We start from the raw sequence: 56,516 nt of genomic DNA, 5'->3' as shown, positions 1-56,516 counted from the left end.
TCTTGGCTTTACGACGGTCTTCGTCGCGCTGGGCGCGACGGCGAGCCTTATCGGAAAGACCGTCGCTCAATATTTCGACACCCTGTCCGTCATCGCCGGCCTGATCATCATTGTGATGGGGCTACATTTTCTGGGCGTCTTTCGTATCGAGTTTCTCTATCGACAGCTTCGCCTGAACGTCGACCGCAAGCCCGCCGGTTTAGTCGGCGCCTATGTTGTTGGCCTGGCTTTCGCCTTCGGCTGGACGCCCTGCGTCGGACCGATACTGGCAGCCATTCTTCTCATCGCAAGCAGCGCGGGCTCCGCGATGCACGGCGCTCTTCTTCTCATGGCGTATTCCCTCGGGATCGGCATCCCCTTTATTCTCGCTGCCGTCTTCATGGGACAGTTCATGCATCTATTCGCCAAATTCAAAACCCATCTCGATAAGGTCGAGAAAGTTGCCGGTGGCCTCCTCGTCCTGACCGGCATACTTTTCGTGACAGGAAAGATGTCCGAGATTTCAAACTTGCTGATAAAGATGTTTCCAGCGTTCCAAACTCTTGGATAGGACATGAAGATGCTGAGAATCTCGATGATTGCCGCCAGCCTGGTTTTATTCGGGCTGAGTGCAGTTCGTGCCGGCGAGGTCGGCGAAGATGGGTTACATCGGGAACCGTGGTTTGCCGTCACATTCAAGGATGTCGGCGAAGACATCAGGTCCGCGGCCGCGGAGGGAAAGCGTCTGGTCATTATCTATGAACAGCGCGGCTGCATCTACTGCAAGGAAATGCACGAAAAGGTGCTGTCCGATCCGGAAGTCCGAGACTACCTCCAGAAGAATTTCATGGTGGTTGAATACAATCTGTTCGGCGATGAGGAAGTGACCGATCTTGACGGCACCAAGCTCACCGAAAAGACGGCTGCCCGGAAATGGGGCTTTATTTTTACGCCGACGATCGTGTTTCTCCCCGAGACCGCTCCCAAGAATACGACCGTCAGAGATGCCGCCGTCGCGACGATGCCGGGCGCTTTCAAGAAAGGGACCTTCCTCGACCTGTTTCACTGGGTGCGAGACAAGGGATACGAAACCGGGGAATCCTTCCCGAACTATCACATCCGCATGTCCAAGGGGCGAGCGGCGAACGCAAATGACTAAAGCCCGGCGGATCGAAGCCGCTCCCGGCGGGAAAGTCGGACGCCTTCCGGAGACCACCTGAACGATGGGCCGAAACCAGGGCCACGCGTGCAATTACCGCACGGGTGAAATCGCAAGCCAGCGGCCGTGGAGTTTAATCCGGTGAGGCTGGGTGGTGGGCGCGACAGGGATCGAACCTGTGACCCCTTCCATGTCAAGGAAGTGCTCTCCCGCTGAGCTACGCGCCCGGTCCAAACCCGGTCCATCTGTTCGGGAAGCCGACCCTATATCGATTTGGTCCCCATGGCGCAAGCCGCGATGTCCGAAAGTCGCCTAGCCCCCGGCCGCCACGGGGGCCCAGTATGGCCATCGGGCGGAATCTGCGGGGACATTATTACTATGGGAATTGTCGAATTTCTCACTCTGGCGGCGTTCGCCGTCGTCGCCGGGGCGTCGATCGTTTTCCAGGCCGCCGTCAATGCCGACCTGCGCGCGGCCCTCAACTCGGCCTCATGGGCGGCTTTCATCAGCTATGTCGGCGGCGCGATCGCGATGGCGGTGTACGTTTTCATCAGCGGCTCGTCATGGCTGACAGGCGCCGATCTCGCCAAAACCTCGTGGCTGTCATGGTTCGGCGGCTTGTTCGGCGCGGTCTATGTGGTGGCCGCGATCCTGCTTTTGCCGCGGCTCGGCGCGGCCACGCTGCTGGCGCTGTTCGTCACCGGCCAGATGGTGATGTCGGTCGCGCTCGACCATTACGGCATTCTGGGCGTGCCCCAGCACAGCATCGACCTGCCGCGGCTGACCGGTTGCGCCCTGCTGATCCTCGGGGTGGTGCTGATCCGGGCCTGAACTCAGGCGGCCAGCATCTTGTTCACTTCGCTGACCAATTCGCGCAGGTGCACGGGCTTGGCCAGCACCTTGGCGTTCTTGGGGGCTTCCGAATCGGAATTCAGGGCCACCGCGGCAAAACCGGTGATGAACATGATCTTGATGTCGGGGTCCAACTCGGAGGCGCGGCGGGCCAGCTCGATACCGTCCATTTCCGGCATCACGATATCGGTTAGAAGCATTTCAAAGGGCTCTTCCCGCAACCTCTGGTAGGCTGACAGTCCGTTGTCGTAGGACGAGACCTGAAAACCGGCGTTCTCCAGCGCTTTCACCAGAAAGCGGCGCATGTCGTTATCGTCTTCGGCCAGGAGAATTTTATGCTGGATATTCATGGCAGTCGGGAATCCGGGTTTGGGAATTTCAGTTGGTTCCCCCATCTGACCGACAGAGGGTAAATTTCGGGTGAAGGTGCCCTCGCTCTTGCCCGAATGGAAGCCTTTATGGACAATCGGGATGCTGTAGAAAAGGGTGTCACATCCGGCCACCGCGCCGGGACGTGGCTACCCGAAGGAGCCCAATGATCGACGAGTTTGACGACGCAATTTCTCCTCCGTTCGAAATTCACGAACCGGAAACGTGGCGCGCCCCGATCATCTTCAACTCGCCCCATTCGGGCTCGGTCTACCCGGCGGAATTCCTCGCCGCGACCCGCATCGACCACGACATGCTGCGCCGGTCGGAGGATTCGTTCATGGACGAGATCGTCGGCCACCTCGCCGACGAGGGCTTCCCGGTGATGCGGGTGCACTTTCCGCGCTGCTATGTCGACGTCAACCGCGAGCCCTACGAACTCGACCCCCGGATGTTCGACGACCGGCTGCCAAGTTTCGCCAACACCCGTTCGATGCGGGTCGCGGGCGGACTCGGGACCATTCCGCGCGTCATCGGCGACGGGCAGGAAATCTATCGCGAGCGGCTGTCGGTGAATGACGCGCTGGCGCGAATCGACCTGCTCTACAAGCCCTATCACCGCGCATTGCGGCGGCTCGCGACCAAGGCGCAGCAGTTGTTCGGCTACGCCATCGTCGCGGATTGCCACTCGATGCCGTCCATCGGCGTGTCGCGCGAGGACAAGCGCCGTCCTGACGTCGTGCTCGGCGATCGCTACGGCACCTCATGCGCGGCGGCGCTGGCCGATACGGTCGAAGACATCTTCACGAACCTCGGCTACAGCGTCGGGCGCAACAAGCCCTATGCCGGCGGCTTCATCACCGAGCATTACGGCAATCCCGCAAGCGGCCTGCATGCGATCCAGATCGAACTGAACCGCGCGATCTACATGGACGAGCGCAGGCGCGAGCGCGGCCCGCAATTCCGTAAAGTGGCTGCCGATTTCTCCGCATTGGCGGAAGAACTGACGGCGCTACGTTTCGATGCGTCCGGCCCGTTCGAGGCGGCGGCGGAATAACCACGCTTCATCCCGACATTCGGCGCGGCGCGAAACGCATGATTGTGCGTGGCCAGCAGCGGACCGATCAAAAACATGCGGGCAAGAAAAAAGGCCACCCGCAAGCGAGTGGCCTAAGTCTAGGGAGGAAACGCCCAAGGAGGGCAGCAACAGCACATCGCGCTATCGCGTTGCACCAATATGCATTGCACCGCACCCAAATTCAAGTCTAATCGTTCAATTAGCTATGCGTTCACAACATGCTGAAACGGCAAAACTGCACGACGGGTGGTAATAACGACTCTGTGATTTCAATCGCTTAAAAGGTTAAGCCTCTGGCATAACGATAAAATTCTAGACCAAGATATGAATCATGAAGTTCGCTTTATGACAGGATTGCATGTTGCAGTGCTTCAATAGAATCCCCGATCAGAAATTAGCTCGCGGGCGGATTCTTTTGCTGTCCGGCATTTGCTCCGGGCTACACTCCTTTCAGGGCGTCGAACTCCACGACGCCGAAACACGACTTCCAGACAAGGCAGCGACGCGGCGCGCAGGCCCAAAGCAGCAAACAACAAAAGGTTCTCCGTGACGGTCATCGATTTTACTGCCTTCATCGAACGCCTGGCTTCGGCCTCCGGCGACACCATCCTGCCGTTCTTCCGCACCTCTCTCGGCATCGACAACAAGAACACCGGCCGCGACCTCGACCCCGTCACCGAAGCGGACCGCGGCGCCGAGGCGGTGATGCGGCGGATGATCAAGGAGAGCTTTCCCCAGCACGGCATCATCGGCGAGGAATTCGGCACCGAGCGCTCCGACGCCGAATATGTCTGGGTGCTGGACCCGATCGACGGCACCAAGTCGTTCATTTCCGGAATGCCGATCTGGGGCACGCTGATCGCACTCACCCATCGCGGCCAGCCCGCCTATGGCATGATGCACCAGCCCTATATCGGCGAGCGGTTTTCCGGCGACAACGGCGCTGCGCTCTATCAGGGCCGCAACGGCAAACGCAAACTCTCCACCCGCCGCTGCGCCTCGCTGGCGGAAGCGACATTGTTCACAACGAGCCCCCGCCTGATGAACGACGCCGACCGCGCGCAGTTCGCGCATGTCGAGCAGGAGGTGCGGCTGTCGCGTTATGGCGGCGATTGCTACTCCTATTGCATGCTCGCGGCCGGGCATCTCGACATCGTCATCGAGACCGAACTGAAGCCGCACGATGTCGCGGCGCTGATCCCGATCGTGCACGGCGCGGGCGGCGTCATGACCACATGGGAAGGCGAAGGCGCAGAGAACGGCGGCCGCATCGTCGCCTCCGGCGACAAGCGGCTGCATGAGACGGTGTTGAAGATGCTGCAAGCGTGAAGCCTACGCCTTCGCCACCGCTTTCAAATGATCGACAAGCTGCCGCGCCGCTTTCGGCAGAGCGTGGCGCGCGCGGGTCGCAATCACCAGATGGCGATGCGCCCACGGATCGCCGATCCGCACCGCCTTGAGCTTCATCGTCTGCGCGCAGCGCCGCGCGGCGGTCTCGGGAATGATCGCCACGCCGACACCCGCCTCCACCAGACGGCCCACCGCGTCGAGCGTCTTGATCCGCGCGCGCAGATTAAGTCTGCGCCCGAGCCGAGCCGCATGGGCGGCAAGATGATCCTGCAACGCCGAGCCTTCCGAGAGGCCGACGAAAGCGCGACCCGCCACCTCGGCGAAGCGGACCACCCGCCGCCGCGCCAGCTCGTCGGCGCGGGCGCAGATCAGCACCAGCCGGTCGTCGCAGAAACGGAAGTGATCGAGCCCCTCCCCCATCGCGCTTTCGACCGCGATGCCGATGTCGCCGGTGCCCGAGGCCAGCGCCAGCGCGATGTCCGCGCTCTTGCGCTCTTCCACATCGATGCTGATCGCGGGATGCTTCGCCAGAAATGACGCGAGCGAGCGCGGCAGATGTTCGCTCGCGGCCGAGGTGTTGGAGAGAATGTGGATATGGCCCCGCACGCCGCCGCTGTAGGACGCGGCCTCGCTGCGCATCTCGGAGACCTGATGCAGCACCAGCCGCGCGTGATCGAGCAGTTTTTCGCCCGCCGGCGTCAGTTTGACGCCGAGCCGCTGGCGTTCCAGCAGCGTCACCCCCAGCGCCTCCTCCAGATGCCGGATCCGCGCGCTGGCGGAGGCGAGCGCCAGACCTGCGCGGCTCGCGGCGCGCGTGATGTTCCCGGTTTCCGCCACCGCGACGAACAGATTGAGATCGACAAGATCGAAGAGCCGCACCGGCAAACACCTTTTCTCTAGCCTTCGGATATTCCGGAGGCTGTGTCCGTAACCTCCACATTGTATCCGGCTCCCGCAGCGGTCAATGTGCGCGCCATGATCGACCCGATTCTCATTGCCATCGCTTTGGTGTTCATGCTGGCCGGTTTCGTGAAGGGCGTAATCGGCATGGGCCTGCCGACCGTCGCCATCGGCCTGCTTGCAACGCGGATGCCGCCCGCCCACGCCATCGCCATCGTGATCGGCCCTGCCATCATCACCAATCTCTGGCAGACGTTCGGCGGCCCGTATTTCTTCCGCATCGTGCGGCGGCTGTGGCCGCTATTGCTCGCCTGCTGCCTCGGCGTATGGTCCGGCGCCGATTTCCTGTCCGGACCGTTCGCGCCTTACGGCACCATCCTGCTCGGCCTTCTGCTGATCGTCTATTCCGTCATCTCGCTGCGGCGGCCGCAGTTTCACGTCGCGAAGGGGAAGGAAGGATGGATCGGGGCGATCTGCGGGTATCTGTCCGGCCTGATCGCGGCCGCCACCGGCGTGCAGGTGATCCCGGCGATGCCGTTCATCCACGCGCTCGGCATGGAGCGCGACGAATTCATCCAGGCGCTCGGCGTGTTCTTCACCACATCCACCGTGGCGATGCTCTTCAACCTGAGAAGCGGCGGCTTTCTCACCGCAGACATTGCGCTGCCCGCGACGCTCGGCCTGATCGCCGCGCTGATCGGGATGTATCTTGGACAGGTGCTGCGCCTGCGGATGCCGCCGGAAACCTTCCGCCGCTGGTTCCTGTATTCGATGATCGCACTCGGCGCCTATCTCGCCATCGACAAGATCGTGCAGTTGAACCTGATCTAGAACGAAGACGTGCCGGGCACGAAGGCGTCGAATGCCGCCCAGAACTGGGCGCGGTAGCGGTCCTGCTCCTGCAAGATTTCGTGTTTCGCGCCCGCGATGACGAGATGCGATCCGGTGCGCAGATGATAGGCGAATTCCTCGATCGCCGCCGTGGACACCACGGTGTCGTGGCCCGCCGCCAGTAACAGTAAAGGCTGGCGGATGCGCGAGGGATAGGTCGTCGCGCGGAATCCGAGGATGGTGCGGAACGCGGCATCGGTCCAGCCGACCGTTGGCGAGGCGATGCCGAGCGTCGGGTCTTCCTCCAGAATGGAAGCATTGCGCGCGTAGCGAACCGGATCGCTCGTCACCGGATTCTCCGCGAACGGCCCGGTGCCGACCAGCCTGTTGCTGCCGCCCGGAATGTAGTTTCCACCCATCCCGGCGAAGCGCATGGTGCGGATCAAAGTGCGGATCGGCCAGCCGGTCGTGCGGCCCGGCAGATCGATCATCGGCGCGGTCATCACAATGCGGTCGAACCAGCGCGAGCCGCCATGCAGCACCCGCAACAGGATCGCGCCGCCCATTGAATGTGCCAGCGCGTAATAAGGCGGCGGACAGTCCGGCATCACCACCTGCTGCACGAAGGCGGCGACGTCGGCTTCGTAGTCCCTGAAATTGCGGACGTAGCCCTTGCGATAATCGCTCAACTGCCGCGCCGAGTGCCCCTGCCCGCGCCAGTCGATCATCGCCACCGCGAAGCCGCGCGCGCGCAGATCGCGCACCGTCTCGAAATATTTCTCGATGCACTCGCCGCGCCCGGTGAAGACGCAGACCGTGCCCTTGCGCCCGGCTGGCGGCGCCCAGCGCGCGAAGCGCAGCTCCACGCCATCGCGGGACTTGATGGCTCCGGAAACAACATCGTCCGGGACCGGATTGGCGGGAATGGAAACGAGTGTCATGCGGGTGCCGAAGACAGGCGATGGCGGGAAAATACAGACATTCGCAAGGGTGCCGCACCCTCTTGAACGTCCCGGGGACATCTCCATATCAGCTTCGTGCAGGCCAGTTAAGGCTGCACGCAGAACGAAAACCCGGCCAATCCGGCGGGTTGTCTGCTCTTTGGAAAAAAGAGCCGCGCGTTGTGCTTGCGAGACGAACCTCCCGGCCGATAGCCGGACTCCCTCTCGTGTCATACGCGCCGGTCGCTCAATGGAGGACTAACATGCGTACTTTCGATCTCACCCCCTTCTATCGTTCCACCGTCGGTTTCGACCGTCTGTTCTCGCTGCTCGACCAGGCGGCTGGCGACGGCGGCAACGGCTATCCGCCCTACAACATCGAGCGGACCGGCGAGAACGACTTCCGGATTACGGTCGCCGTCTCCGGCTTCTCGCAGAATGAAATCTCCATCGTCGCGAAGGAAAACACGCTGACGATCAAGGGCGAGAAGGTCGCGAACGAGAACAGCCAGAACGAAGTGCTGTATCGCGGCATCGCCTCGCGCGCCTTCGAGCGCAGCTTCCAGCTTGCCGATTTCGTGCAGGTGAAGAACGCCTCGCTCGAGAACGGTTTGCTTCATGTCGATCTCGTCCGCGAGATCCCGGAAGCCGCCAAGCCGCGCCAGATTCCGATCACGACCGGCAGCGCCGCGCCGAAACCCGTCGGAACGGACGGCAAGCAGGCGGCTTAAAGACAGCCGTCATCTTGCTCTGAACAAGAAACGCCCCGGTGCCCCGGGGCGTTTTTCATGTGTTGAGGATCGCGACGTCGAACCCCTTGATGCGATCCGGGTCGGCGACGGCCTGAATGCCCGCGATCCGCTCTCCCGCGAAGCGAAGCTCCAGCACGATCCGCAGCCGCCCGCCGAACACCACCGCGATCGCCATCGCGCCATCGACCATCGCGGGCTGCGCCGCCTGCGCACGCCCCTTGAAGGTGTTGGCCACCGCCTCCGCGCCGCGCAATTCGACCGCGCCGCCCATTTTCGCCGCCACCGCATCCGACCTGAACACGACCTCCGGACCGAGCACCGCCAGCAGCGCCTCAAAGTCACCGTTCCTGGAGGCCGCAAGGAATGCATCAACGATCACGCGCTGGCGGCTGAGGTCGGCCTCGGGCGTCCCGACATCGGATTTTACTGAAGCGCCCTGCACCCGGCGGCGGGCGCGGCTCGCCAGTTGCCGCGCGGCGGCAGGCTGACGGCCGACGATCGGCGCGATCTCCTCGAACGGCACCGCGAACATGTCATGCAGCACGAAGGCCAGCCGTTCGGCGGGCGTGAGAGTGTCGAGCACAATCAGCAACGCGGCACCGACCGAATCCGCGATCTCCTCTTCGCCGTTTTCATTATCGGCGGCGGGTTCCGGGACATGCGGTCCCAGTTGCTCCTCACGCCGCGATTTCCGCACGCGCAGCATGTCGAGACAGATCCGCGCCACCACGGTCGTCAGCCAGCCGCCGAGGTTTTTGATCTCGTCGGTGCCGGCGCGGTTGAGACGCAGCCAGGCTTCCTGAACCGCGTCCTCCGCCGCGCTGCGCGAGCCCAGCATCCGGTAAGCGACGGCCCGCAAATGCGCGCGGTTCGCCTCGAACCTCTCTGCCAAAAAATTTTGTTCGCTCATCGGTCACATCTCCGCAGCCTGCCTCGTCACCCCTCTGACGAACCGATCCGGCCGAATGTGACATCGGCGGGAACCGCAGCGTCCAACCAGCCTGAAGGAGATTTCCGATGCAAGCACGCATGAACAATCCGGCCCTGCTCAATCCCGACGCCATGAAGGCGCTCGGCGCCCTGAATGAATCGGCGAAGAAAGGCAATATCCCCGCGACATTCCATGAACTGATGTGCCTGCGCGCCAGCCAGATCAATGGATGCAGCGTCTGCATCGACGGGCACTGGCGGATCGCGAAGAAGGCCGGCGAAACCGATGAGCGGCTCTTTGCCGTCGCCGCTTGGCGCGACACGCCCTACTTCACGGCCGCCGAACGCGCAGCACTCACCCTCACCGAGGCCATGACGCGGCTCAGCGACAGGGCCGATCCCGTTCCCGACAAAATCTGGGACGAACTGATACGCCATTACAACGAGACCGATATCGTCTCCCTGCTTCTCACCATCGCCAGCATCAATGTCTGGAACAGGCTGAATATCGCGACGAAACAGCAGGCGGGCTTCTGGAAGCCCTGAAGCAAAAAGGGCGGCCGGTCTATCGGTCGCCCTTTTTGATGCTTCAATCCATCGGCTGCACCGGCGGCATCGGTTCGGTCGGCTTCAGCTCGATCGTGTCCGCGGCGGGCGTGGGTTTGGCCTCAACCTTCGCCTCAGGCTTGGGCATATCCTTGGGGGCCGCGCCGGACAATTGCGCCGTCTGCGCCGCGGCCGGTGCTGCCGGCGGTGTGGCTGGTACCGCCGCGACGCTCGCCGGAGCGGGCTTCGGAGCCGTCTTCGCGATCGTCTTCGCCGCGCGCTTGAGCGATGCGGCATGATGCGGCGAGGCAACCGGCGCGTCATGGCTTGCCGTGCGTGGCGGATATTCTCCGCGCGGCGGCACCGCGCCATAGGAATCGCGAGGATCGCGCGCGAACCGTGCGGGCGGCGGACCCGGCGGCCCATACATGCGGTCGAGTTCGTCGCGCAGCCGCGAATCCATCCGCATCGCAGGGATGAAGCGGATCGGCTCGCCGGTGCGCGCGTCCACGATCAGGCGTCCATCGTCGCCGTTCTGGTTCAGCACCGCGACGGTGTAGACCCAGCCGCGCCGGAACACCGGGCCGAGTTGGGAAAAGCCCTGCTGGCGCAGGATTCCCGGAATTTCCTCGGGAGCGAGAATAACGGAGTCGTCTCCCATCGGCACCGGCTCCGGCGGCCCGGCATACGCGCCGCGGCCATATCCGCCATCATCGCTTCTCAGGACGTCGGCGACCTGAATAATCCTGGCCTGCACCATTTGAATGACCTGAGCGCGCGCAGGCACGGTGGCGGCGCCCGCCGCCATCACCGTTCCCGCGCAAATCGAAGCGAACAGCTTCATCGACCGCCTCCTCGTCATCCACAGCCCTGAACACCTCAGGTTCGGGATCTATCTTGCCGGGGATTCCGGCGAGGAATGGGCCGCGCTTGGGCCGGAACGAGATTCTTTGCGGCCAACGGCACCGGGCAGATGAGGCGACAACTCCGGTTGTGAGTCATGCATCCCGCCGGGGACTCCGTTGTGCTTGTGTGATAGAAAAAAGTTTGGCAATCTGGCAGGTAGGACAGTAATACTGTCCCATATTTTGCCGGGATTTCAGGCAGGATGACGGGTCCGCAGTCCGGCTCCTGCCCGCAAAGACCGCTCGCTCGCGCCGACAAGCGCCCGCGAGCCAGCACTTTTGACACAAGGCTCGTCTGCTGGCGGGCGGTTTCTCGGCTCGGAGCTCCGGCTCAGGGCCTCGGCTCATGGTGGCCCGAGCAACCGCGAACGCCCCGGGTGCGCCTGACTGATGAGCAAGGAACGCCCCGAAAGGGTTTGAGGCACAGGATGACCAGGTTCGTGAGATATTCAGGCGGTGCCCAAGCACCAGGGATGGTTCAGGTTGGCGATGGCCGGCCTGAACGAACACAACATGGCGCCAGTGCACACGCCGCCGAACATGCCCCCGAGCATACCTGGCGTCCGCCGGCCGAAGGTCTCTATGACCTCTCCCTTGAAAAGGACTCCTGCGGCGTCGGCTTCATCGCCAACATCAAGGGCAAGAAGTCCCACCAGATCGTCACCGACGCGATCAGCATCCTGTGCAATCTCGAACACCGTGGCGCCGTAGGCGCCGATCCGCGCGCCGGCGACGGCGCGGGCATCCTGGTGCAGATCCCGCACGATTTCTTCGTTCGCAAGACCAAGGAACTTGGCTTCTCCCTGCCGAAGCCCGGCGATTACGCCGTCGGCGCGCTGTTCATGCCGCGCGACGATTCCTGGCGCACCGTCATCCAGAGCATCTTCGCCGATCAGATTGCCGCCGAGGGCATGAAGCTGCTCGGCTGGCGCAAGGTGCCGACCGATAACTCATCGCTCGGCGTCACCGTGAAGCCGACCGAACCCGCGCACATGCAGGTGTTCATCGGCCGCGGCAGCTTCGCCGGCACCGAGGAAGAATTCGAGCGCAGGCTCTACATCGTTCGCAAGTCGATCTCGAACGCGATCTATCAGCGCCGCGAGCGGGGCCTTTCCGGCTACTATCCGGTGTCGATCTCGACCCGCACCGTCGTCTACAAGGGCATGTTCCTCGCCGACCAGCTCGGCAAATACTATCCCGACCTGCACGAGGACGATTTCATCAGCGCGCTGGCGCTGGTGCATCAGCGCTTCTCGACCAACACCTTCCCGACCTGGTCGCTCGCGCACCCCTACCGCATGATCGCCCACAACGGCGAAATCAACACGCTGCGCGGCAACGTCAACTGGATGGCCGCGCGTCAGGCCTCGGTGAAGTCCGACCTGTTCGGCAAGGACATCGAGCGGCTGTGGCCGATCTCCTATGAAGGCCAGTCCGACACCGCCTGCTTCGACAACGCGCTCGAATTCCTCGTGCAGGGCGGCTACTCGATGGCGCACGCCATGATGATGCTCGTCCCGGAGGCATGGGCCGGCAATCCGCTGATGGATGAAGAGCGCCGCGCCTTCTACGAATATCATGCAGCCCTGATGGAGCCGTGGGACGGCCCCGCCGCGCTCGCCTTCACCGACGGCCGCCAGATCGGCGCGACGCTCGACCGCAACGGCCTGCGCCCCGCTCGCTATCTCGTCACCAAGGACGACCGCATCCTGATGGCGTCCGAAATGGGCGTGCTGCCGATTCCGGAAGACCAGATCGTCACCAAATGGCGATTGCAACCGGGCAAGATGCTGCTGGTCGATCTCGAACAGGGCCGTCTCATTCCCGACGACGAGATCAAGGCGCAGCTCGCGGCGAGCCATCCCTATCGCGCGTGGCTCGACAACACCCAGATCGTGCTTGAGGAATTGCAGCCGCCCGCCACCAAGAGCGCGCAAAAATCGAACATGTCGCTGCTCGATCGCCAGCAGGCGTTCGGCTATACCCAGGAAGACCTCGCGGTGCTGATGACGCCGATGGCGACATTGGGCGAGGAAGCGATCGGCGCGATGGGCACCGACACGCCGCTGTCGGCGCTGTCCGACAAGCCGAAGCCGCTGTTCACCTATTTCAAGCAGAACTTCGCGCAGGTGACGAACCCGCCGATCGACCCGATCCGCGAGGAAGCGGTGATGAGCCTCGTCTCCATCATCGGTCCGCGCCCGAACCTGTTCGATCTCGAAGGCCTGTCGAAGAACAAGCGCCTCGAAGTGCGCCAGCCGATCCTCACCAACGAGGACCTCGAGAAGATCTGCTCGATCTCCGAGATCGCGGAATCGCAGTTCAAGTCGCGCACGCTGGACACCACCTTCCATGCGGGCCTCGGCGCCGCCGGAATGGAGCAGGTGCTCGACGAGCTTTGCGCGCGCGCCGAAGCCGCCGTGCGCGAAGGCCACAACATCATCATCCTGTCCGACCGCGCCACCGGATCGGACCGGATTCCGATTCCGTCGCTGCTCGCCTGCGCCGCCGTGCATCACCACCTGATCCGCACCGGCCTGCGCACCTCGGTCGGTCTCGTCGTGCAATCGGGCGAGCCGCGCGAAGTGCACCACTTCGCCTGTCTCGCAGGCTACGGCGCCGAAGCCATCAACCCCTACCTCGCGTTCGAGAGCATCGTCGCGATGCGGGACCAGTTGCCCGGCACGCCGGACGGCAAGGAAGCCGTCAAGCGTTACATCAAGGCGATCGGCAAGGGCCTTCTCAAGGTCATGTCGAAGATGGGCATCTCGACCTATCAGTCCTATTGCGGCGCGCAGATCTTCGACGCCATCGGCCTGAAGACCGACTTCATCGCCAAATACTTCACCGGCACCCACTCCCGCATCGAGGGCGTGGGCCTCGCCGAGATCGCCGAGGAAACCGTGCGCCGCCACACCATGGCGTTCGGCGAGGACCAGATCTACAAGGACTTCCTCGATTTCGGCGGCGAGTATGCGCTGCGCACCCGCGGCGAGGACCATGCATGGACCGCGGATTCGGTCGCCACGCTGCAACATGCGGTGCGCGGCAATTCGCAGGACCGCTACCGCGCCTTCGCCAAGCAGATCAACGAGCAGGCCGAGCGGCTGCTGACGCTGCGCGGCCTGTTCCGCCTCAAGACCGCCGAAGACGACAAGCGCAAGCCCGTCCCGCTCGACGAAGTCGAGCCCGCCAAGGAAATCGTCAAGCGCTTCGCCACCGGCGCGATGTCGTACGGCTCGATTTCGCGCGAGGCGCACACCACGCTTGCGATCGCGATGAACCGGATCGGCGGCAAGTCGAACACCGGCGAAGGCGGCGAGGAATCCGACCGCTTCAAGCCGATGCCGAACGGCGACTCGATGCGCTCGGCGATCAAGCAGGTCGCTTCGGGCCGTTTCGGCGTGACGACGGAATACCTCGTCAACTCCGACATGATGCAGATCAAGATGGCGCAGGGCGCAAAACCCGGCGAAGGCGGCCAGTTGCCCGGCCACAAGGTCGATGCGACGATCGCCAAGGTGCGCCACTCGACGCCGGGCGTCGGCCTGATCTCGCCGCCGCCGCATCACGACATCTATTCGATCGAAGACCTCGCGCAGCTCATCTACGACCTGAAGAACGTCAATCCCGACGGTCAGGTCTCGGTCAAGCTCGTCTCCGAGATCGGCGTCGGCACGGTCGCCGCGGGCGTCGCCAAGGCGCGCGCCGACCATGTGACGATTTCGGGCTTCGAGGGCGGCACCGGCGCGTCGCCGCTGACCTCGATCAAGCACGCAGGCTCGCCGTGGGAAGTCGGCATCGCCGAAACCCACCAGACGCTGGTGCGCGAACGGCTGCGCTCGCGCATCGCCGTGCAGGTCGATGGCGGCTTCCGCACCGGCCGCGACGTCGTGATCGGCGCGTTGTTAGGTGCCGACGAATTCGGCTTCGCGACCGCACCATTGATCGCGGCGGGCTGCATCATGATGCGCAAGTGCCACCTCAACACCTGCCCGGTCGGCGTCGCGACGCAGGACCCGGTGCTGCGCAAGCGCTTCACCGGCCAGCCCGAACACGTCATCAACTTCTTCTTCTTCGTCGCGGAAGAAGTGCGCGAGATCATGGCGGGCCTCGGCTACCGCACCTTCAACGAGATGGTCGGCCAGAGCCAGATGCTCGACCAGACCCGCCTCGTCGCGCACTGGAAGGCCAAGGGCCTCGACTTCTCCAAGCTGTTCTACAAGCAGAAGGAGGAAAAGGGTCAGGTCATCTATCACAACGAGCCGCAGAACCATCACCTCGAAGAGGTGCTGGACCGCAAGCTCATCAAGGAAGCGCAGGCGGCCCTCGACCGTGGCGCGAAAGTCGAGATCGAGACCGATATCCACAACACCGACCGCAGCGCGGGCGCGATGCTCGCGGGCGCGCTCGCCAAGCGTTACGGCCATGCCGGCCTGCCGCACGACACCGTGCACGTGCACCTCAAGGGCACCGCCGGTCAGGCGTTCGGCGCGTGGCTTAGCCACGGCATCACCTTCGATCTCGAAGGCGAAGGCAACGACTATGTCGGCAAGGGCCTGTCGGGCGGCCGCCTCATCGTGCGCCCGCCGCAGAACTCCGCCATCGTTCCGGAAGAGTCGATCATCGTCGGCAACACCGTGCTGTACGGCGCAATTCAGGGCGAAGCCTACATGCGCGGCATCGCCGGCGAGCGCTTCGCCGTGCGCAACTCCGGCGCGGTCGCGGTGGTCGAGGGCGTGGGCGACCACGGCTGCGAATACATGACCGGCGGCATCGTCGTCGTGCTGGGCAAGACCGGCCGCAATTTCGCGGCGGGTATGTCCGGCGGCGTCGCCTATGTGCTCGACGAGGACAATTCCTTCGCCAGGCGCTGCAACATGGCAATGGTCGAGCTCGAGCCGGTGCTCTCCGAGGAGATGATCGCCGAGAACGAGTACCACATGCACGAGGATCTCGAAGCGCACGGCCGCGTCGATGTGTTCGAGGATCTGCTCGCCGACGACATCAAGCGCCTGCGCGTGCTGATCGCGCGCCATGCGAAATACGCCGGATCGAAGCGCGCCGCAGAGATTCTGGCGAACTGGAAGAAGTATCTGCCGATGTTCCGCAAGGTGATGCCGGTCGAGTACCGCCGCGCCCTGCGCGAGATCAAGACAAAGAAGGAAGCCGAGCGTCCCATCGCAATCGGGGCGTAGACTGAAAATTCCGTCACCCTGAGGTGCCCAAGCGTAGCGAGGGCCTCGAAGGGGGACGGAACACGATATTCATCCTTCGAGGCTCGCCGAAAACGGCTCGCACCTCAGGATGACGACGAAACGGGATGCAGGGGCGTCAGGTTACCATGGGTAAGATCACAGGGTTTCTCGAATTCGAGCGTCACGACCGCAGCTATGCGCCGGTCGCGGAGCGTGTGAAGAATTTCAACGAATTCGTCGTTCCGCTGTCGGATAAAGAACTACGCGATCAGGCCGCGCGCTGCATGAACTGCGGCGTGCCGTTTTGCCATGGCACCGGTTCTGTCGCGCCCGGCACGCCCGGCTGTCCGGTCAACAACCAGATCCCGGACTGGAACGATCTCGTCTACAAGGGCAACTGGCAGGAGGCCGCGCGCAACCTGCACTCGACCAACAACTTCCCCGAATTCACCGGCCGCATCTGCCCCGCGCCCTGCGAGGCATCCTGCACGCTGAACATTTTCGACAGCCCCGTCACCATCAAGAGCATCGAGCACGCCATCGTCGAGCGCGCATGGGACAACGGCTGGCTGCCGCCGGAAATCGCCGCCGAGAAAACCGGCAAGAAGGTCGCCGTGGTCGGCTCCGGCCCGGCCGGCCTCGCCTGCGCGCAGCAACTCGCACGTGCCGGCCACGAGGTGCATGTGTTCGAGAAGCACGCCAAGGCGGGCGGTCTTCTCCGCTACGGCATTCCCGACTTCAAGATGGAGAAGTGGACCATCGACCGCCGCATCAAGCAGATGGAGGCGGAAGGCGTGGTGTTTCACTACGGCAAGGCGGTGGGCGGCTCCTCGCCCGGCGCGATCGATCCGAAGGAACTGCTCAAGACCTATGACGCCATCGCGCTGACCGGCGGCGCCGAAGCTCCGCGCGACCTGCCGGTGCCCGGCCGCGATCTCGCCGGCATCCACTATGCGATGGATTTCCTGCCGCAGCAGAACCGCCGCGTCGGCAAGGAGCCGCTCGACGGCGTGAGCGAAATCCTCGCCACCGGCAAGCATGTCATCGTCATCGGCGGCGGCGACACCGGCTCGGACTGCATCGGCACCTCGGTGCGTCAAGGTGCTGCGTCGGTGACGCAGCTTGAAATCCTGCCCGAGCCGCCCGCGCGCGAGAACAAGCCGCTGGTCTGGCCTTACTGGCCATTGAAGCTGCGCATCTCGTCGAGCCAGGCGGAAGGCGCCGTGCGCGACTACGCCGTGATGACGCAGAAATTCTCCGGCGAGAACGGCAAGGTGGCGAAGCTGCACGGCATCCATGTCGATGCCAAATTCCAGCCGGTGCCCGGCACCGAATTCGAGCTCCCCGCCGACCTCGTGCTGCTGGCGATGGGTTTCGTGCATCCGGTGCACGAGGGGCTTTTGAAGTCGCTCGGCGTCGATCTCGATCAGCGCGGCAACGTCCGCGCCGCGACCAGCGACTACAAGACCTCGGTGGCGAAAGTGTTCGCCTCGGGCGACATGCGCCGTGGCCAATCGCTCGTGGTGTGGGCGATCCGCGAAGGCCGCCAGTGCGCCGCCTCGATCGACCAGCATTTGATGGGATCGACCACGCTGCCGCGTTAAGCCCCAATCACATACTCACAACAAAAACCCCGCCGTGCAAACGGCGGGGTTTTTGCTTGCGTCCGGTTACGCAACCGCAGGCTTACTCGATGACGCGAATGATCCGGCGGGTGCGCGGATCGACGATCACGCGCTGGTCGTTGACCACGGCATAGCGATACTCGCGATAACGCGGCACCTCATGCAGCACCACCATCTCCGGCAGCGGCTCGCCCACCGCGATCCGCTCATGCACCACGACCGACGGCACGCGCTCGCCGCGCACCGAGGTGATCACGGCATCCGGGATCGCCACGGCGGTTCCGACGGCGGCGCCGACCGTGCCGCCGACAATCGCGCCCGGCGCGCCGAGCACCGCGCCACCCGCTTCCGCGCCGCCGCGCGCGCTGTCGCGAACCACGTCCTGCGCTTGAGCCAAGGCAGGCGCCAACACCAGAGCCGTGACCGCGAGCATTGTCTTCATCTTCATGACCTGTCTCCCTTGATCGATTGACGCAGGTTAACCGGCAAGGAGAGCGGGCGTTCCGGAAACGATATTTTCAATCGCGCGGCGAAAATGTGAAAAACATGCCGGAAACAAGGCACAAGTTGAAATACGCCTGTCCGTCAATGCCCTTCGCGCAGTCACCCGCAAGTTCCGTCGAAAAGCGATATATTTTTAGCGGAAGAAAAAGAATCCGGAGCTCGCGGCCGAGGGCGCGATCGGACGCTGCCGCTGCGGCAGCATCCGGCCGGGATCGAAGAAGCCGTTGCTCGACGTCGCCGGCGGCGCGCGCCGCTTCGGCTTCGGCGCGGCGGGCTTGTCGCCATCGAGCGTGGCGATGGCGTCCTTGCCCGGCGGCGTCGGCGGCGCTTCGAGCCGGCCGATCTCCTGGCGCGGCCAACTGAAATCATCGGCGCGCCCGGCCGGCGGCGAGAGTGGTTCGCCCTTCACCAGCGTGCGCGCAGCCAACGCATCGACCGCCGCGGGCCGCGAGCCCGCACCGCCGAGCAACTGGTCCGCGCTGACGGACGGCGCCACCAGCGGCACCACCGGCCCCGCCATCGGACGCGGACCGGCCACGCCCGGCTTGACGTTGACGCTGTTGTCCGGCGCTTCGCTCGGCAGCGACAGCGGCGAGGAGCGCGCGGCCAGCACGCGGCGAATCTCGCGCTCGGTGTAATGGGCGAGCTTGCGCGCGCCCGCCTTGGTGAAGAACACGCCATCATAGGAACGCAGGCGGCGGATCTGGCCCTCGAAGTCCGGGCCCTGCTGCAAATAGCGTCCCCCGTCATCGACGAAGCCGTCCCAGACATCGACATAGGTGATGCCCGCCTTGCCGGCGGCGTCGCGATACAACGCATCGAGGAACAGCATGTCGGAGGTCGACTTGGTGCCGCGTATGGCCGGCAGGCCGACCCACAGCACCGGCACGCCCCTGGCTTTCAGGATGCCGATCAATTCCTCGATCTTCCGGTTGTAAAGCTCGACCCAGCGCGGATCGCGGAAATTGGCGATGCCGTTGGCGGCGGGCGCGGTCTTCTCTGGGGGGGCCGCGTCTTCCTCGTCGTCGGAGTTGGCCGTATCCGGCGGCGCGGCTTCGCCCTCGCCCGGCTTGTTCGCGTCGGCCTTGTTCTGATCCGATTTGTCGTCCTTCTCCTTCGCGCCTTTCTTGCCCTTCTTCTTGTCCTTCTCGGTCTTCTCGACCTTCTCGTGGATCGGAATGCGGTCGTGCAGGCCGAGCATCACCACGATCACGTCGGGATGCTCGCTGGCGAGAATCTCCTTCGCGGCCGCCGCCCAGTCCGACGGCTCGCCCTTGGGCTGGTAGCGGATCAGGCCGGACACCGTCTTGGCTTTGCGGATGACGCCAAGCTCCGGCGTCTCGGCGAGCGCATCCTCGAGGCCGTAGGCGAGCCAGTCGGCCATCGCGTCGCCGATCACCAGCACGTTCTGCTCGGCGGGCGTGTCGCGCTTGTCCGGCGCGGGCGGGCGCGAATAATCCACGCGCGGCTGTTGCGGCTGAGCCTGCTGCGGCCGGTCGCCGAAGAAGCCGTCGCGGAACGAGGGGAAGAACCCGCCGCCGCCCTGAGGCACGCCGCGCGGAGGCACCGGCCTGCGGTTGCCGAACCCGAAATCGAACAGTTGCGCGGAGGCAGGCTGGGCCATGCCGAACGCCAGGAGGCCCGCGACCGCGAACGCCGCCAGCACCGCGCTTTCGCGCCGGATGTATCGCCTCCAGAATCGCATCAGGGTCTCAGCCGGGTTTCGATTTTGACCCCCGTTATACTAGCTGAATCCGGCCCGAAAAGGGGCGATTGCGGCGTTATTCGCCTCAGTTCGCCCGCAGCCGGGCGAGCGCGTCGGAGGAGGCGAAGCCGTCGGCGGGCGTGCCGACCGAGGCCTGATAGGAACGCAGCGCCTGACGGGTCGCGCTCCCCAACTGGCCATCCGGCTCGCCCTGATAGAAGCCGCGCCGCGCCAGCAATTGCTGCAACTCAAGCCGCTCGGCGCGGCTCAGCACCCGCTCCGAACGCGGCCAGTTCTGGACGAACGGCCCGCCCCCGCGCAGCCGGTCGGCGAAATGGCCGATCGCGAGCGCGTAGGATTCCGCCGGGTTGTAGCGCAGGATGGCGCGGAAGTTTTGCAACATCAGGAAGCCCGGCCCCTGCGCGCCCGCGGGCATCAGGAGAAACGCGTGATCGCCGGGCCGCGGAAACGCCTGACCGTTCGCGCGGCGCACGCCGAGCCGTTCCCATTGCGCGAGCGACAGCATCTTCGAGCGGTCGGCCATCATGTAATCGAAGCCGCGCGGCACCGAGACCTCGTAGCCCCAGCCCTGCCCCGCCTGCCAGCCGTCGGTCTTGAGCTTGTTGGCGGTGGAAGCGATCAGGTCGGCGACATCCTTGACCGCGTCGCGCCGCCCGTCGCCGTCGAAATCGACCGCGAACCGCTTGTACACCGTGGGCATGAACTGCGTCGGCCCGAACGCCCCCGCCCACGAGCCGACCATCTCGTCCGGCGTGAGGTCGCCGCGATTGAGGATTTCCAGCGCCGCCAGAAACTCGCCGCGGAAATAATTCTGCCGCCGCCCAATGCAGGCGAGCGTCGCGGTGGAATTGAGCACGCTGCGGTCGCCGCCCTGCGTCGAGTAGTTCGACTCCACGCCCCAGATGGAGGCGATGATGTAGCGGTCGACGCCATAGGCGCGCTCCACCGCATCGAACTGCGCCTTGTACTGAGCGAGGATTTCGCGGCCGCGCGCGATCCGCGCATCGGTCACCAGCACGTCGAGATAATCCCACACCGCCTTGGTGAATTCGGGCTGCGAATCCATGAAGTCCATGATCTTCAGATCGGGCTCAAGGTTCGCGGTGAGGCGCTGGAAGTTGGCCTGCGTGACGCCACGGCGCGCAGCCTCCGGGCCCATCGCGGCGACGCAGGATTTGAAATTGGCGGCGGCGGCGCGGATCGCGGAGGCCGTCATCTCGGGCGAGCCGGAGGCGCCGTCCTCCCCGCTCCATTCCTTCGAGGAGGCGCGGCGCATGGATGGCGCGGATGAGGGGATCGAGCCGGTGAGTTCGGGGCGCGGCCCGCGCGGGCCATCCGGAATGCAGGCGGACAGCGGCAGCGCCAGCGCGCCCAACGCCAGACCACCCGCCAAACCGCGCTTCATTCTCACCGGCAATGCCATGAATGTCCTTCCCGTCCCGAAAGGCTATCAGGCCCGCAGAGGGTTTCCACACCCTTAACATAGGGCCGATTTCATGATGTTTCAGGGGCGCTGCGCCATTAACCCGCATGCGCGAAAGCCGATCCGCCTGAGGCACTTGCCCATTTGCTGCCTTTGTTATCGGCTGCAAACAGGATAGTGAGGCGGATCGATTGTTCCCGGCGCGAGCCCTCGCGCCGCCGCCTTTTCATCGCGTCCATCAAAGAGCCCGAAGCACCACATGAAAATCCGCAAAGCCGTATTCCCCGTCGCCGGTCTCGGCACCCGTTTCCTGCCCGCCACCAAGGCGATGCCGAAGGAGATGCTGACCGTGGTGGATCGCCCGCTGATCCAGCATGTGGTGGACGAGGCGCTGGAAGCGGGCATCGAACACCTCGTGTTCGTCACCGGCCGCAACAAGGGCGTGATCGAGGATCATTTCGACCGCCCCTACGAGCTGGAAGACACGCTGGAGAGCCGCGAGAAGAAGAAGGAACTTGCGATCCTCGAGCGCGACCAGCCGGAAGCGGGCACCACCTCGTTCACGCGCCAGCAGGCGCCGCTCGGCCTCGGCCATGCGGTGTGGTGCGCGCGCGACATCGTCGGCAACGAGCCGTTCGCGGTTCTGCTGCCGGACGTGCTGGTGAAGAACAGACCGAGTGGCCTCAAGCAGATGATCGACGCCGCCAACGCGGCCGGCGCGGACAAGGCTAACATCATCGCGGTGGAAGAAGTGCCGATGGAGCAGGTCCACATGTACGGCGTGGTCGGCGTCGGCAAAAGCAAGGGCGACCTGTTTGAATTGAACGGCATGGTCGAGAAGCCGAAGAAGGAGGTCGCGCCCTCCAACCTCTCGATCACCGGCCGCTACATTTTGCAGCCGGAGATCTTCAACATTCTGGAAACGCAGGAACGCGGCGCGGGCGGCGAAATCCAGTTGACCGACGCAATGCTCGCGCTCGCGGGCAAGCAGCCGTTCTATGGATTCAAGTTCAAGGGCAAGAGCTACGATTGCGGCTCGAAGTCAGGCTTCTTGGCCGCCAACATCGCCTACGCGATGGACCGCGAGGAATTACGCGGGGATTTGCTCAGCGAGATGAAGAAGTACGTGTGAGGGGTAGCGAACTCCCCACTTGACGACCGCGCCTGCCTCGAGAGTTTTGGCAAAATGAAGGTTGGACACTGTAGCCGTTCGGCGGCAGCCCAGCGCCGCGCGGCTCGTGACGCACACGAGCCACCCGGGACGCTGAGGTTGCCCCCTCAACTCCCGTCCCGGCCGGACAACTGCGGGATGAACATGTCGGACCATTTCTCCGGCGCGGTCTTGATGGTGCCGGCGGCCTTCATGAAGTCGGCGAAACTCTTGACCTTGTCCGGCGTGGTCGAGAACCGCGTGTCCGGGTCGCCAAGAATGGCCAGCACGTCCTCCTTCGACACCCTGGTCTTGGAGCTGCGCACGAAAATGTCCGCCGCCTCGTCGCGGTGGTTCTTGATGAAGGCATCGGCCTCGTCGAGCGCCGCCAGCATCGCCTCGGTGGTCTTCGGGTTGGCATCGACGAATTTCTTCGGCGCGTACACCACATCGAGCGTGATGTTGCCGATGTAATCCACCGAACTCGCCACCTTGTGCACCTTCGGGTCCTTGAGTTCGAGATAGGAGAACGGCGGCGAGGTGAAATGCGCGCTCACATCCGAACGCCCTGAGGTCAACGCGATCAACCCCTCCGGATGCGGCAGGCCGACAGTGAGCGGATCGAGCTTTGCGTAATTCTCGATGCCGAACTGCTTCGCCGCCATCATCTGCAACACCACCGCCGACAGCGAGGTCTTGATGCCGGGCAGCGCGATCTTGTCGCCGCTCTTGAAATCGGCGAGGCCCTTGATCTGCGGATTGCTGGAATTCAGATACAGCGAGGTCGCGCTCAGGGCGCTGATGCCGATCACCGCGGTGTTCGGAATGCCCTTCGCCTTCGACCACAGCGCGACAAAGGCCGGCGCGCCGGTGCCCGCGAAATCGAGCGAGCCTGCCATCATGGCGTCGTTGATGACGTTGCCGCCGTCGAGCACGCGCCATTTCACGCTCACCTTGCCGAGGCCAGCCTTCTCCGCCTGCTTCTCGAGGAGCTTCTGGTCCTCCATCACGATCAGCGGCAGATAGAGGATGCCGTAGCCTTTCGAGATGCTGATCTCGGAGACTTCGGCGCGCGCGGGCGCCGCCGTCCACGTCGCGGCAAAGACAACGGCCAGCGCGGCCATGAAGGAACGGCAGCAGACAAAGCTCATCGGAAATCCTCCTCGTTTTACCGCACCGCCGCCATGATCGCGCGGGCGAGCACGCGGCCGGTGCAGTCATAGGCGTCGCCCGACATGTGCAGTCCGTCGAACGCCGACAGGCTGACGATGGAGACGCCCGCCTCCACCGTTTTATGCAGCATATCGAAACGCGGCAGATACGCCACCTGCTGTTCGCGCGCGACGGACGCGATCGCCGCCTGCATCTTGGCGTAATGCGTGGCGAGAATGACCGGGGTGTATTGCTGGTCCATCAGGATGACGTCGGCATCCTGCGCGCGCAGCATCGCGACGCCTTCGGCGATCCTGTGCCCGAGGCTTTCGATCCCCTCGCCCCAGGTGAAATCGTTGCCGCCGATCTGCCAGATCACGAGGTCCGGCCGATGGGCGAACACGTCGCGCTGAAACCGCGCGATGTTGCCGGGGATGGTGTCGCCGTTGCGCCCGGAATTGACGATCTCGATCTGCATCGCGGGGTCGAGCCGCAACAATTCGCGGTACATCACGCCGGGATAGGTTTTCTCCTTGCGCACCATCCACAGCCCCACGGTGGACGAAGAGCCGATGGCGACGATCCTCAAGGGCCTGTGCGCCTTGAGGGCTTCGGCTGTGTGCGGCAGCGGCGCGCCGAGCGACAGCCCGTCGTTCACCGCAATGCATGTTTCGGCGGGCGACAGATCGCGGGCCTCGCTCGCGGCGGACGAGACGGCGAGCGCGGCGCAGCAGGCAAGAATTTTCGGGAATCGGGCGGAAAGTTTCATCCGCGCAGTGTAGCAGCGGATGCGGGATCGGTCAGGCGGCTTCCGTCGCCCTCTCCGCGTCGCTCGCCACGCAGCGGTTGCGGCCCTGCTCCTTGGCTTCATACAGCGCCTTGTCCGCCGCCTCGATCAGATCCTTCGGTGAACCCGCCATATCGGGAACGAGGCAGGCGACCCCGACCGAAACCGTTGTCGCCCATTTATCGGCCGACAGGCGCACGACGCGATCGCGCACTTCCTCGGCGAGCTTGAGCGCGCCGGCAAGATCGGTATTCGGCAGCAGCAGCACGAACTCCTCGCCGCCATAACGCGCGGCGCAGTCTGCGGGACGCTTGGCGGATTCCGCGACGCATGCCGCGATCCGCGCCAGCAGTTGATCTCCGGCCTGATGACCGAACAGATCGTTGAACGCCTTGAAATGATCGGCATCGATCATCAGGAGCGACAAGGGCAATTTCTGCCAGCCGCGCCGCCATTCATCGAGAATTCGCTCGTCGAACCTGCGGCGGTTGTCGATGCCGGTCAGCGCGTCGGTGGTCGCAAGTTGCGACAGACGTTTCTCGGCGGCCGCACGCCGCGAAATCTCGCGAGTGAGAAAGAGCGTCGTGCCGATGGCGAAGATCGAGAGAACGAACATCAGGCCGCCGATGATCAGCGTTTGCGTCCACCATGTGCCGTAGATACTATCCAGCGATTTTCCAACCACCACGACAAGCGGGCGCTCGCTGTTCCGCCAGACATACATTCGCTCGATGGAATCGATTTCGCTGCGTGTCTTCGTCGATCCGCTCGGCGTTTCGAGAATGTGGCGGACGGTGCCACTGTCGCTGAGACTCTTGCCGATCACCGCTATGTCGAACGGCTGGCGCATCATCACGACACCGTCGCGCCGGAAAATGGTGACGCTGTCTTCCGGGTTGAATGTCAGCTTGCCGAACAGGTCATGAAAATAACTGTAGCGCAGCGAGCCGACGACGACGCCGAGGAATTTCCCGTCATATCCGGTGATGCGGCGGCTCAACACCACCGCGAATGTATTCCGGTAGACCGAGGGATCGCCGATATAGAGGCCGGCATCGCGATTGTCGCGATGGACCTTGAAATATTCCTCGTCGGCGCGATTTTCCTGCGCCGGGTGCAGCGTGCTGGAGTCGAGCTTCAGATTACCGTCGGCATCGAACACCCGGATCGGGCCGTAATACTTTGCGGTCGCCGCATGATCGAACAGGATCAGATGCAGGATCGGCAGGCTGATATGCTGGGTATCGAGCTCCAGCATGTTATTGACGACGTTGCGCAGCGACAGATCATAAATCTCGATGTTGCGGCTGAGATCGGCGTCGATGGTCGCGGCCAGATTCTCGGAGGACTGTCTGGCAAGTTCCTCCTTGCCGGAGCGGATGTCGAGCAAAACGCTGGCGCAGATCGTCATGAAGGCCAGCGTCGCAAGCACGGACACGATCGTCAGAGCGCGCGGCGAAGCCTGCCATAACTTTAGACCCGATCGATACATTACGCGCGCCTGCTCCAGCGTTGAAAAGCAGTGGTACGCTGTGAACTCTTGCCGGAATCCTTACTTGATCCACCACTGTTGGAGGGGGTTAATGCCGGGTTTCAGGATATGGGGTTTATTCAGCAGGAACCCGCGCGGGACCGCTGAATGAGACGCTAGCGCTGCACGCGAACGCCCAGCATCACAACCGTCTCGGCCGAATTGACACCTGGAGCATCGCTCTTCAGCCAATCACGGCGCAGGGTTCCCTTGATCGCAAGGGTGCGGGAAAGCTTGTAGACCAGATCGGCTTCCGCGAAGTAACGGCGGTCGAACCGCGTCCCTTCATAATCCGTGGTTCCATAACCGAACCTGGCCGTGCCGATCAGCCAGCGACGGAAGGCATGATCGACCTGAACGCTGTAGTCGCGCGACAGGGAACCTGAGACGCCTTCCAAAGTCGTCTCGTTGATCGACGAAGTGGCATCGAATTTCACCGTGGTGAGTCCCGTCGCGGTCCATACCAGCGAAGCACTCGTGAGCAGACCGGAGAGCTGCTTCAGGCGCGGGTCCTGATAGTCGCGCCACGAATACCCGGCCGCGATCTCGCCGGTGAGCAGCCGCGAGAACTCGAAGCTCGTTCCCGCCTTGACGTAGGCACCGTTGGAATCGCGCTGATAGCCGTTGCGGTCGAATTGCAGATCGTGCACGCGGGTATCGCCTTCGACTTCCGCGAACGGCTTCACGCCTGGCATCCAGTCGTAGCTGAACCGCGCCTGCGCGCCATACTGATTGAAGTTGCGATCGTCGTTGCTCGACGATCGGCCGTCGGTCAGTTTGGAATACTGATACACGGTCCGGTCAGCATTGCCGTTGACCTGAAGCTGCAAGCGATTGAAGTCCTGCTCGACACCGACCGTGCCTCCGAAATTGGTGTAAACCGGGTATTTTGACAAGCCTACCTGCACGTCGGGCGAACCGGGATTGTCGGTCGCGACCCGCAACCGCAGCGCGGAATTGATACGGGTGTCGCGGGTCACATCGATGCGGCCCGCGAGTTTGCCGTCCACGTTCGGGCGATCCAGATTGAGCGGCGAACTGGTCTGACCGGGGAATTCCGTGCCGTAGCCGGTGAACGAACCGCGCAGGTCGAGGCTCAGTGCGTGGCGCGACCAGTCCGATGTCGCCTGCAATTCCGGCGCGACCCTGTAGATCGCCGAGCCGCGCGGCTGCGAGAAACGGCCGGGATTGCTGTCGTAGCCGCCCGAGACTTCGACCGCCTCCTTCACCAGAAAGCCGCCGACGTAATTGCCGACCTGCCCGAACGGGTCGTCGTCGATTTTCAGGCGGCGACGCGGCGGCGCGCCATCGGCGGTGCCCGCAAACGAGGGCGATACCGGCGCCGTCACGCGCGGCGCCTGCAACGGAGGAGGATTTTGCGGATTGCCGGGCCCGACGAATCTCGGCTTCGGCGTGCCCGGATAGGGCTTCGTCCTGCGTCTGCGGTTCAGCGAGTCATAACCTGTGCCCGCCGCGCCCGACGCAGCCGGATTGCCATAAGCTCCCGGCGCGCTCCCGGTCACATCGCGGTCGTCGACCGGACGCAGCGGCGAATTCTGGACCGGCGCGAACCCGCCGATCGAGGGCACCAGCATCGAGGAGGTCAGCGCCTGGGCAAGACAGGGGCTGGACAGAAAGGCCGCGCCCAGCAGGGCGCACGCCAACACCCCGCACGAATGCCGCGCGCGGTGGCCTCGCCACTCCCTCACTCCATGCCCAAAGGGCATCTTCAATACCTTTCCGGCAGAGCCGAAAACGCAACAACTACAATTGCTTGCAGCACAAAAGGCACGGCGCTCCGGTGCGGAACGCCGTTAACAGAGTTAAAACAACTATGGTTAATGAGCGGTTGAGGAGGGCCTGTTCCGGATCGCCGGATGTGATTGAGCGTGCTAAAGAAAATACGCAGCAGGCGACCATCGCCGCCTGCCCTTTCGGACATCGTGCATGGCTTCTTCCAAACCGCGGACAACTTCCGTGTCAGTGGCTCCTCTCTCTCCCGCTATCGAATCCGCGCTGCGCACGCTGGCGGCGGAGGCCGATGGCGTCGCCGCGCTGATCGCCACGCTACAGAACGGCCTCGGCGCGCCGTTCGCCGCAGCGACCGAGCTGATCCGCAACGCCAGTGGCCGTGTCATCGTCACCGGTCTCGGCAAGTCGGGGCATATCGGCCGCAAGATCGCGGCGACGATGGCCTCGACCGGCACACCGGCGTTCTTCGTCCATGCGGCGGAAGCGAGCCACGGCGATCTCGGCATGATCACGCCGGATGACGTGATCATCGCACTGTCATGGTCCGGCGAGACCGCCGAACTGCGCAGCCTCATCAATTATTCCCGCCGCTTCCGCATCCAGTTGATCGCGGTGACCTCGGAAAGCGAATCCACCCTCGGCGCCGCCGCCGACGTGGTGCTGGCGCTGCCGAAGGCGCGCGAGGCCTGCCCGAACAATCTGGCGCCGACCACCTCGGCGCTGATGCAGCTCGCGATCGGCGATGCGCTCGCGATCGCGCTCCTGGAAAGCCGCGGCTTCTCCGCCACCGATTTCAGCGTGCTGCATCCGTCCGGCAAACTGGGTGCGATGCTGAAATTCGTCCGCGACCTGATGCACAAGGAGGCGTCCGTCCCGGTGAAGCCGCTCGGCACGCCGATGTCGGAAGCGCTGTTTGAAATGACTTCGAAGGGCTTCGGGTGCGTCGCCATCGTCGACGGCCGTGGCGAGATCGCTGGCATCGTCACCGACGGCGATCTGCGCCGCCACATGCGGCCCGATCTGATGACCGCGACGGTCGATCAGGTGATGACGGCCAATCCGAAAACCATCGGCGGCGACCTTCTGGCCAGCGAGGCGCTGGAAATTCTCAATGCCTCGAAGATCACCGCGTTGATCGTCACCAGGGGCAAGACGCCGGTCGGCATCCTGCATTTGCACGATCTGCTGCGGGCGGGCGTCGCCTGACGCTTACGCAGGGCCGACGCGCAGCCGCGCGCCGTCCGCCTGTTCGATCTTCACCCGCGTTCCGGCCTCGAGCGCCGGACCCTCGACGCGCCAGACCGTATCGCCGAGCCTGATCGTCCCAAAACCATTGACGATCGGAGTTTCGAGCGTCGCCACCTGCCCGACCAGTTCCTGCGTCCGGCGATTGAGGAATTGATTGTCCTCACGCTCCGAGGCGCGCGCGGCGAAATGGCGCCACAGCGGCACCATCGAAATCGCAAGCAATGCGAACCCGACAAGCTGCATCTGCCATGAGATGGCAACGCCGAACGACAGCACGCCCATGATCAGCGCGGCGAGACCGAGCCAGAACATGAAAACGCCCGGCACAAGGGCCTCGACGCCCATCAGCACGACGCCGAGAATGAGCCAATTCCATTTCCCGAGTGCAACAAGAGTATCGAACATCGTGAATTCCTCAGCCGAACGGCTTGGCGGGCGGTGTCGTGCCGGTGTTCGGCACGCTTGATCGCTTCGCCGCCGCGGACGCCGCGCTTTCGCCGAACGTCGCCTTGGCGATCTCGCCGATGCCCGCGAGCGAACTCAACAGGCTGGTCGCCTCCATCGGCAGCATGATCACCTTCTGGTTGGAGGATTCCGCGAACTGACCAAATGCCTTGATGTATTTATCGGCGATAAAATAATTCAGCGAGGCGACGTCGCCCTTGGCGATGGCGTCGCTGACCATCTGCGTCGCCTTGGCTTCGGCTTCCGCCGCGCGCTCGCGCCCTTCCGCGTCGCGGAACGCCGCCTCGCGGCGACCCTCGGCTTGCAGGATCTGCGCCTGCTTGGCGCCTTCGGCACGAAGGATCTCGGACTGCCGCTGGCCTTCGGCCTGCAAAATCTCGGCGCGCTTGACGCGCTCAGCCTTCATCTGGCGGCCCATCGCCTCGACGAGATCGGCGGGCGGAACAATGTCCTTGATCTCGATGCGGTTGACCTTGAGGCCCCACGGCGACACCGCCGCATCGACCACGCGCAACAACCGCTCGTTGATCTCGTCGCGATGCGACAGCACCTGATCGAGATCCATCGCGCCCATCACCGAGCGGATGTTGGTCATGGTCAGCGTGACAATCGCCTGATTGAGGTTGGCGACCTCGTAGCTCGCCTTGGCGGCATCGAACACCTGAAAGAACGCGACGCCGTCCACCGTGACCGTGGCGTTGTCCTTGGTGATGACCTCCTGCTCGGGAATGTCGATCACCTGCTCCATCATGTTCACCCTGCGGCCGATCCGGTCGAAATACGGAACGATGATGTTGAGGCCGGGCTCGAGCGTGCGGGTGTACTTGCCGAACCGCTCCACGGTCCAGTCATATCCCTGATTGACGGTCTTCACGCCCGCGAACAGCGTGATCACCACGAGCAGCAACAGCGCAATGGCGAAAATATCGAATCCGGACATCGTCCCTCCAAAACCAAACATGTGACACATCCCATGAGCGGCGCGGGAATATCATCGCACGCAGCCTATCACATTGTCTTTGCGGCAGGGTGTCCGGTTCGATCCGTCCGGCAAGAATAGAGGGAGACTAGATCCAGCCCTGCAATTCGCGCAGCACCAGTTGCCGGATCACATCCATGCCGCCGTCGCTGTCGTTCAGGCACGGGATGAAGGAAAACTGCTCGCCGCCGGCATGGCGGAAGATTTCCGCGTTCTCCTGCGCGATTTCCTCCAGCGTTTCCAGGCAATCGGCCGAGAAGCCGGGCGTGATAACGGCGATCCGTTTGACCCCTTCGGCCGCCAGACGCTCCATGGTCTTGTCGGTATAGGGCTGTAACCACGGATCGTAACCGAAGCGCGACTGGAAGGTCAGGATCAGTTCCTTGTCGTCGAGGTTGAGGCGCCTGCGCAGCGCCGCGACCGTGGCGACGCATTGCGTCTGGTAGGGATCGCCCTTGTCGACATATTTCTGCGGCATGCCGTGGAACGAGGCGACGATCACCTCCGGCTTGAACGGCAGCGTCGCAAGCTGCGCCTCGATCGAATTCGCCAGCGCCTCGATATAGGCGGGCTCCTCATAATAAGGCGGCACGAATCGCACGGTCGGCTGCACGCGCATCGCCAGCAGCACCTCGGCCACCTTGTCGAACACCGTCGCGGTGGTCGCGGCGGCATATTGCGGATACAGCGGCACCACCAGAATGCGGTCGCAGCCCTTGGCCATCAGCGCATCGAAGCCGGACTGGATCGACGGATTGCCGTAACGCATCGCCCAGTCGACCTCGACATGATCGTGGTCCGCGATCGCGGCGGCGAGCTTGTCGGACTGCCCTCGGGTGATGGTCTTGAGCGGGGACTCATTCAGCTCGTTGTTCCATATCTTGAGGTAGTCCTTCGCCTTCCGCGCTGGACGCACGCGCAGGATGACGCCGTTGAGCACCAGCTTCCAGAACAGGCCCTGATCCTCGATCACGCGCGGATCGGACAGGAATTCCTTCAGGTACACCCGAAGGCCCCGCGCATCGGCGGTATCGGGCGTGCCGAGATTGACCAGCAGCACGCCGACGCGACCGGGAGCAATTTGGGGCGAAGCGGATTCGAGACTCGACATCAGACTTTCCAGAAAGGACGGGCCATCAAAAGCACGTCACACGCTCGGCGGCAACATAGCCGAGCAGAAGACCCAGACCGAATAGCATGACGAGCGCGGCCGCGCCGAACTCGATGCCGCGCAACGCCAGCGCCCCGCCGCCCTCCGAAGCCGACACAAGGCGACTCGCGGCGCCCTTGGCCGACACGACGAGGGTCGCGATCGTCGCGACCGTGATCGCGGTTCCAAGTCCCATCAAGAACGTCGCGGCGACGCCTGCCCAGAACAGCCCCTGCGCCAGCGCAAACACCATCACAAGGATCGCGCCCGAGCACGGCCGAATGCCGACCGTCAGCACCGCGCCGATGCCCCGCGCCCAGCCACCCGGCCCCGCGAGCGCCGCCGGGTCAGGCCCGTGCGAGCAGCCGCAATGTTCGTCGTGCACATGCGCGCCAGCGATCGCAGCAGGCGCATGGGCGTGCCCGTGATCATGGCCGCAGCACCTACCGTCATGCTTATGATGATGGGCATGCTCATTCTCATTATGGACATGATGGTGCACGACCGGCGCATCGCTTTCGGCAAAGGCCGGCGTCAGCGCGGGCGCGGGGCGATACCAGTCCCGCAACGCGCGCAGAAAGCCGCCGCCCTTGCTCCACGCCAGCCGCGCGCCAAACGCCGCGATCAGCCCGTAACTCGCAACCTCGACGACCCTCTCGGTACGGCACATCTGGCCCGCCGTGACGTTGAGGATCGCCGCGCCGACGCCGACGATCGCAATCGCCACCAGCGCCTGCATCAGCGCGGACGCGAACGAGAGCGCGATGCCGCGCCGCGCGGTCTCTTCATTGGCCACAATGTAGGAGGAAATCACCGCCTTGCCGTGCCCCGGCCCGGCCGCGTGAAAGATGCCGTAAGCGAACGAAAGCCCGAGCAACGTCCACACCGCCGAACCGTCGGTCTTGGCCGTGCGGATCGCCGCCGATATCTGCCGATAGAACTCCGACTGCTTGACAAGCAGCCAGCCGATGATGCCGCCGACCTGCGAATCCGGCACGGCGGCTTTGGGTGCGCCGAAAGGATTTTGCGCGAAAGCCGGATCAATGATTGCAACGATGAAAGCGACAGCGGCAACCCCCACGACACTGACGGCGAGGAGGCGCGCGGCATGCTTGCGCATCATGGGCATTCCACCGTGATCTTGTTGGCGAACATCGCGCCGTAATTCGCATTCTGGCCGGACATGAAATCCGCCTCGCTCAGCGTCTGCTGCGGGGCGGAGTCCGCAGGACGCACCAGATTCATCCTGCACCCCGCCGGCGCACCGGCGAGTTGCACCGGATTGTCCTTCGCCATCTGGAAATCAATGAAATAGCTCGGGTCGAACACCTCGAGCGCGAGCTTCGTCACCTTGAAGGGCGCGCGGAACGGCAGGGTGAAGTGCAGCGTCAGGCTGCCGTCTTTATAGTCGAGATAATAATCGACCGGCTCGCCGAATTTCTGCTTCTTCTGACCGCCGACCTCGCCTTCCCTGGCGAAAGTAAAGTAGGCATATTCCTTCAGGGACTCGATATTTGTCTGCGCCAGCGCCGACAACTCCTCGCGGGTGTACACGCCCTTGGTCTGCTGCGGTAGGCCCTGCACCGCATAGGCTGCGAACATCTCGTCGAATGTCCATGCATGACGCACGCCGGTGACGGTGCCGTCCGGCGCGAACACAAGCTGGCTCGTGGCCGTAATCCAGACATGGGGATGGGCCTGCGCGGCCGACGCCCCGAACAGGGCAGCGACCGCAACCGAAAGCAGCCTTAAAAATCCGCGCATCGATATCGGGACAGATCTGCGCGCCATCGTTACGCCGCCTCGGGCTCGTCCAGCAGCCCGCGCCCGCGCAGCAGCGCCTCCGGCTCAGGCTTGCGGCCACGGAAGGCGATGTAGGCTTCTTCGGGATCGCGCGAGCCCCCCGACGAATAGATATCGTCATGCAACCGCTTGGCGACCTTCGGATCGAAGATGTCGCCCGCTTCCTCGAACGCACCGAACGCATCGGCGTCCATCACCTCGGACCACATGTAGCTGTAATAGCCCGCCGCGTAATGATCGCCGGAGAAGATGTGTCCGAACTGCTGCGGGCGGTGACGCATCGCGATCTCGGCGGGCATCCCGATTTTTTCCAGCTCGCGCTTCTCGAACGCATGGACGTCGGCGATCGAGGAAGCAGGCTGGGTGTGGAATTCGAGGTCGAGGAGCGCCGAGGAGACGAACTCCACCGTGGCGAACCCCTGATTGAACTTCCGCGCGGCGAGGAAGCGCTTCAGCAAATCCTCCGGGAGCGGCTCGCTGGTCTGATAGTGGCGGGCGAACTTTTGCAGCACCTGCGGCTGCTCCTGCCAGTGCTCGTAAAGCTGTGACGGCAGTTCGACGAAATCGGTGAACACGCTGGTGCCCGACAGCGACGGATAGGTCACGTTCGAGAGCATGCCGTGCAGCGCGTGCCCGAATTCGTGGAACAGCGTGCGCGCGTCGTCCGGCGACAGCAGGCACGGCTGGTTCTCAGCGCCACGCGAGAAGTTCATGATGTTGAGGATCACCGGATAGACCTCGCCGTCCAGCCGTTCCTGATCGCGCAGCGAGGTCATCCACGCGCCGGACCGTTTCGAGGGCCGCGCGAAGTAGTCGCCATAGAACAGCGCCTTGTGGCGGCCCTGCGCATCCTTCACCTCCCAGACGCGCACGTCGGGGTGCCACACCGGCACGTCCTTGCGCTCATTGAAGGTGAGACCGAACAGGCGATGGGCGACGTCGAAGGCGGCGTCGATCATGTTGTCGAGCGCGAGATAGGACTTGATCGCCGCGTCGTCGAAATTGGCGCGGCGCTGGCGCAGCTTCTCGGCATAATAGCGCCAGTCCCACGCGGCCAGCTTGAAGTTGCCGCCCTCCTCCGCGATCAGGGCCTGCAACGCATCGCGATCCCGAAGCGCCTGCGCGCGGGCGGGCTTCCACACCCGCTCCAGCAGGTCGCGGACGTTCTGCGGCGTCTTCGCCATCGAATCCTCGAGGCTGTAGGCGGCGAAGCTCGGCGCGCCGAGCAGTTTGGCTGCCTCCTCGCGCAGTTTCAGGATTTCGAGGATGGTGGCGTTGTTGTCGTGGTCGTTGGCGTTGTCGCCGCGCGCGGTGAAAGCCTTATGGACCTTCTCGCGCAGGTCGCGCCGGGTGGAGGATTGCAGGAACGGCTCGACCGAGGAGCGCGACAGCGTCACCACCGCCTTGCCCGGCATGCCGCGCTCATCGGCTGCGGCCCGCGCCGCCGCGATGAAACTCTCCGACAGGCCGTCGAGATCGTTGGGTCCAAGTTCGAGGAACCAGTCCTGCTCGTCGCCCAGCAGATTATGGCTGAAGGTGGTGGCGAGATGGGCCAACTGCTCGTTGATGACGGCCATGCGGGCCTTGGCGGCCTCGCCCAGGCCCGCGCCCGCGCGGTGGAAGTCGAGATAGGTCCGCTCCAGCAGCCGCGCCTGCTCCGGCGTCAGTTTCAGCGTTGCGGCATTCTCGCGCAGCTTCGCCAATCGCGTGTAGATCCGGGCGTCCATCATGATCGGATTCCAGTGCCGCGCCTCCTCCAGCGCGATCTCGCTCTCGATCCCGAGCAATTCCGGCGACGAGTTGGCTCCGACCAGATCGCCGAACACGGCGCCGACACGGGTCAGCAGGCGGCCGGAACGCTCAAGCGCCGCCACGGTGTTCTCGAAAGTCGGCTCGGCCGCATCCGCCTTGATGGCGGCGATCTCGGCATCGTGCTCCGCGAAGGCCGCAGCATAGGCAGGCGGGAAGTGATCCGGCAGGATTCGCGCAAAGGGCGGGGTTTCGAACGGCGTCTGCCAGGCCTCGAGCAACGGATTGCCGCCGCCGCTCGGGGTTTGGGTGGCGGCGGACGGCGAAGCGGACGATTTTGTCATGGGAGCCCTGTTTTCAGCGATTTCTGCCTGGAACATATAGCACCGCACGGGGCCTTTTTTAGGTCCTGAACGCTTGATTGCGGCGCCGATTTCGCAGACATTGCGGCCGCAAACGGAAAGAGACCTGCATGAGCGCCGAAAAGACCGAGACCGGAGCCAGGACCATCGCGTGGCCGAGCGTCATCACCGTCATCAGCGCCGCGATCCTGATCGGGGCGGAGGTGTTCGGCGCGGCTTTCGCGGGCGGCTGGGCGCTGGCGATCCTGTTCGGGCTCGAGGAGACAGGCGCGCACATCCTCCAGGTCATCCTGTTCGCCATCGGCGTGGCGATCATGATCGGCTTCGTCCGTGGCGCGCGGCAGGTCGAGCCGTTCACACGGCGCGCCTGAGACGCCGAGGCGATTCGAACTGCGGCGAGAGTGTGATTTCGTTAAGCAGTTTTAACAGCCGTTCATGTTCGGCGGCGATTTTGCGGCTTCACGGCAACATCGCGCATGCATCCTGTAAAAATCTGTCGCACCGCGCAAAAAGTCCTTGCACCCCAGAGTCAAAACTCATATTTCACGCCTGCCCAATTTCGCACGTGCCTGTGGTCGTGTGTCAGTCGGTGGGTATCCGGACAAGAGGCCGGACAGCCGCCAAGGGATGAAGAACCGAGGGTCGTTTAGCCGCGAGGCTGGAAGGCCAGCATCTCTCTCAAGGGATGCCGTTGAAGGTGACTTCTTCTCTTGCAACCGTGACTGGCAGCCGGAGGCGAACCGGCGCACCCCGCTCTCAACGGGGGACGCGACTTAAAGCAACGACGGAGCGGGCTTTTTTGGTCTCTGTTGGCTTTCCACCAGCCAGCGCGAATACCGAAGAGGCTTGTCCTTCATTGCCAGGTGTGCGGGCGGGAGCATTCCCAACCAATCCACGGCAGCACAGTCCGATCTGAGGATCGGCCATCGTCGCGTCTCCATCGTGCGACATGGCTGAGGTCCTCGGCTCAGACGCAATTTTTTGGACGACTCGACGCCAGATCGTTTGGCGGGGCCGTTTGGGAGAAGTGCTATGACCGACCGTATCCAGGAATTCCTGCGCAACCGCCGCAGCGAGGGCCTCGACACCGAGCCGTGTCTCGTCGTCGACCTCGAGGTCGTGCGCGACAACTACCAGACCTTCGCGAAGGCGCTCCCCGACTCGCGCGTGTTCTACGCCGTGAAGGCGAATCCCGCGCCGGAAGTGCTGTCGCTTTTGGCCTCGCTCGGCTCGTGCTTCGACACCGCGACGGTGGCCGAGATCGAAATGGCGCTGGCCGCCGGTGCGACCCCGGACCGCATCTCCTTCGGCAACACCATCAAGAAGGAGCGCGACATCGCGCGCGCCTACGCGCTCGGCATCCGCCTGTTCGCGGTGGACTGCGTCGCCGAAGTCGAGAAGATCTCCCGCGCCGCCCCCGGCGCGAAGGTGTTCTGCCGCATCCTGTACGATTGCGCCGGCGCCGAGTGGCCGCTGTCGCGCAAGTTCGGCTGCGATCCGGAAATGGCGGTGGACGTGCTCGATCACGCCAAGCGCCTGCGTCTGGAGCCCGTGGGCATCTCGTTCCATGTCGGCTCGCAGCAGCGCAAGGTGAAGGCATGGGACCGTGCGCTGGCGATGGCCTCGCAGGTGTTCCGTGACTGCGCCGAGCGCGGGATCAGCCTCACCATGGTCAACATGGGCGGCGGCTTCCCGACGAAGTACCTGAAGGACGTTCCTCCGGTCGTGCAGTACGGCCGGTCGATCTTCCGCGCGCTGCGCAAGCACTTCGGCAACCAGATTCCGGAAACCATCATCGAGCCGGGACGCGGCATGGTCGGCAACGCCGGCGTGATCGAGGCGGAAGTCGTGCTGATCTCGAAGAAGAGCGACGACGACGAAAACCGCTGGGTCTATCTCGACATCGGCAAGTTCGGCGGCCTCGCCGAGACGATGGACGAGTCGATCCGCTACCAGATCCGCACCCGTCACGACGGCGCGGAGATGGCGCCGTGCGTTCTCGCGGGACCGACCTGCGACTCGGCCGACGTGATGTACGAGAAGGTGCCGTATCCGCTGCCGGTCACGCTCGAGATCGGCGACAAGGTGCTGATCGAAGGCACCGGCGCGTACACCTCGACCTACTCGTCGGTGGCTTTCAACGGCATTCCGCCGCTGAAGACGTACCACATCTGAGGTCGCGGCCTTTTTTGAGGCCTGAATAACCGGACGCCGGTTCGCCGGCGTCCATCCCGTCACAACCGATTTGCTGACAACACGCGGTGGACCGCAGGTCCATTGGCGTGGGGACTGACGCGCCATGACTGCTCGTACAATGACTGCCGTTCGCAAAACCACCGCTGCCCTCCTCGCCGATGCCGCTCCGTTCGCGATCCGTGCGGAACGCGCCCCGGACGTCGCCGCGCGCGAAAACCTGCTGGATGCCTGCTTTGGCGAAGACCGCCATGCGCGCACCTGTCAGCGCCTGCGCGACGGGCGCGCGCCCGCGGAAGGCCTCGCCTTCTCCGCCGTGCGCCGGGGCAAGCTGGTCGGCACCGTACGGCTCTGGCACGTCAGCGCGGGAGGCGTTCCGGCGCTGGTTCTCGGACCGCTGGCCGTGGACGCCTCCTGCCGCTCGCTCGGCGTCGGCGCGGCGCTGATGAATCACGCGCTGGCCGCAGCGCAAGCGCGCGGCCACAACGCCGTGATCCTGCGCGGCGATCCGGCCTATTACGAGCGCTTCGGCTTTTCCGTCGCCAGGACCAGCGAACTGGTACTGCCCGGCCCGTTCGAGCGCGAGCGGCTGCTGGCCGTTGAATTGCGCGAAGGCGCGCTCATGGGCGCGCGCGGCATGATCGCGGCGACCGGAGCCAAGACGCGGCGGCCGCGCACGGCTAAAACTCGCGCGATGACGGCCGTTGCCGCTTGATTAAAGTGTACGGACGGGGCATTTCGTGCCTCATTCAACAATGAGGTTCTCCATGTCCCGCCGCCTGATTTCATCCGGTTCGCCCTTCGAGAAGGTCGCGGGCTACAGCCGCGCCGTTGTGGAAGGCGACATGTGCTTCGTCGCCGGGACCACGGGCTACGATCCCGTCACCAAGATTCTGCCGGACGACGTCGGCGAGCAGACCCGCAACTGCTTCAAGGTGATCGCCAACGCGCTGAAGGACGGCGGCTTCGAAATGGCCGACCTCGTTCGCGCGACTTATTACGTCACCGACGCAAAGGACTTCGACGCGGTGTTCAAGGTGTGCGGCGAAACGCTCGGCGACATCCGTCCGGCGGCGACCATCGTCGCGGTGTCCGCGCTCTACAAGCCCGAGATGAAGGTCGAGATCGAAGTCACCGCGAAGCGCCGCTCGGCCTGAGCCGCGCCGGTTTCCCGGCGCGCCAAGATGTCGCAAGCCGCGTGTTGACTTCGCGGCAAGTCATCCTAACTTGACTTCATGATGTTTAACGTGCGCCCCAACCGTCTGTTGCTTCGCGCAGGTCACTTTCAAGCAGGAAAGTGACCCGGACGGACGCATGTCCGCGCCGTCCGGGTTCTCCATTAACATCTCCCCCACTCCAACCTGAAACCTGACTGAAATGCTCGCGACGTGTCGCGAGCATGTTTTCGTTGCCCCCGGCGGGCATGGAGCCGCAGCCAACCCAAGGTGAACGACATGCACAGCGATTTGCAGACACAGCTTCCCGCCATCGCCCTCAGCGCGCGCGATGCTGATCGGTTGCGCCATCTCGCCGAGGTTGCAGCGGATCAGTACCCGGAGACGGCGGAATTCCTCGCGCGCGAAATCGAACGCGCCGAAATTCGTTCCGCCGACCAGTTGATGCAGGACATCGTCGTCATGCAATCCGAGGTCACGTTCCGGGACGACATCGGCGGACAATCGCGCACGGTGACGCTGGTGTATCCGGAGGATGCCGATGTCGGAGCGGGCAGGATCTCGATCCTGACACCGATCGGCGCCGCATTGATCGGCATGTCGGTCGGAAAATCCATCGAATTCCAGACGCCCGCGGGCGGCTGGCGCTCGCTGACCGTCACCAAGGTCGTGCATCACACCTGACTCAGGCACGACCACATCCACATTCGTGTGACGTTATAAAATAGCATGGGCGATATCTTTCATCGCCCATGCTGCGGGCCGTGATAAACACGGGGAATGAGCCACAGCCATTCTCACGACCATCATGGTCACAGCCACGATCACCCAGACCACGCACATGATGGCCATGCGCATAAAGACCATGCGCACGACGACCATGCGCATCATGGCCATCATCATGCACCCGTCGATTTCGGGCGCGCGTTTCTCATCGGCATCACGCTCAACACCGCCTTCGTCCTCATCGAAGGTCTTTATGGCTATCTGGCGAATTCGACCGCCCTGCTTGCTGACGCCGGACACAACCTCTCCGACGTGCTTGGCCTTGTCACCGCATGGATCGCGGCCGTGCTGTCGAAGCGCGCGCCCACCGCACGCTATACTTACGGCCTGCGCAACACATCCATTCTCGCGGCACTCGCCAATGCCGTGCTGCTGCTGATCGCGTGCGGCGCGATCCTGCTGGAGGCGGCGCAGCGTCTGATCGAACCGGAGCCGGTCAAAAGCGTCACCATCATCGTCGTGGCGACGATCGGCATTCTCGTCAACGGCGCGACCGCGTGGCTGTTCGCTTCCGGACAGAAAGGCGACATCAACATCCGTGGCGCGTATCTGCACATGATCGCCGACGCGGCAGTCTCGGCAGGCGTGGTCATCGCAGGTCTTGTCATCATGCAGACCGGCTGGCTGTGGGTCGATCCGCTTACCAGCCTTGTCGTGGTCGGCGTGATCGTCTGGAGTACATGGGGCTTGCTGCGCGAAAGCACGGCGATGTCGCTCGATGCCGTTCCCGCTTTCATCGATCCCTTGGCCGTGCGGGCGTTTCTTGAAAAACGGCCCGGCGTCTCCTCGATCCACGATCTTCATATCTGGCCGATCAGCACGACGGAGACGGCGCTCACCGCGCATCTCGTCACGCCCGGCGGGCATCCCGGCGACGGCTTTCTGACCGAAACCTGCCAACAGTTGCAGGAGCACTTCCGGATCAGCCACTCCACGATCCAGATCGAGATTTCCGAACACGGCAACTGCGCCCTTGCGCCCGATCATGTCATATGAAGGCTGGATGACGGATTCAGGCGCGCCATTACGTCACAAAAGTCGTTTAGACCTTGATTTCATCGGCGTTTTGTCGTTTTGAAAGGTTCTCGCTGGCGCGCCTCTGCCGCCGCTTGTTCCCCCCTGACAGTCTGGAGATTCAATGATGTCGTCCAATGCTTCGTCCGTGCATGCGCGCATCACAGGCCCCATCGTCATGGTCGGCTTCGGCTCGATCGGCAAGGGATTGCTGCCGCTGATCGAACGGCATTTCGACTACGACAAGTCGCGCGTCACGGTGATCGATCCCAAGGACGAAGGCCGCAAGGCGCATTGCGAAAAGCACAATGTGCGATTCATCCAGCAGGGACTGACCAAAGCCAATTATCGCGAACTGCTGACGCCGCTGCTCACCGAAGGCGGCGGGCAAGGCTTCTGCGTCAACGTCTCGGTCGATACCGGCTCCACCGACATCATGGAACTCTGCAACGAACTCGGCGCGCTTTACATCGACACGGTCAACGAGCCATGGCTCGGATTCTATTTCGATGCGTCGAAGGGCCCGGAAGCGCGCTCCAACTACGCGCTGCGCGAAAACACGCTGGCCGCCAAGAAAGCCCGTCCCGCAGGCTCGACGACGGCCGTCTCCTGCTGCGGCGCCAACCCCGGCATGGTCTCGTTCTTCGTCAAGCAGGCACTGATGAATGTCGCCGCCGACCTCAAGCTCAATGCGCCGAAGCCGAAGAGCCGGGCCGAATGGGCGGACCTGATGCGTCAGGCCGGCATCAAGGGCATTCACATCGCCGAGCGCGACACCCAGCGCTCGAAGAATCCGAAAGAGCCGGACGTGTTCGTCAACACCTGGTCGGTGGAAGGCTTCATCTCGGAGGGCGTACAGCCGTCCGAACTCGGCTGGGGCACCCACGAAAAATGGATGCCCGCGAATGCGCACACCCATCAAGCCGGTTGCGGCGCCGCGATCTACCTGATGCAGCCCGGCGCCGACACCCGCGTGCGCACCTGGTGCCCGACGCGCGGCGCGCAATACGGCTTCCTCGTCACCCACAACGAATCCATCTCGATCTCCGATTACTTCACGGTGCATGACGCATCGGGCACGGCCATCTACCGGCCGACCTGCCACTATGCCTATCACCCCGCGGATGATGCGGTGCTCTCGCTGCACGAAATGTTCGGCCGTGCCGCCAGGGCGCAGGAAAAACATCATATCCTCGATGAAAACGAGATCGTCGACGGCATCGACGAACTCGGCGTGCTGCTCTACGGCCACGACAACAATGCCTACTGGTACGGCTCGCAACTCTCCATCGAGGAGACGCGCAAGCTCGCGCCCTATCAGAACGCCACCGGCTTGCAGGTCACCTCGGCGCTGGTCGGGGGCATGGTGTGGGCGCTGGAAAACCCGACCAGAGGCATCGTCGAAACCGACGAGATGGATTTCGATCGCCTGCTGGAAATCCAGATGCCCTATCTCGGGCCGGTGAAGGGTTACTACACCGACTGGACGCCGCTGACGGATCGTCCGGGCCTGTTCCCGGAGGACATCGACACCTCGGATCCGTGGCAGTTCAAGAATGTTCTGGTGCGCTGATCGCGATCCAAAACGAAAGAGCCGGTGAAAGCCGGCTCTTTTTTATTCAAATGCTATTTTCTCACCGGCTCGCCGATCTTCTCGGCGGGCGCGGGAGGCAGCGCGGGCTTCGCACCCGCCTTCTGAGCATCCGCATCGGGACGCGCAGGCTCGGGCGGCGGCGTGGTCGGGCGCGCAGCTCCGGGCTCTAGCACCGGACCATCGGCCTTTCCGGCAGGCGCTGGCTGAGTTTCGGAGTTCGGCACTGTCGCCTGCGCAATCTCCTTGCGCGCCGCCAGTTGCGACCATGACAGCCCGGCCACCGTCAGCCCCATCGCCACCATGAAGGCGGCAAGCACAAGGTCGAGCCGGAACGGATTTTTCTGTCGCATATCCATGACCGCTTCCTTTCACGCGGAAGGATAACGGCTTGGCGCATGGTCAAGTTCCCGCCACCGTGCGGCACCAGCCTGCGATCCGTGCGGCCATTGGCGGCAAGCCGATCAACGGCAAGGCATCAGTCGTTGGAGGTGCTGGCGTCCCACGTCACATGGCGGACGCCGGGAAGACGTTCCAGGTCGCCGGTCACCGCATCGAGCTCCCCGGCCCTGACGGTATTGGCCACCAGCGTCGCGACGATCTCGACCACATTATCCGCGCGCGCGACGACCTCGATTTCGGCGACCGGATAATGCGCCTTATCGAGCGATTCCGTGAGCGCATCGCGCAAATCGCCGAGCGCGGCGGCGTTGGCGGTGAGCACCACCTGGTACGTTGCCTCGGCCGACCGCTCATCGAGCGGAATCCGGTTGATAGCGTTCACCAGCGGCCGCAACAACGTGTTGCCCGCCAGCACGAACACGGTCAACGCTCCCGCCTGCGCGATCATGTCGGCGCCCGCGCAGCAGCCGACTGCCGCCGATCCCCAGAGCGTGGCGGCCGTGTTGAGGCCGCGCACGTTCATGCCTTCCTTCATGATCACGCCGGCCCCGAGAAAGCCGATGCCGGAGACCACATAGGAAATGACGCGGACCGCGCCATCCGCATCGGTAATGGCCATCGCAAGATCGACAAAGGCGGCCGCTCCGACGGCGACCAGCACGTTGGTTCGCAGGCCCGCCGTGCGCAGCCGGAATTGACGCTCGGCGCCGATCAACGCGCCGAATACGAAGGCCGTCGTCAGGCTGACAAGCGTGTCGAAGAAGTCGGCGATATGAAAGGTCATCATGAAGCGCATGACCGCCTCATACCCGGCCCGCATGGTGGCTTGCAAGTCCGCATCATGCTCCGCAGGCCCATTTTGCGGACCGGCGAACCGCAACCGCGCTAGAGCGGCAGGAGACCGGCGTCGCCATCTTCCGTGGCAAGGGCGAGCAGCGTGCCCCTGGCATTCCATGCCAGCGCCGACACCGGTTCGCCGCCGTTGCGGCGGACCAGAATTTCCGCGCCGTCCTGAATGCGCACCATCAGGATGGTGCCGTCGCTGTAGCCCGCCGCGAGGATGTCGCTCTTCGGATGGCAGGCCACCGCCGTGACCTTCGCCTGTAAAGGCGCCAGCATGGCCGGCTCCTTGCCCATCGGCCCATCCTTGCTGCCGAACGGCCACAGGATCACGGTGTCCGCGCCGGAGGTGGCAAGAAGTTTTCCGCCCACGCTCCACGACATCGACCGCACGCGGCCGGGATAGCCGGTCATGCGCATGTGCTTGGCGTCGGCGAGCCGCCAGCCATGCAGCGCGGGCTCGTGCATCGCGGTGACGAGAAAGCGGTTATCGGCGCTGAACATGACGCCGAGATGCGAGCCCTTCCATTCCAGCACTTCCGGGGCCGCCTTCATGTTCGGAAACCACAGCGTCACGCCGTTGTAATGGGCGATCGCCAGACGCAGGCCTTTCGGCGCGAACGCAAGGCCGCCGACTGTCGAGGGCGCGTCGAAAGACTTTTCCGCGTCCTTGGTTTTCACGAACGCGGTCTTGCCCGCCGACCACGCGACGGTGCCATCCGCATGAACCGCCACGTTGTCGATCCAGCGGTGGCGGGCGTCCGTCGCGAGCGTTTCGATCTTGCCCCTGGCATCGACCGACACGATCTTGCCGTCGTCGCCGCCGGTGACGAGACGCCTGCCGTCAGACGTCGCGCACAGAATGCCGCCGCCATGCACGCCCAGTTGCGTGGCTTCGCCCTCGTTATCGGCGAGAACCACGGTCTCCTCGCCGTTCACGAACGCCGCCACCTCACCGATGAAATGCACGGCGGTGGCGGGCGCTTTCAGCGTGACCTTGAGAACTTTCTCGGTGACGGAAACGACGGACGCATCGGAAGACTCAAAACTCGACATCATGCAGCCGTCATCACGCGATCGTCTTGGCGAAGCCTTCGCGGATCCGCTGCTCGGGCAATTCGCGGCCGATGAAGACCACGCGGCTTTCGCGTTTCTCGTCCGGCTTCCATTTCCGCTGGTGATCGCCTTCGAGCATCATGTGCACGCCCTGGAATACGTAGCGGTCGTCATCGCCCTTGAAGGCAAGAATACCCTTGGAGCGCAAAATCTTCGCGCCGTCATTGGCAACAAGCTCCTGCAACCACGGCATGAACTTCATCGGGTCGAGCGGCTTTTCGGAGCGCAGCGACAAGGACTGCATGTCCTCGTCGTGATAGTGCTTCATGCCATGGCCGTGATGGTGATGGTGGTCGTGGTCATGATGATGGCCGTGATCGTGGCCATGACCATGCTCGCCGCAGCCGCAATCCGGCCCATGCTCATGGTCGTGATGATGGTGATGGTCGTGCTCGTCTTCCTCGAGGAAGGCAGGCTCCAGCTCCAGAATGCGGTCGAGATCGAACGCACCGCGCCCGAGCACGTCCGTCAGCTTCACCGCGCAGCGCTCGGTCTTGTGCAACGTGGCGTACGGATTGATCGCGCGGATGCGGCCCTCGACCTCGGCGAGTTCATCCTTGCTCACCAGATCGGTCTTGTTGAGCACGATAACGTCGGCGAAGGCGATCTGGTTCTTGGCTTCCGGAGCATCCTTCAGCCGCTCGCTGAGCCATTTAGCGTCCGCCACCGTCACCACCGCGTCGAGCGCGGTTTTCTGGCTTACTTCCTCATCGACGAAGAATGTCTGCGCCACGGGCGCCGGATCGGCGAGGCCCGTCGTCTCCAGAATAATGGCGTCGAACTTGCCCTTGCGCTTCATCAGCCCGTCGATGATGCGAACGAGATCGCCGCGCACCGTGCAGCAGACGCAGCCATTGTTCATCTCGAACACTTCCTCGTCGGCACCGACGATGAGATCGTTGTCGATGCCGATCTCGCCGAATTCGTTGACGATCACGGCGTATTTCTGGCCGTGGTTCTCCGACAGGATGCGGTTGAGCAGCGTGGTCTTGCCCGCGCCGAGATAGCCGGTGAGGACGGTGACGGGGATTTTGGAAGCAGCGTCGGACATGAAAACTCCGGAAACACCAGCGTGTCGGTGAGAGCCTTTATATTGTGCCGGGCGGCCCCAATGTAAGTGGAAAACAGCACAAATTTGGGCTGTTTCAGGCTTCCAGATGCGACCCCGGCACGAACCGGCGCAGCAGCCCGCCCGCAGGCCCCACGACCATCGACACGAAGTAGATTGCGCCCGCCGCCAGCACGACGGACGGCCCCGCGGGCGCATCGGTGGCCGACGCCAGAACGAGACCGAAATAGCCGGAGACAATGGCGCTGACGATGGCCACGAGGATGATCCGCGAAATATCACGCGACCAGAACTTCGCTATTCCCGCCGGAAGGATCATCATGCCGACCGCGAGCAGGGTACCTAGCGCGTTATAGGCGCTGACGAGATTCACCACGACAAAGGCCATGAAAACGAGATGCGCCAGCGCCCCGGCGCGTCCGGCGACGCGGATGAACAAGGGATCGACGCATTCCATGACGAGCGGCCGGTAGATCACGGCGAGGGCGCACAGCGTCAGCGTGGTGTTGAACGCGATGAGATAGAGAGCGCCCGCGTCGATCGTCTGCACGTCACCGAACAGAATTTCGATCAACTCATGGCTCGATCCGTGCGACGCGACGAGGATGACGCCGAGCGCGAGCGAGACGAGATAGAATACCGCGAGCGAGGCATCCTCCTTCATCTCGGTCACGCGCGTCATCAACCCCGAAAGCACGGCGACGACCAGACCGGCGATCAGTCCGCCGATCGTCATCATGATGCGATTCATCCCCGACAGCAGGAACGCGACCGCAACGCCCGGCAAGATGGCGTGCGACATCGCATCGCCCATCAGGCTCATCCGCCGCAGCATCAGGAACACGCCGATCGGGGCGCTGCCGAACGACAGCACGACGATCGCGACCAGCGCGCGGCGCATGGTTTCATCGGTGAAAGGTGCCGCGAAAATATCGAGCGTCATCAGGCGGCCTGCGATGTGTGCGGGTCCGCGCAGGGTGCGGCCGCGTCGTCGAACGCCTCGCACATCTGCCGCGCGCGGGAGAGGTGTTCGGCCGTCAGCACGTCATGCGTGGCACCCCACGCCACCGGCGTGCGCGCAAGCAGCAGCGTTTCGGGAAAATTCGCCCGCACCTCGCCAAGGTCGTGCAGCGCCGCCAGCACGGTGCGCCGCTCGCCGTGCCATTCCCGCACCAGCATCATGAGATCGGCGGCTGTTCCGGCGTCGATGGCGCTGAACGGCTCGTCGAGCAAAATCAGCCGCGCATTTTGCAGCATGACGCGCGCGAACAGCATCCGCTGCATCTGGCCGCCCGACAGCGTACCGATCGGCCGGCGTTCGAATCCGCTCAGGCCGACGGTCGTGATCGCCGCCTCGATGGACTTGCGGTCGGCTGCCTGGAAGCCGCCGAACGCCCCCTTGCGCCGCCATAACCCCAGACCGACGAAGTCAAAAACCGAAATCGGAAAATCCCGGTCGATGTCGGCGCTCTGCGGCAGATAGGCGATGTGGCGCGGATCGAGCCCGCCAAGATCGACGGCGCCCGAGAGCGGTTTGATGAGACCGGCGATGCCGCGAAACAGCGTCGATTTGCCCGCGCCATTCGACCCCACCACCGCCAGCAGCGCGCCCTCCTCGACCGTGCCATCGAGATGGTGGACGGCAGGATGGCGCTCATAGCCAAGCGTGAGGTCGCGAAAGGTGATCCGGGTGGTCACAGGGGCCCCATGGCGGCAATGACGAAGATCCAGAGCGCCGCCACGATCAGCAGCGACCCACCCAGCCGGGCAGCCAGCCCCATGCGCAGCAGCGACCACGGCACGGCCTGCGCCGGATGTGGCGTGGAGGGCGCGTGATGATGTCCCGCGGCCGCCTGGGACGCTCTCAGGTGCGTTCCGGCATGGTCATGGCCGCACGCATGGCCGTGTGAGGGACCATGAACCGAGCCTTGAACTGAACCTTGAACTGAACCTTGGGCCGAACTCTGGACCATGGAAATTGCCTCATATCCGGCAGCACCGCTGGCCAGTTAAAATGTTATATTATAACATATTTTCAAATAGCAAGGGCCGCGGCCCGGCCCTGTCCCGCGTCAGGAGAAATGACGCACGAGAGCAAGCCCCGCCACGAGGCCCGCGAGGCCCAGCAGGACCGATCCCACGACATAGGACAAGGCCGCCAGCCCGGCGCCGCGCTCGTACAGCGTCACAGCATCGAGCGAGAACGAGGAAAATGTGGTGTAGCCGCCGAGGATGCCGACCATGACGAACAGCCGCCAGGGCTGCGCCGCCTGCCCCTTGAAAGCGAGGTAGCCCGCGATCAGCCCCATCACCAGCGAGCCGGTGACGTTGATCACGAAGGTGCCGACGGGAAAGCCCGTGCCGAACAGCCGGACGCAAAGCTGGTTGACGGCATGGCGCAACGATGCGCCGAGCCCTCCGCCAATGAACACCAGCAGGTAGTTCATCCGAACCTCATATCCGCTTCGGCCGGCGGCTCCGGCCCCAGACAGAATGCCGCATCATAAAAAGGGGCGGCAGAAAGCCGCCCCTTTGCATATTGAATTTGAAACCGGCTGCAACTGTTACGAAGCCTTCGAGAGCAATTCCTCGACGTATTCCCAGTTCACAAGGTTCTCGATGAACGCCTTGAGATAGTCGGGACGGCGGTTGCGATAGTCGATGTAGTAGGAGTGCTCCCACACATCGACGCCGAGGATCGGGTTTCCGCCGTGGACCAGCGGGTTCTCGCCGTTCGGCGTCTTGGTGACTTCGAGCTTGCCGTTCTTCACCGAGAGCCAGGCCCAGCCGGAGCCGAACTGGCCCGCGCCGGCGGCGGCGAAATCGGCCTTGAACTTCTCGAAGCCGCCGAGATCCTCGTCGATCTTCTTGGCGAGCTTGCCGGGCAGCTTGGTGCCGCCGCCGTTCGGCTTCATCATTTTCCAGAAAAGGGTGTGGTTGTAATGCTGTGCGGCATTGTTGAACAAGCCTGCGTTCTTGCCGAACGAGCCCTTGACGATCTCCTCGAGCGACTTGCCCTCGAATTCGGTGCCCTTGAGCAGGTTGTTGCCGTTGGTGACGTAGGCCTGATGATGCTTGTCGTGGTGATACTCAAGCGTCTCCTTGGACATGTAAGGCTGGAGCGCATCATGAGCATACGGCAGGTCCGGAAGGGTAAAGGTCATAGGATACATCCGCGATCGTGAGAGAGAGTACGAAACTTAACGGCGCGGACTATAGAAGGTTTCCTCTCCGGAACATAGAACCTTCCGGCGCGGGAATGCTCCGCCCACGGGGCATGACGCCGCGCGTAAATCATGCGATAGCCTTGTTTAGACAGCTTCTTTTCGCCGCGTTGGCGGGCCCCCGGGGACGACAAAACGCTCATGAAACGTGTCTTGGCCGCACTCGTCGTTTGTCTTTTCCAGTTTCCGCTGGCCGCAGGTGCCACGGACATCCTGCTCATGAGCGGAGGCGCCCCGAAAGACGTGCTGATCACACTGATCCCGCAGTTTGAAAAAGCGACCGGCCATCGCGTGATCACACAGCACATCCTGGTTTCTGCATTGCGGCAAAAAATTCTGGCCGGAGAAAATGCCGATGTGCTGCTGATGCCGACCTCGGTTCTCGACAATCTCGCGACGATGCACAAAATCCAGCCGGAGGATCGTGCCGCATACGGAATTCTTAAACTTGTCGCAATCGTCAAGGACGGCGCGCCTCGCCCGAACATCTCAAGCATCGACGCCTTTCGCCGCGCTCTGGTGGATGCTCCATCGGTGGTCTATTCGACGCCGGCTTCGACGCCGAGCGGCGCGCACATGGCCAGCATGGTCTCCCGGCTCGGCATTTCCGAGATTGTCGAGCGCAAGGTGATCTACCGCCCCGCGCTGGAGGGCGGCGTCAGCATGGTGGCCGAAGGCCGCGCCGCCATCGGGATTTATCCGGCGAGCGAAGTCGTCCATGTCGAGGGCGTGGCTTCGCTCGGCCCCCTGCCCGAACCGCTGCAACTCACTCTGGTTTACGGCGGCGCGGTGGCAGCCACGAGCAAGGCTCCCGGACCGGCGCTGGAATTGATCCGCTTTCTCGGCCTCCCCCAAAACCGCGCCGTCTGGCAGCATGAGGGATTCGAAATTCCGCACTAACCTTTCAATGGTCAATCCGGGGGATATCCAGATGACAGCTTACAACGATCAAAACATCTTCGCGAAAATCCTGCGCGGCGAACTGCCCTGCCTGAAAGTGTTCGAGAACGACCGCACCTTCGCTTTCCTGGACATCATGCCGCGCTCGCCGGGCCACACGCTCGTGATCCCGCGCGCGGGTGCGCGTAACCTGCTGGACATCCGCGAGGAAGATTTCATGGAGGTCGCCCGCACCACCCGGGTCATCGCGCGCGCCGCAATGAAGGCGTTTGCCGCCGATGGCATCATCATTCAGCAATTCAGCGAACCCGCGAGCGGTCAGGTCGTCTTCCACCTGCACATGCACATCATGCCGGTGAAGGAAGGCGTTACGCTGCTGCCGCCGCAAAGCCGCAAGGAAGATCCCGCGGTGCTGGAAGACCACGCGGCGAAGCTAATTGCGGCGCTGAAGGCGTAAGCGCTTCTCAAGGCGGCAAACAAAAAGCGGGACGGCGAAAACCGTCCCGCTTTTTTGTCTTTGATAATTCCGGCTTACACGCCGAGGTAGCGCTGTAGCAATTCCGGCTGTTTCTTGATTTCCAGCGCCGGTCCCTCGTGAACGATATGGCCGTTGTTGATGATGTAAACGCGCTGCGCGAGCGCCAGCGTCGCGGCGAGGTTCTGTTCCACCAGCACGATGGTCTGCCCGGCGGCCGCCAGATCGCGGCAGGCCTTGACGAGATCGCGCACGATCACCGGCGCAAGACCCTCGAACGGCTCATCGAGCAGGATGATCTCCGGATCACGCACCAGTGCGCGCGCGATCGCCAGCATCTGCTGCTCGCCGCCCGACAGATCGGTGCCGCGGTTGTCGCGCCGTTCCTTGAGCCGCGGGAACATCTCGTAGACGCGATCGAGCGGCCAGCGCTTCGGCGCGGTGATGCCCGCGAGGATGATGTTTTCCTCGACGTTGAGGCTGCCGAAAATACGGCGATCCTCGTGCACAAGCTGCATGCCGGCCTGCGCGATGATGTGACTCTTCTTGCCCGCCAGATCCTGGCCATCGAACATGATGCTGCCGGAGCGCGGCGTCACCACGCCCATCAGGCTTTTCAGCGTCGTGCTCTTGCCCGCGCCATTGCGGCCGAGCAGCGCGACGACCTCGTTGCGGTTCACGTTCAGCGACACATCGAACAGAATGTGCGAGTCGCCGTAGTACGAATTCAGACCCTTGACCTCGAGCAGGCTCATTCGAGAACTCCCCCGAGATAGGCTTCCTGAACTTTCGGATTGTTCTTGATTTCCTCCGGCGTGCCTTCGACCAGCACACGACCCTCCTGCAAAACCGTAATTTTCTGGGCCAGCTCGAACAACGCATCCATGTCGTGATCGATCACGATCATGGTTCGGCCCTTCGCGATCGACTTCAGAAGTTTGACCGTCTCCACACGCTCGCGCGGGCTCATGCCCGCGAGCGGCTCGTCGAGCAACAACAGGCTCGGCGAGTTGGCGAGCGCAAGACCGATCTCAAGGCGCCGCTTCTCGCCATAGGCCAGTTCGGATACCGGAATATCGGCGCGGTCGATCAGGTTCACCATGGAAAGCGTTTGATCGACCTGCTGGTTCAATCCCTTGACGCTGTCGATCCGCCGCAACAGGTCGAGACGGAACTTGCCGCGCAGGTCGCCGAGAACCGCGATAATCAGATTCTCGCGAACGGTGAGACGCGTGAACAACTGATTGACCTGATAGCTCTTGGTCAGACCGAGCTGGCAGACATCGGTCACGGTCTTGCCGGTAATGTCGTGGCCCTCGAAGATGATGTTGCCCGAGGTCGGCGCCACTTCGCAGGTCAGCATCTTGAAGAAGGTGGACTTGCCTGCGCCGTTGGGGCCGATGATGCCGCGCAATTCACCGTGGTTGACGGTGAAGTTGATGTCGCTGTTGGCAACGAGACCGCCATACCGCTTGGTCAGGCCCGTCGCCTGCAAGATCGGCCCGCTGTAACCATCGAGGGCGCGCTGACGCGGCGGCATCGGCGAGGCAACCGGCTCATGCGCGATTTCGGCCTCCGCGATTTCCTGCTCCTGTTCGGCCGTCATGCCGGGAACAGGCGCATCCTCTTTCGGCTCTTCCACGGAGCGGCGCACGAAGATCAGATTGTAGAGATCGTGGATGCCGCCGATCAGGCCGCGGCGAAGGAAGCAGACCAGCAACACGAAGACGACGCCCAGCACCAGCTTCCATGCCGCGCCAAGGCCGAGCGCCGCTTGCAGGAAGTCTTGCAGGAACAGCCACACCGTCGCGCCGAGCAGCGGCCCGAACAACGTGCCGGTGCCGCCGATCGCCGTCATCATCACGAGTTGCGCCGACGTGTCGAACATGAAGGCATCCGGCGGCATGAATGCCTGCATGACGCCAAGCAGACCACCGGCGAAACCCGCATAGGCCGCCGCGACGACGAAGGCCGTGAGCTTATAGCCGTGGACGTTGTGACCGACCGCCGCCGCGCGCAGCGGATTGTCGCGGATCGCCCGCAGCACCGCGCCGACCGGCGAACGCACGATCCGCAAGCCCAGCACGATGCCGATGAAGTACCAGAACGCCAGGAAGATATAGAGCGACCAGCCGCTGGAGAAATGGAACGAGGCGAAGCCGAGGTCGAACGTCGGGCTCGGCACGCCCGGCAGGCCGTTCTCGCCGCCGGTCCATTCCGACAGCGGATTGAACTCGACGAAGAAGAACACCTCCGCGATAGCCACCGTGATCATCGCGAAGTAGATGCCGGTGCTGCGCAACGCGACGAGGCCGACAAGATAGCCGACCACGGCCGCGGCGATCATGCCGATGAACAGCGCCGTCACCACATGGGGAAAACCGGTGATCGTCAGAAGGTAGGCCGCGACGAAGCCGCCGGTGCCGTAAAGCGCCGACTGGCCGAACGACAGCAGGCCGGTGAAGCCGAACAGGATGTCGAAGCCGATACCGAACAGTCCCCACACCAGAATGCGGTTGACGGTGTTCGGCGCGAATCCGAGGTGCGGCAGAATGAAAGGAGCGATGATCAGGCCGATGGCCGTCAGCGTCTCAATCAGAAAAGGGCGTTGCTTGATCATGAATGAACCGTTCCTATGCCCGGCTTTGCGAGCCAAACAGCCCGTGCGGCCGCAGCACCAGCACGAGCGTCATTGCCGCGAACAGCATGACGTAGGCGTAGCCTGGATTGATCATTGAAGTGATGCTGATGATCTCGCCCGCGATCAGGCCGCCGAGAATGGCGCCCGGGAACGAGCCGACACCGCCGATGACGATGACCACGAAGGTCTGCACCAGGATCGCCTCACCCATGTCGGGGGTCAGCGACACCACGGGAGCGTTGATGATGCCCGCGAAGCCGGCGGCCATTGCGCCGATACCGAACACGATCATGAAAACGCGGAAGACGTTGATGCCGAGCGTCGACACCATCATCGAGTCCTCGATGCCGGCGCGAACGATCATGCCGAGGCGCGTGCGATAGAGCACGAGATAAAGCGCCAGAAGCGCGACCGCCACGATGCCGACGAGGGCCAGGCGATAGGTCGGATAGTACATGAAGCCCAAGGATGTGATGCCGGCGAATATCTTCGGCGCGGGCACCGTCAGCGACAGGCTGCCGAAGAAGAAGCGCACGATTTCAACGATGCAGATGCCGATGCCGAACGTCACCAGCAACTGATCCTCGTCCGGGCGGCCATAAAAATACCGGATGATGACTCTCTCCATCACCACGCCGGCAATCATGACGAACAGCGAACCCGCCAGCACCGCGATGATGAAGGAGCCGGTGTAGGTGAAGGCCACGTACCCGGCATAGCCGCCCAGCATGAACATCGCGCCGTGCGCAAGGTTCAGAACGCCGAGCGTGCCGTAGATGATCGTGAGACCCGACGAAATCAGCGCCAGAAGCGCACCGAGCACAAGCCCGTTGAACAACTGCGAAACGAAATTTGGCCAATTGATCACTTGTTTCCAGCCCGCAAAATTTCTTTTTGCAACCGTTGTAAGCCTTCGTCTCGCGACGTGGCCCAACGCCTGTTGAGTATCATCCCGACCGTTAAAGCCGGCACCTGACACGAAGTCGCATCAGGCGCCGGCGTTCAACGAGAGATAGCTATCAGGTGTAATCGCCGAGCTTGCAGCCGAACGCATCCGGCTTCTGGATCACCTTGTCGCCGGGGATGATTTCCACGATGTCGTAGTAATCTTCCTTGTTCTTCATGTCGGAAGGCTTCTTGCCCCTGACGATGATGACCGGACGGACGCACTGATGATCCTCGGGCCGATAGTGCACATCGCCGACGAGCGACGGAATGGTCTCGCCCTTCTCGTAGGCCTTGATGATATCCGGCGGATAGAAGCTCTTGGCTTCCTCGGCCATGCGGGCCCAGTGCACGAAGCCCATATAGGCGTTCTCCGCGCCCCACTCCGGCTTGTAGCCGTACTTCTTCTCGAAGGAGTCGTTGAACATCTTGGCGAGCGGGAACTGGTCCTCGAGGGTCCACCAGTAGTCGGTGGCCGCATAGACGCCGGCGAGCAGGCCGCCGCCGACTTCGCGCGCAAGGAACGGCACCTGATAGGGCACGACAAGTTTCATCTTGTCGAAGATGCCGAACTGCTTGGCCTGCTGGGTCGAGAGCACGCAGTCATGACCCCAGTTGACGTTGATGAGCACGTCGGCGCCGGAGTTGGCGACGTTCAGGAGGTAGGACGAATAGTCGGGCGCGCCGAGCGGCGACACCTGGTTGGTGACCGTGGTCCAGCCCTGACCCTTCAGGTAGTTCTCGACCGAGGCCGTCGTGGTGTGCCCGTAAGTGTAGTCCGGCGTCATGTAGGCGGCTTTCTTGCCCTTGCCGAAGGTCTTGACGATCTGCGGGCCGATCGCATTGGCCGCCATCTCGCCGTAGAAGCACTGACGGAAACCGTAGCGGACGCAATCCTTGCCGGTGGTGTCGTTCGAACCGGAAATGCCGGCGACGTACATCACCTTCTCGCGCTGGGCGAGCTTGTTCAGTGCCACCGCGACCGCCGACGAGGTCGAACCGGTCATCAGCACCACCTTGTTCTCGGTGATGAAGCGCTGCTGGGCCTGCACGGCGATGTTCGGCTTGGCGCCGCTGTCCGCGACCACCAGCTTCACTTCCTTGCCGAGAACGCCCTTGCTGGTCTTCGGCGACAATTTCTTGACGAGATCATGGCCGGTGTTGAGGTGCTCGACCGCGAGCTCCCAGCCCTTCAACTCGTCTTCGCCCTGCACGGCATAGGTGCCGGTGCGCGGCACGGCGACACCGAACGTAATCGTGCTGCCGGAGGAGCCGGCGGGATAAGTACCGATCGGTGCATTCTCAGCGAAAGCCGGCATGGACAGGCCGCCCGACAGCGCAGCGCCGCCAATCAACCCCGCGCTGCCTTGCAGCAATGCGCGGCGCGACAACCCAGAATAGAGAATTTCATTGATCTTCGTCATCAGTAACCTCCCAAATATTGTTGCGGCTTATGATGAGCTGGCGAAAGCAGATGAAATTCCGCAGCCCTCGTTTATATTTATGCCGGTTCCTTTGAATTCCTTTCCTCCCAATTCTGTCAATGTCACTTTGGTCGAACGGGCCCGCGCCGGACACCGTTAAGGATATTTGCGCGCCTGCGTGAACTTCGAGAAAGCAGCATAAAAAGCCGACTTCAGAGAATTTTCCGTAACTTGAATGCAAACCGCGCATCTCATGCTTATCCGTAAGGATGATGCGCCCCGGTGCCGCATGCGACCCTATGTTTAGTCGTATTACGACCATTCAGAAGATTATTCTCTCGATAGCTGGCGATTTATCTCCCTGATCGAAGCGGCAACTTTCGCGGCCGATGCTTCAGGCATCTCGCGGGAGCACATGCGATGTTGTTCCGTCGCAACCAAACGGTAACATGACGTCTCTCACCTGGGAGACTGACCATGAGCATTTCAGACGGATCACATCACAGTCTAGGCAGCGCCCTGCATTCCCTCCGCACGAAGTGGCGATGGGTTCTCGCACTCGGTATCGTGTATGTCGTTGCCGGCGTCATCGCGCTCGGCAATGAACTTTTCAGCACCTTCGTCTCGGTGGCCATCATCGGCGCCGTGATGTTCGTGTCGGGAATTTTCGAAATCTTCAGCGCCTTCCAGATGAAAACCTGGAGCAGCTTCTTCCTGTGGATCGCACTGGGTGCGCTCTATGCCGCAGCCGGAATTCTGGTGTGGGTCAATCCGCTGCTCGCGGCCGGCGCCTTCACGCTGCTGATCGGCATCGCCCTGATCGCTTCAGGTCTGGTGCGCATCATGCTCGCCTTCCGCCTGCCGGACACAGCGCCGCGATTCTGGATCTGCCTGTCCGGCGCCATCACCGTTTTGCTGGGTGCGATCATCCTCAGCCAGTGGCCGGTTTCAAGCCTCTATGTGCTCGGACTGTTTCTCGGCATCGATCTATTGTTCGCGGGATTCGGCTGGATCGGAATGGCGCTCAAGCTGCGGCGCTGACACCGGACCAAAAACAAAAACCCCGATGTTCTTTCGAACATCGGGGTTCCGTAAATCTGCCATCGCAGAAACGACTGGCCGGTGATTGGTTGCGGGGCCAGGATTTGAACCTGGGACCTTCAGGTTATGAGCCTGACGAGCTACCGGGCTGCTCCACCCCGCGCCAATCCGGTTTCAGGAGAACACCAGGGATACGCCTCGACGCTAAAGCGCCGAACGTCTCGCCCGCCAACTCCTGAGAAAGGGGACCGGGCCGAAAGGCCCGCGACGACTGCTATGTATCAACCGCCTTCCGCTTTGGAAAGGGCTGGGACGGTGTTTTTTACGCTTTTACGACGCCAAACCGGCCTATTTCGGGGATTATGAGACTGGCGCGGCCGGGAACACGGCGGCAGATCAGCCGCGCGACCGGTGAGGCTTATCCCGCGATCGCTATTCCTCGTCCCGCATCACCGCGTTGAGCTTGTCGTAGTATTTCGTCACC

The 56,516-nt window shown here is 63.3% G+C and carries 53 protein-coding genes and 2 tRNA genes (2 of these 55 only partly in view); 22 read left to right on the top strand and 33 right to left on the bottom strand.

Translation table 11 applies throughout. The features are described from left to right. Nucleotides 1–550 carry the 3' portion of a cytochrome c biogenesis CcdA family protein gene (locus AFIC_RS03805; protein ID WP_275247839.1) on the top strand. 182 nt of this gene lie to the left of the window's left edge, so only the last 550 of its 732 coding nucleotides appear in the window; the start codon falls outside the window, past its left edge; its stop codon occupies nt 548–550. A 9-nt stretch (nt 551–559) separates the two neighbouring features. After that, a complete protein-coding gene (locus tag AFIC_RS03800) occupies nt 560–1,138 on the top strand; it encodes a thioredoxin family protein (protein WP_275248634.1) in 579 nt (192 codons plus the stop codon). Between the two features lie 152 nt (nt 1,139–1,290). Here the strand turns inward: AFIC_RS03800 and AFIC_RS03795 are convergent. Then, nucleotides 1,291–1,365 (bottom strand) — tRNA-Val (locus tag AFIC_RS03795). Between the two features lie 151 nt (nt 1,366–1,516). Here AFIC_RS03795 and AFIC_RS03790 point away from each other — a divergent pair. Beyond that, entirely contained in the window at nt 1,517–1,969 is a 453-nt protein-coding gene (locus tag AFIC_RS03790; protein ID WP_275247838.1) for a DMT family transporter, read from the top strand. 2 nt (nt 1,970–1,971) lie between these two features. On the opposite strand, the gene cpdR is transcribed toward AFIC_RS03790, so the two are convergent. After that, the gene (gene cpdR, locus AFIC_RS03785) at nt 1,972–2,340 is read right to left on the bottom strand and encodes a cell cycle two-component system response regulator CpdR (RefSeq protein ID WP_002718512.1); all 369 of its coding nucleotides are present in this window, start codon (nt 2,338–2,340) and stop codon (nt 1,972–1,974) included. A 188-nt stretch (nt 2,341–2,528) separates the two neighbouring features. On the opposite strand from cpdR, the gene AFIC_RS03780 reads away from it, so the two are divergent. Both AFIC_RS03780 and hisN read left to right on the top strand, forming a co-directional pair. Beyond that, complete coding sequence (locus AFIC_RS03780) at nt 2,529–3,416, top strand: N-formylglutamate amidohydrolase (RefSeq protein WP_275248633.1); 888 nt, start codon at nt 2,529–2,531, stop codon at nt 3,414–3,416. 567 nt (nt 3,417–3,983) lie between these two features. Then, the gene (gene hisN / locus AFIC_RS03775; protein WP_275247837.1) at nt 3,984–4,766 is read left to right on the top strand and encodes a histidinol-phosphatase; all 783 of its coding nucleotides are present in this window, start codon (nt 3,984–3,986) and stop codon (nt 4,764–4,766) included. A 3-nt stretch (nt 4,767–4,769) separates the two neighbouring features. On the opposite strand, the gene AFIC_RS03770 is transcribed toward hisN, so the two are convergent. After that, a complete protein-coding gene (locus AFIC_RS03770; RefSeq protein WP_275247836.1) occupies nt 4,770–5,666 on the bottom strand; it encodes a LysR substrate-binding domain-containing protein in 897 nt (298 codons plus the stop codon). Between the two features lie 96 nt (nt 5,667–5,762). Here AFIC_RS03770 and AFIC_RS03765 point away from each other — a divergent pair, with 96 nt between their 5' ends. Beyond that, nucleotides 5,763–6,518: a sulfite exporter TauE/SafE family protein gene (locus AFIC_RS03765; RefSeq protein ID WP_275248632.1), complete on the top strand. Its 756-nt coding sequence runs from the start codon at nt 5,763–5,765 to the stop codon at nt 6,516–6,518. Here AFIC_RS03765 and AFIC_RS03760 read toward each other — a convergent pair. Continuing rightward, a complete protein-coding gene (locus tag AFIC_RS03760; RefSeq protein ID WP_275247835.1) occupies nt 6,515–7,459 on the bottom strand; it encodes an alpha/beta fold hydrolase in 945 nt (314 codons plus the stop codon). The genes AFIC_RS03765 and AFIC_RS03760 overlap by 4 nt on opposite strands. Nucleotides 7,460–7,722: 263 nt before the next feature. Here AFIC_RS03760 and AFIC_RS03755 point away from each other — a divergent pair, with 263 nt between their 5' ends. Further along, nucleotides 7,723–8,190, top strand: coding sequence for an Hsp20 family protein (locus AFIC_RS03755; protein WP_275247834.1), 468 nt, complete (start codon nt 7,723–7,725; stop codon nt 8,188–8,190). A gap of 55 nt (nt 8,191–8,245) precedes the next feature. On the opposite strand, the gene AFIC_RS03750 is transcribed toward AFIC_RS03755, so the two are convergent. Then, nucleotides 8,246–9,121: a sigma-70 family RNA polymerase sigma factor gene (locus AFIC_RS03750; protein ID WP_275247833.1), complete on the bottom strand. Its 876-nt coding sequence runs from the start codon at nt 9,119–9,121 to the stop codon at nt 8,246–8,248. Nucleotides 9,122–9,228: 107 nt separating this feature from the next. Between AFIC_RS03750 and AFIC_RS03745 the strand changes: the two genes are divergently transcribed. Beyond that, nucleotides 9,229–9,687 carry a carboxymuconolactone decarboxylase family protein gene (locus AFIC_RS03745; protein ID WP_275247832.1) on the top strand — a complete coding sequence of 153 codons (459 nt, stop codon included), beginning with the start codon at nt 9,229–9,231 and terminating at the stop codon, nt 9,685–9,687. 43 nt (nt 9,688–9,730) lie between these two features. Here the strand turns inward: AFIC_RS03745 and AFIC_RS03740 are convergent, their stop codons facing one another. Further along, nucleotides 9,731–10,531: a hypothetical protein gene (locus tag AFIC_RS03740; RefSeq protein ID WP_275247831.1), complete on the bottom strand. Its 801-nt coding sequence runs from the start codon at nt 10,529–10,531 to the stop codon at nt 9,731–9,733. A 534-nt stretch (nt 10,532–11,065) separates the two neighbouring features. Between AFIC_RS03740 and gltB the strand changes: the two genes are divergently transcribed. Together gltB and AFIC_RS03730 are read left to right on the top strand one after the other, a co-directional pair. Then, a complete protein-coding gene (gene gltB, locus AFIC_RS03735) occupies nt 11,066–15,790 on the top strand; it encodes a glutamate synthase large subunit (RefSeq protein WP_420833361.1) in 4,725 nt (1,574 codons plus the stop codon). Between the two features lie 146 nt (nt 15,791–15,936). Beyond that, entirely contained in the window at nt 15,937–17,394 is a 1,458-nt protein-coding gene (locus tag AFIC_RS03730) for a glutamate synthase subunit beta (protein ID WP_275247829.1), read from the top strand. An 82-nt stretch (nt 17,395–17,476) separates the two neighbouring features. Here AFIC_RS03730 and AFIC_RS03725 read toward each other — a convergent pair whose 3' ends face one another. From AFIC_RS03725 to AFIC_RS03715, 3 genes are all read right to left on the bottom strand, one after another. Continuing rightward, nucleotides 17,477–17,857, bottom strand: coding sequence for a DUF1236 domain-containing protein (locus AFIC_RS03725; RefSeq protein WP_275248631.1), 381 nt, complete (start codon nt 17,855–17,857; stop codon nt 17,477–17,479). A gap of 195 nt (nt 17,858–18,052) precedes the next feature. Next, nucleotides 18,053–19,624 carry an SGNH/GDSL hydrolase family protein gene (locus AFIC_RS03720; protein ID WP_275247828.1) on the bottom strand — a complete coding sequence of 524 codons (1,572 nt, stop codon included), beginning with the start codon at nt 19,622–19,624 and terminating at the stop codon, nt 18,053–18,055. 85 nt (nt 19,625–19,709) lie between these two features. After that, nucleotides 19,710–21,068, bottom strand: coding sequence for a lytic murein transglycosylase (locus AFIC_RS03715; RefSeq protein WP_275247827.1), 1,359 nt, complete (start codon nt 21,066–21,068; stop codon nt 19,710–19,712). Between the two features lie 259 nt (nt 21,069–21,327). On the opposite strand from AFIC_RS03715, the gene galU reads away from it, so the two are divergent. After that, nucleotides 21,328–22,200 carry a UTP--glucose-1-phosphate uridylyltransferase GalU gene (gene galU / locus AFIC_RS03710; RefSeq protein ID WP_275247826.1) on the top strand — a complete coding sequence of 291 codons (873 nt, stop codon included), beginning with the start codon at nt 21,328–21,330 and terminating at the stop codon, nt 22,198–22,200. 146 nt (nt 22,201–22,346) lie between these two features. Here the strand turns inward: galU and AFIC_RS03705 are convergent, their stop codons facing one another. From AFIC_RS03705 to AFIC_RS03690, 4 genes are all read right to left on the bottom strand, one after another. Next, complete coding sequence (locus AFIC_RS03705; RefSeq protein ID WP_275247825.1) at nt 22,347–23,369, bottom strand: ABC transporter substrate-binding protein; 1,023 nt, start codon at nt 23,367–23,369, stop codon at nt 22,347–22,349. Nucleotides 23,370–23,386: 17 nt separating this feature from the next. After that, nucleotides 23,387–24,139: an SGNH/GDSL hydrolase family protein gene (locus AFIC_RS03700; protein ID WP_275247824.1), complete on the bottom strand. Its 753-nt coding sequence runs from the start codon at nt 24,137–24,139 to the stop codon at nt 23,387–23,389. Nucleotides 24,140–24,170: 31 nt separating this feature from the next. Then, entirely contained in the window at nt 24,171–25,649 is a 1,479-nt protein-coding gene (locus tag AFIC_RS03695; protein WP_275247823.1) for a sensor domain-containing diguanylate cyclase, read from the bottom strand. 155 nt (nt 25,650–25,804) lie between these two features. Beyond that, nucleotides 25,805–27,415, bottom strand: coding sequence for an outer membrane beta-barrel protein (locus AFIC_RS03690; protein ID WP_275247822.1), 1,611 nt, complete (start codon nt 27,413–27,415; stop codon nt 25,805–25,807). Nucleotides 27,416–27,635: 220 nt separating this feature from the next. Here AFIC_RS03690 and AFIC_RS03685 point away from each other — a divergent pair, with 220 nt between their 5' ends. After that, entirely contained in the window at nt 27,636–28,646 is a 1,011-nt protein-coding gene (locus AFIC_RS03685; protein ID WP_275247821.1) for a KpsF/GutQ family sugar-phosphate isomerase, read from the top strand. Nucleotides 28,647–28,649: 3 nt separating this feature from the next. Here AFIC_RS03685 and AFIC_RS03680 read toward each other — a convergent pair whose 3' ends face one another. The 6 genes from AFIC_RS03680 to AFIC_RS03655 all read right to left on the bottom strand — a co-directional run bounded on the left by AFIC_RS03680 (nt 28,650) and on the right by AFIC_RS03655 (nt 35,178). Continuing rightward, nucleotides 28,650–29,093, bottom strand: a complete 444-nt coding sequence (locus AFIC_RS03680; RefSeq protein ID WP_275247820.1) for an NfeD family protein — start codon at nt 29,091–29,093, stop codon at nt 28,650–28,652. Nucleotides 29,094–29,103: 10 nt separating this feature from the next. Continuing rightward, complete coding sequence (locus AFIC_RS03675) at nt 29,104–30,093, bottom strand: SPFH domain-containing protein (RefSeq protein ID WP_275247819.1); 990 nt, start codon at nt 30,091–30,093, stop codon at nt 29,104–29,106. A 127-nt stretch (nt 30,094–30,220) separates the two neighbouring features. Beyond that, a complete protein-coding gene (hemH, locus tag AFIC_RS03670) occupies nt 30,221–31,243 on the bottom strand; it encodes a ferrochelatase (RefSeq protein WP_275247818.1) in 1,023 nt (340 codons plus the stop codon). Between the two features lie 25 nt (nt 31,244–31,268). Continuing rightward, entirely contained in the window at nt 31,269–32,411 is a 1,143-nt protein-coding gene (locus tag AFIC_RS03665; protein ID WP_275247817.1) for a nickel/cobalt transporter, read from the bottom strand. Then, on the bottom strand, nt 32,402–33,052 hold the full coding sequence (locus AFIC_RS03660) for a DUF1007 family protein (RefSeq protein ID WP_420833380.1): 651 nt from the start codon (nt 33,050–33,052) through the stop codon (nt 32,402–32,404). The genes AFIC_RS03665 and AFIC_RS03660 overlap by 10 nt, the downstream gene beginning before the upstream one ends. Before the next feature lie 23 nt (nt 33,053–33,075). After that, on the bottom strand, nt 33,076–35,178 hold the full coding sequence (locus AFIC_RS03655) for a M3 family metallopeptidase (RefSeq protein ID WP_275247816.1): 2,103 nt from the start codon (nt 35,176–35,178) through the stop codon (nt 33,076–33,078). A 128-nt stretch (nt 35,179–35,306) separates the two neighbouring features. On the opposite strand from AFIC_RS03655, the gene AFIC_RS03650 reads away from it, so the two are divergent. The 7 genes from AFIC_RS03650 to AFIC_RS03620 all read left to right on the top strand — a co-directional run bounded on the left by AFIC_RS03650 (nt 35,307) and on the right by AFIC_RS03620 (nt 41,937). Next, nucleotides 35,307–35,567: a hypothetical protein gene (locus tag AFIC_RS03650; protein ID WP_275247815.1), complete on the top strand. Its 261-nt coding sequence runs from the start codon at nt 35,307–35,309 to the stop codon at nt 35,565–35,567. 661 nt (nt 35,568–36,228) lie between these two features. Next, nucleotides 36,229–37,371, top strand: a complete 1,143-nt coding sequence (locus AFIC_RS03645) for a type III PLP-dependent enzyme (RefSeq protein ID WP_275247814.1) — start codon at nt 36,229–36,231, stop codon at nt 37,369–37,371. Nucleotides 37,372–37,510: 139 nt separating this feature from the next. Then, complete coding sequence (locus AFIC_RS03640; protein WP_275248629.1) at nt 37,511–38,104, top strand: GNAT family N-acetyltransferase; 594 nt, start codon at nt 37,511–37,513, stop codon at nt 38,102–38,104. Between the two features lie 52 nt (nt 38,105–38,156). After that, nucleotides 38,157–38,546, top strand: coding sequence for a RidA family protein (locus AFIC_RS03635; RefSeq protein WP_275247813.1), 390 nt, complete (start codon nt 38,157–38,159; stop codon nt 38,544–38,546). A gap of 297 nt (nt 38,547–38,843) precedes the next feature. Further along, nucleotides 38,844–39,248, top strand: coding sequence for a nucleoside diphosphate kinase regulator (gene rnk / locus AFIC_RS03630; RefSeq protein WP_275247812.1), 405 nt, complete (start codon nt 38,844–38,846; stop codon nt 39,246–39,248). A gap of 96 nt (nt 39,249–39,344) precedes the next feature. Further along, the gene (locus tag AFIC_RS03625) at nt 39,345–40,346 is read left to right on the top strand and encodes a cation diffusion facilitator family transporter (protein ID WP_275247811.1); all 1,002 of its coding nucleotides are present in this window, start codon (nt 39,345–39,347) and stop codon (nt 40,344–40,346) included. A 145-nt stretch (nt 40,347–40,491) separates the two neighbouring features. After that, nucleotides 40,492–41,937: a homospermidine synthase gene (locus AFIC_RS03620; RefSeq protein ID WP_275248628.1), complete on the top strand. Its 1,446-nt coding sequence runs from the start codon at nt 40,492–40,494 to the stop codon at nt 41,935–41,937. A 53-nt stretch (nt 41,938–41,990) separates the two neighbouring features. Here AFIC_RS03620 and AFIC_RS03615 read toward each other — a convergent pair whose 3' ends face one another. The 8 genes from AFIC_RS03615 to AFIC_RS03575 all read right to left on the bottom strand — a co-directional run bounded on the left by AFIC_RS03615 (nt 41,991) and on the right by AFIC_RS03575 (nt 48,546). Beyond that, the gene (locus AFIC_RS03615) at nt 41,991–42,314 is read right to left on the bottom strand and encodes a hypothetical protein (protein WP_275247810.1); all 324 of its coding nucleotides are present in this window, start codon (nt 42,312–42,314) and stop codon (nt 41,991–41,993) included. A gap of 119 nt (nt 42,315–42,433) precedes the next feature. Further along, nucleotides 42,434–43,153 (bottom strand): MgtC/SapB family protein, encoded by a 720-nt coding sequence (locus AFIC_RS03610; RefSeq protein ID WP_275247809.1) that lies wholly within the window; start codon nt 43,151–43,153, stop codon nt 42,434–42,436. 89 nt (nt 43,154–43,242) lie between these two features. Continuing rightward, entirely contained in the window at nt 43,243–44,256 is a 1,014-nt protein-coding gene (locus AFIC_RS03605) for a WD40 repeat domain-containing protein (RefSeq protein WP_275247808.1), read from the bottom strand. 10 nt (nt 44,257–44,266) lie between these two features. Beyond that, nucleotides 44,267–45,364, bottom strand: a complete 1,098-nt coding sequence (locus AFIC_RS03600; RefSeq protein ID WP_275247807.1) for a CobW family GTP-binding protein — start codon at nt 45,362–45,364, stop codon at nt 44,267–44,269. A 94-nt stretch (nt 45,365–45,458) separates the two neighbouring features. Beyond that, nucleotides 45,459–46,325, bottom strand: a complete 867-nt coding sequence (locus tag AFIC_RS03595) for a metal ABC transporter permease (RefSeq protein ID WP_275247806.1) — start codon at nt 46,323–46,325, stop codon at nt 45,459–45,461. Beyond that, the gene (locus AFIC_RS03590; protein WP_275247805.1) at nt 46,325–47,080 is read right to left on the bottom strand and encodes a metal ABC transporter ATP-binding protein; all 756 of its coding nucleotides are present in this window, start codon (nt 47,078–47,080) and stop codon (nt 46,325–46,327) included. The genes AFIC_RS03595 and AFIC_RS03590 overlap by 1 nt, the downstream gene beginning before the upstream one ends. 374 nt (nt 47,081–47,454) lie before the next feature. After that, the gene (gene crcB, locus AFIC_RS03580) at nt 47,455–47,829 is read right to left on the bottom strand and encodes a fluoride efflux transporter CrcB (protein WP_275247803.1); all 375 of its coding nucleotides are present in this window, start codon (nt 47,827–47,829) and stop codon (nt 47,455–47,457) included. Nucleotides 47,830–47,946: 117 nt separating this feature from the next. Continuing rightward, complete coding sequence (locus AFIC_RS03575) at nt 47,947–48,546, bottom strand: superoxide dismutase (RefSeq protein WP_275247802.1); 600 nt, start codon at nt 48,544–48,546, stop codon at nt 47,947–47,949. A 201-nt stretch (nt 48,547–48,747) separates the two neighbouring features. Here AFIC_RS03575 and AFIC_RS03570 point away from each other — a divergent pair, with 201 nt between their 5' ends. Together AFIC_RS03570 and AFIC_RS03565 are read left to right on the top strand one after the other, a co-directional pair. Next, nucleotides 48,748–49,506, top strand: a complete 759-nt coding sequence (locus AFIC_RS03570; RefSeq protein ID WP_275247801.1) for a molybdate ABC transporter substrate-binding protein — start codon at nt 48,748–48,750, stop codon at nt 49,504–49,506. Between the two features lie 31 nt (nt 49,507–49,537). Beyond that, nucleotides 49,538–49,963, top strand: coding sequence for an HIT domain-containing protein (locus AFIC_RS03565; RefSeq protein ID WP_275247800.1), 426 nt, complete (start codon nt 49,538–49,540; stop codon nt 49,961–49,963). A gap of 74 nt (nt 49,964–50,037) precedes the next feature. Here AFIC_RS03565 and AFIC_RS03560 read toward each other — a convergent pair whose 3' ends face one another. The 4 genes from AFIC_RS03560 to AFIC_RS03545 form a co-directional block, all read right to left on the bottom strand. Next, nucleotides 50,038–50,736 carry an ABC transporter ATP-binding protein gene (locus tag AFIC_RS03560; RefSeq protein WP_275247799.1) on the bottom strand — a complete coding sequence of 233 codons (699 nt, stop codon included), beginning with the start codon at nt 50,734–50,736 and terminating at the stop codon, nt 50,038–50,040. Next, the gene (locus tag AFIC_RS03555) at nt 50,733–52,601 is read right to left on the bottom strand and encodes a branched-chain amino acid ABC transporter ATP-binding protein/permease (protein ID WP_275247798.1); all 1,869 of its coding nucleotides are present in this window, start codon (nt 52,599–52,601) and stop codon (nt 50,733–50,735) included. Before AFIC_RS03555 ends, AFIC_RS03560 begins: the two co-directional genes overlap by 4 nt. 13 nt (nt 52,602–52,614) lie before the next feature. Continuing rightward, the gene (locus AFIC_RS03550) at nt 52,615–53,490 is read right to left on the bottom strand and encodes a branched-chain amino acid ABC transporter permease (protein ID WP_275247797.1); all 876 of its coding nucleotides are present in this window, start codon (nt 53,488–53,490) and stop codon (nt 52,615–52,617) included. A gap of 151 nt (nt 53,491–53,641) precedes the next feature. Next, the gene (locus AFIC_RS03545; RefSeq protein ID WP_275247796.1) at nt 53,642–54,991 is read right to left on the bottom strand and encodes a substrate-binding protein; all 1,350 of its coding nucleotides are present in this window, start codon (nt 54,989–54,991) and stop codon (nt 53,642–53,644) included. Nucleotides 54,992–55,468: 477 nt separating this feature from the next. Here AFIC_RS03545 and AFIC_RS03540 point away from each other — a divergent pair, with 477 nt between their 5' ends. Next, nucleotides 55,469–56,032: an HdeD family acid-resistance protein gene (locus AFIC_RS03540; RefSeq protein ID WP_275247795.1), complete on the top strand. Its 564-nt coding sequence runs from the start codon at nt 55,469–55,471 to the stop codon at nt 56,030–56,032. Nucleotides 56,033–56,118: 86 nt separating this feature from the next. Here the strand turns inward: AFIC_RS03540 and AFIC_RS03535 are convergent. Both AFIC_RS03535 and AFIC_RS03530 read right to left on the bottom strand, forming a co-directional pair. After that, nucleotides 56,119–56,195: transfer RNA gene (locus AFIC_RS03535), tRNA-Met, on the bottom strand. A gap of 269 nt (nt 56,196–56,464) precedes the next feature. Next, nucleotides 56,465–56,516, bottom strand: partial view of a hypothetical protein gene (locus tag AFIC_RS03530; RefSeq protein ID WP_275247794.1) — the final stretch only. Its footprint extends 542 nt past the window's final position; only the last 52 of its 594 coding nucleotides appear in the window; the start codon falls outside the window, past its right edge; its stop codon occupies nt 56,465–56,467.

It is taken from the genome of [Pseudomonas] carboxydohydrogena, from assembly GCF_029030725.1.
GTDB classification, from domain to species: domain Bacteria; phylum Pseudomonadota; class Alphaproteobacteria; order Rhizobiales; family Xanthobacteraceae; genus Afipia; species Afipia carboxydohydrogena.
The sequence above is the reverse complement of the archived record's forward strand: the minus strand, read 5'-3'. Positions and strand labels throughout refer to the sequence as shown.

Excerpts from the sequence above, each read along its gene's own strand:
- AFIC_RS03800 (WP_275248634.1), top strand. The coding sequence starts at position 560 with ATGCTGAGAATCTCGATGATTGCCGCCAGCCTGGTTTTATTCGGGCTG.
- AFIC_RS03790 (WP_275247838.1), top strand. The coding sequence starts at position 1,517 with ATGGGAATTGTCGAATTTCTCACTCTGGCGGCGTTCGCCGTCGTCGCC.
- cpdR (WP_002718512.1), bottom strand. The coding sequence starts at position 2,340 with ATGAATATCCAGCATAAAATTCTCCTGGCCGAAGACGATAACGACATG.
- AFIC_RS03765 (WP_275248632.1), top strand. The coding sequence starts at position 5,763 with ATGATCGACCCGATTCTCATTGCCATCGCTTTGGTGTTCATGCTGGCC.
- AFIC_RS03760 (WP_275247835.1), bottom strand. The coding sequence starts at position 7,459 with ATGACACTCGTTTCCATTCCCGCCAATCCGGTCCCGGACGATGTTGTT.
- AFIC_RS03755 (WP_275247834.1), top strand. The coding sequence starts at position 7,723 with ATGCGTACTTTCGATCTCACCCCCTTCTATCGTTCCACCGTCGGTTTC.
- AFIC_RS03750 (WP_275247833.1), bottom strand. The coding sequence starts at position 9,121 with ATGAGCGAACAAAATTTTTTGGCAGAGAGGTTCGAGGCGAACCGCGCG.
- AFIC_RS03745 (WP_275247832.1), top strand. The coding sequence starts at position 9,229 with ATGCAAGCACGCATGAACAATCCGGCCCTGCTCAATCCCGACGCCATG.
- AFIC_RS03740 (WP_275247831.1), bottom strand. The coding sequence starts at position 10,531 with ATGAAGCTGTTCGCTTCGATTTGCGCGGGAACGGTGATGGCGGCGGGC.
- gltB (WP_420833361.1), top strand. The coding sequence starts at position 11,066 with ATGGTTCAGGTTGGCGATGGCCGGCCTGAACGAACACAACATGGCGCC.
- AFIC_RS03730 (WP_275247829.1), top strand. The coding sequence starts at position 15,937 with ATGGGTAAGATCACAGGGTTTCTCGAATTCGAGCGTCACGACCGCAGC.
- AFIC_RS03725 (WP_275248631.1), bottom strand. The coding sequence starts at position 17,857 with ATGAAGACAATGCTCGCGGTCACGGCTCTGGTGTTGGCGCCTGCCTTG.
- AFIC_RS03720 (WP_275247828.1), bottom strand. The coding sequence starts at position 19,624 with ATGCGATTCTGGAGGCGATACATCCGGCGCGAAAGCGCGGTGCTGGCG.
- AFIC_RS03715 (WP_275247827.1), bottom strand. The coding sequence starts at position 21,068 with ATGGCATTGCCGGTGAGAATGAAGCGCGGTTTGGCGGGTGGTCTGGCG.
- galU (WP_275247826.1), top strand. The coding sequence starts at position 21,328 with ATGAAAATCCGCAAAGCCGTATTCCCCGTCGCCGGTCTCGGCACCCGT.
- AFIC_RS03705 (WP_275247825.1), bottom strand. The coding sequence starts at position 23,369 with ATGAGCTTTGTCTGCTGCCGTTCCTTCATGGCCGCGCTGGCCGTTGTC.
- AFIC_RS03700 (WP_275247824.1), bottom strand. The coding sequence starts at position 24,139 with ATGAAACTTTCCGCCCGATTCCCGAAAATTCTTGCCTGCTGCGCCGCG.
- AFIC_RS03695 (WP_275247823.1), bottom strand. The coding sequence starts at position 25,649 with ATGTATCGATCGGGTCTAAAGTTATGGCAGGCTTCGCCGCGCGCTCTG.
- AFIC_RS03690 (WP_275247822.1), bottom strand. The coding sequence starts at position 27,415 with ATGCCCTTTGGGCATGGAGTGAGGGAGTGGCGAGGCCACCGCGCGCGG.
- AFIC_RS03685 (WP_275247821.1), top strand. The coding sequence starts at position 27,636 with ATGGCTTCTTCCAAACCGCGGACAACTTCCGTGTCAGTGGCTCCTCTC.
- AFIC_RS03680 (WP_275247820.1), bottom strand. The coding sequence starts at position 29,093 with ATGTTCGATACTCTTGTTGCACTCGGGAAATGGAATTGGCTCATTCTC.
- AFIC_RS03675 (WP_275247819.1), bottom strand. The coding sequence starts at position 30,093 with ATGTCCGGATTCGATATTTTCGCCATTGCGCTGTTGCTGCTCGTGGTG.
- hemH (WP_275247818.1), bottom strand. The coding sequence starts at position 31,243 with ATGTCGAGTCTCGAATCCGCTTCGCCCCAAATTGCTCCCGGTCGCGTC.
- AFIC_RS03665 (WP_275247817.1), bottom strand. The coding sequence starts at position 32,411 with ATGCCCATGATGCGCAAGCATGCCGCGCGCCTCCTCGCCGTCAGTGTC.
- AFIC_RS03655 (WP_275247816.1), bottom strand. The coding sequence starts at position 35,178 with ATGACAAAATCGTCCGCTTCGCCGTCCGCCGCCACCCAAACCCCGAGC.
- AFIC_RS03650 (WP_275247815.1), top strand. The coding sequence starts at position 35,307 with ATGAGCGCCGAAAAGACCGAGACCGGAGCCAGGACCATCGCGTGGCCG.
- AFIC_RS03645 (WP_275247814.1), top strand. The coding sequence starts at position 36,229 with ATGACCGACCGTATCCAGGAATTCCTGCGCAACCGCCGCAGCGAGGGC.
- AFIC_RS03640 (WP_275248629.1), top strand. The coding sequence starts at position 37,511 with ATGACTGCCGTTCGCAAAACCACCGCTGCCCTCCTCGCCGATGCCGCT.
- AFIC_RS03635 (WP_275247813.1), top strand. The coding sequence starts at position 38,157 with ATGTCCCGCCGCCTGATTTCATCCGGTTCGCCCTTCGAGAAGGTCGCG.
- rnk (WP_275247812.1), top strand. The coding sequence starts at position 38,844 with ATGCACAGCGATTTGCAGACACAGCTTCCCGCCATCGCCCTCAGCGCG.
- AFIC_RS03625 (WP_275247811.1), top strand. The coding sequence starts at position 39,345 with ATGAGCCACAGCCATTCTCACGACCATCATGGTCACAGCCACGATCAC.
- AFIC_RS03620 (WP_275248628.1), top strand. The coding sequence starts at position 40,492 with ATGTCGTCCAATGCTTCGTCCGTGCATGCGCGCATCACAGGCCCCATC.
- AFIC_RS03615 (WP_275247810.1), bottom strand. The coding sequence starts at position 42,314 with ATGGATATGCGACAGAAAAATCCGTTCCGGCTCGACCTTGTGCTTGCC.
- AFIC_RS03610 (WP_275247809.1), bottom strand. The coding sequence starts at position 43,153 with ATGCGCTTCATGATGACCTTTCATATCGCCGACTTCTTCGACACGCTT.
- AFIC_RS03605 (WP_275247808.1), bottom strand. The coding sequence starts at position 44,256 with ATGATGTCGAGTTTTGAGTCTTCCGATGCGTCCGTCGTTTCCGTCACC.
- AFIC_RS03600 (WP_275247807.1), bottom strand. The coding sequence starts at position 45,364 with ATGTCCGACGCTGCTTCCAAAATCCCCGTCACCGTCCTCACCGGCTAT.
- AFIC_RS03595 (WP_275247806.1), bottom strand. The coding sequence starts at position 46,325 with ATGACGCTCGATATTTTCGCGGCACCTTTCACCGATGAAACCATGCGC.
- crcB (WP_275247803.1), bottom strand. The coding sequence starts at position 47,829 with ATGAACTACCTGCTGGTGTTCATTGGCGGAGGGCTCGGCGCATCGTTG.
- AFIC_RS03575 (WP_275247802.1), bottom strand. The coding sequence starts at position 48,546 with ATGACCTTTACCCTTCCGGACCTGCCGTATGCTCATGATGCGCTCCAG.
- AFIC_RS03570 (WP_275247801.1), top strand. The coding sequence starts at position 48,748 with ATGAAACGTGTCTTGGCCGCACTCGTCGTTTGTCTTTTCCAGTTTCCG.
- AFIC_RS03565 (WP_275247800.1), top strand. The coding sequence starts at position 49,538 with ATGACAGCTTACAACGATCAAAACATCTTCGCGAAAATCCTGCGCGGC.
- AFIC_RS03560 (WP_275247799.1), bottom strand. The coding sequence starts at position 50,736 with ATGAGCCTGCTCGAGGTCAAGGGTCTGAATTCGTACTACGGCGACTCG.
- AFIC_RS03555 (WP_275247798.1), bottom strand. The coding sequence starts at position 52,601 with ATGATCAAGCAACGCCCTTTTCTGATTGAGACGCTGACGGCCATCGGC.
- AFIC_RS03545 (WP_275247796.1), bottom strand. The coding sequence starts at position 54,991 with ATGACGAAGATCAATGAAATTCTCTATTCTGGGTTGTCGCGCCGCGCA.
- AFIC_RS03540 (WP_275247795.1), top strand. The coding sequence starts at position 55,469 with ATGAGCATTTCAGACGGATCACATCACAGTCTAGGCAGCGCCCTGCAT.